Source organism: Rhizobium sp. 01L419 (genome assembly GCF_056400025.1).
This window is the reverse complement of record NZ_JBFTSM010000002.1, coordinates 342,716-399,484: the sequence shown is the minus strand read 5'-3', so window position 1 is coordinate 399,484 and position 56,769 is coordinate 342,716. Positions and strand designations below refer to the sequence as shown.

Sequence of the window (56,769 nt, the reverse complement as noted above, 5' to 3'; positions counted from 1 at the left end):
TCGGAACCGGCTCCTCCGTCATGACGACATTGCCGCGCTTCATCGCGCCGCAAAACGGCATCACCACGACGGTCGCCTGGCGGATCGCTGGCGTGCCGACCTTCGCCTTCGAGGGCAACATTCTCGTTTCAGCCGCAAGCCTCCCCTGGATGGCGGACATTCTGGGCCTTGCCGATGTCGCAGCCGTCGTCGACCTTGCGGCGACCGCCGAGCCGGGCGGACCGGGATTCGTGCCTGCCTTCGTCGGCCTCGGCGCGCCCTACTGGAACTCCGACGCCCGCGCACTTTTCTCGCAAATCAACTTTTCTACGACGCGCGCCCAGATGGCCCGCTCGGTGACTGATTCGATCGCCTGCCAGGTGCATGACGTGATCGCCGCCATGCGCGCCCAGAGCGGCGGTCAACTCGGCGCCCTTTACGTCGATGGCGGCCCGAGCCAGAACCGCTTCCTGATGCAATGCGTATCCAATCTCATCGAACACGCCGTCATACAATGTCAAGCGCCGGAGGCTTCCGCCCTCGGTGCAGCTTATTTGGCCGGGCTTTCGCTCGGACTGTGGAGCGATCTCGACGTGATCGGGGCCTTGCCCCGAAGCACTAAGGTGATCCTCCCCGAAGAGATCGATCGCATCGGCCTTCTCAATACATGGAATGATGCGCTGGCCCGCTCGACGTCGCGACCGACACCGGCTAAGTGTGAATAATAATTCAAGCCGGTATAGCCCATGTCCCGCCTCAACGAACTCCGCCTGATTTCCAGGGTCGCCCAGATGTACCACATCGAAGGGCGGCGGCAGGCGGAGATCGCACAGCATTTGCGACTATCCCAGGCGACGGTCTCGCGAATGCTGAAGAGGGCGGAGGCCGAGGACATCGTTCGCACCAGCGTCATCCCGCCGGTCGGCACCTATAGCGAGCTCGAGGGCGCGCTGCGACAAAAGTTCGGCCTTCCTGAAGCAATTGTCGTCGAGTGCAGCGAGGACCGGGACGGCGCCGTCATGGCCCGGATCGGTGAAGCGGCAGCCCATCTTCTGGAGATCACACTTTCGCCTGGCGAGATCGTCGGGGTGTCGAGTTGGAGCCAGACGATCTTCAAGATGGTCGAAAACATCCATCCGCAAAAGAGCGCCCAGGTAAAATACGTTGTCCAGACCCTCGGGGGCATGGGCGACCCTTCCGTGCAGACGCACGCCACGCAGCTCACCACCCGTCTCGCTCGGCTGACCGGGGCCGAACCCAAGCTGCTTCCCGTCCAGGGCGTGACGACATCGAGGGAAGCCAAGCTCCTGATGCAGTCAGATCCCTTCGTTCGTGAGACCATGGATCTGTTCGGCAGCATCACGCTCGCCATCGTTGGCATCGGCGCGGTGGAACCGTCCGAATTGCTTGCCCGCTCCGGCAACATCTTTTCGTCGCGGGAACTCGCCGATCTTGCCGAGGCCGGCGCCGTCGGCGACATTTCGCTGCGTTTCTTCGACAAGGACGGCAAACCGGTGAAGACACCGCTGGATGAGAGGGTCATCGGCCTTCCGCTTGAGGACCTTGCACGGGTGGATCGGGTCATCGCGCTGGCCGGCGGCTCGAAGAAGACGGCAGCGATCTCAGGTGCCCTGCGTGTTGGCGTCATAGACATGCTGGTAACGGACAAGTTTACCGCTCAACGATTGATCGACGTATAGTGTCAAATGAAGGTCGCTTCAAATAGCTCACGCGCATAGTCGTCATGCGTTTTTCCGTCCTGCACATCCCGTTTCGAGAGCTCGTCGACGAACCGGCCATCCTTCATGATCAGTACGCGATCGCACATGTGGGCAATCACCGCCAGATCGTGACTGACAAGCACGTAGGTCAACCCCATCTCGTCGCGCTGGTCCGCCAGCAGGTTGAGGATTTCCGCCTGTATCGACACATCGAGCGCCGAAGTCGGCTCGTCGAGAAGCAGGATCGGCGGGGACAGGATCAGCGCTCTGGCGATTGCGACACGCTGGCGCTGACCGCCGGAAAGTTCGTGGGGGAAACGGCTTGCAAATGCGGCCGGCAGGCCGACCTGCCGCAGAGAACGCTCCACCGTTTGCCAGATCTCTTGTCTGCCCATCGCCCGCAAAGGTTCGGCAAGTGCCGTGCCGATCCGGTGGCGCGGATGCAGGGAGCCGTAAGGGTCCTGAAACACCATCTGAGCGCATTTCAGATCATCCAGACTTCTCGACTTGCCGACAGCCCGGCCTTCCAGCGTAATTTCCCCTGACCAGCCTTTTTCCATGCCTGACAGGCATCGCAACACAGTCGACTTGCCACAGCCGGATTCGCCGACGATGCCCAGCGTTTCCCCACGAGCGACGCTGAAGCTGATGTCCTTGACGACATGGTTTTGCTGTTTACCGGACAGGAATGTGACGTTGAGGTCGCGGACTTCGATCATCATGCGTTCTCCACGTCGATCTTCGAGCGGTCGAGCACCGCAAGCCGCCGAACGGGATGCCGCGGATCGGGCATCGCGGCGATCAGCCCCTTCGTATAGGGATGGTTTGCATCTTCCAGCCGCGTCAGCGTCTCGACGATGCGCCCGGAATACATGACGATGATCCGCTCACAGAAGGCGGAGACCATCCGGATATCGTGACTGATCAACAGCAAGCCGGAATCGTTCTCCCGCACAAGTTCGTCCAGGAGCGTCAGCACATCCTTGCGCACGCTGACATCCAGCGCTGAAGTCGGCTCGTCGGCGATGACGAGCTTCGGCCTCGCCAGAAGCATCATCGCAATCATGACACGCTGACCCATGCCGCCGGATATCTGATGCGGATATTGTGCCATCACGCGCTCGGCGTCCCTGATGCGAACGCGCTCAAGCATTGCCTTGGCTGCAGCGGTCGCCGCTCCGCCACGCAGGTTGAGATGCAGACGGGCCGCTTCGGCGATCTGCTTGCCAACAGTGAGCACTGGATTGAGGGAATAGCGCGGGTCTTGCATAATCAGCGCAATATCCTTGCCGCGTATCTTTCCCATCTGTTTCTCAGACAGAGACAGAAGCGGACTGCCGTCGAGGTCGAGACGCTTTGCCGAGACGGTAGCGCCTGCCGACAGAAGCCGCATGATCGCTCGGCCGGTCGTCGATTTTCCCGAGCCGGACTCGCCGACGATGCCGACGCGCTCGCGCCCGACGTCGAAGCTGACACGGGAGACCGCAGGCACGGCGTTCTTGCCGAAGCTGACATTGAGGTCTTCGATGGAGAGTACCGGCTTCATATCAGGACCTGGCATGGCGGGGATCCAGAATGTCGCGAAGCGTGTCGCCTACGACGTTGAAGGCAAGACTGGTGATGAGAATGGCGACGCCTGGCATGACGGCAACCCACCAATAGTCGAGCATGAACTTGCGACCGCTCGAGATCATCGCGCCCCACTCGGGCGCCGGCGGCTGCGCGCCCAATCCGAGGAAACCAAGCGAGGCGGCCGTCAGAATGATGCCTGCCATGTTCAAGGTCAGGCGTACGATCACCGACGGAATGCACATGGGCGCGATATAGACGAACAGGATGCGCAACGGCGAGGCGCCATAAAGGCGAGCTGCGGCAACATAGTCGGCATTCCTGACGACCAGCGCCTCGGCGCGCGCCAGGCGGGCGATAGGCGGCCATGCCGTGAGCGAAATGGCGATGATCGCCGTCGTCAATCCAGCCCCGAGTGCTGCGGCAAATGCCAGCGCCAGGATCAGCGAGGGAAAGGACAAGACGATATCCGTTGCCCGCATCAAAAGCGCATCCGTCCGACCGCCGAAGAAACCGGCGACGACACCGATCAGAAGACCGATCGGGCCAACGATCAGGGAGATAGAAAACACGGTCTGGACTGTAATCCGCGTTCCGTAGATCAGGCGGCTTAGAATATCCCGGCCGAACTCGTCGGTGCCCGCCCAATGAGCAGCACTCGGCGGCTGCAGCGCGTCGGACAGGACCTGGATGTTGGGATCATAGGGCGCAAGCAAAGGCGCAAGGATCGCGACCACGCAGAGGATCGCCAGAATGACGAAGCCGGCAAGGCCGAGTGGTTCCTGCCCCAGCCTTGAAACGATCCGTATCGTCGAGCCTGAGATCCGTGCAGGCAGGCTCGGTGGGCGCGCAGCGAGGTTGGTTTGGATTGCATCGCTCATTGTGCAGCCTCCCGCGTTCGCGGATCGAATATCGCATAGGCGATGTCCGCCAGGAAATTGAGGAACATGAAGATGAAGCCGATGATGATCGTGGCGGCAACGACGGCGTTCATGTCGCCGATCATCAGTGCGTTCGTCATGTATTGGCCGATACCCGGCCAGGAAAAGACGATCTCCGTCACGACGGCGCCTTCCAGAAGTCCGCCATAGGAAATCGCCAGGATGGTGATCAACTGGACGGCGATGTTCGGCAGGACATGACCGATGACGGTACGGGCTGGACCGACACCCTTTGCACGCGCGGCAATCACGTAATCCTGGCTCAATTGTTCCAGGGTGAAGCTGCGGGTCATGCGGGTGATATAAGCCATCGCGGCATAGGCGAGGATCACGGCCGGCAGGATGATATGCCCAAGCGCATTCCAGAAGATCTCCGTCTCTCCCTGCAATAGGCTATCAACGAGCAGCAGCCCTGTCTGCGGCGTCACCATGCCCTCGTAGAAGACATCGACACGACCGGGACCTCCAACCCAGTTCAGCCCGGCATAGAAGATCACCAGGCCGACAATGCCGAACCAGAAAACCGGGATCGAATGGCCGACAAGCGCCACGATCCGGGCGATCTTGTCAATGAAGCTGTCGCGAAAGAGCGCAGCCGTCAGGCCAAGCGGAACGCCGACGAAGGTCGAGATCAGGATCGCCAGGGTGGCGAGCTCCAAGGTCGCGGGAAATGCCTGGGCAAGATCCGAAGAGACCGGATTGCCCGTCAGCACGGCCGTCCCGAAATCGCCATGCGCAAGACCATTCAGATAGATAAAAAACTGCTGATAGATCGGCAGATCCAGACCAAGCTTCTGGCGCATGGCGGCATAGGCTGTGGGGTCTGCCAGTTCGCCGACGATCGCTCCAACCGGATCGGCGGGAAGAATGCGGCCGATCACGAAGGTAACGCAAAGCAGGATGAACAGGCTGACGGCCAGGTGTCCCACCCGGCGCGCCAGTTCCTTGATAGAGAGTTCCTTCATGATCGGCGACCCTACTTAATCGGTCTCGGCTTTCGTGACGCCCTCAAGGCGCGTCGTCTGGTTCGGATGGCCAACATAGCCCTGAACCTTGCCACTCAGCACGATGGGCTCGAAGCGCTCGAACATCGGCAGGACGGCCGGCTTCTGATCCACGAACATCTTCTGCATCTCGACGTAGAGTTCGCCACGTTTCTTCGGATCTATCTCAAGCGAGGCTTTCGCCGTCAGCGCCGTCAATTCGGGAATGTCCCATGCCGAACGCCAGACGAAATTGCCGGCATTGTTTGCCTCGAGAGAATTGTCGGGATTGGAGGCGAACTGCTCCATCGCCCCGAGCACGTTCGGCATGTAGGCACCAGTCTGGGGAATGAGCAGATCGAAATTCCGCGCGCGGTGGGCCGCGATGATGTCGGATCCATTGCCCTGCTGGATGTCGACCTTGATGCCGATCTGACCGAGTGAAGCCTGGATTGCAGTGGCAAGATCGATGCGGGGCGTCTGCGCGATAGTCTTCAGACTGACCGTAAAGCCGTCCTTGAAACCGGCTTCGGCAAGAAGCGCCTTCGCCTTGGCGACGTCAAGGTGCCAGTCCGGGCTTGGAATTGCATATTCAAAGTTTTCCGGGACGGGCACAGTGCGCGCACGCCCGTAAGGACCCATGATGGTCTTCTCGATCCCCTTGTAGTCGATACCGTAGGCGATCGCTTCGCGCACCTTCGGGTTGGACAGGTATTTGTTACCAGCATTCATCGACAGCACGTAGAAGCCGCCTGTGGGCACACGCTGGATCTCGAAGCCCTTCTTGTTGTCGAAGGTGGCAAGATCGGAGGCGGTCAGCGCGCTTGCTATGTCAATGTCGCCGCGCTCCAGCATCAGGCGCTCCACCTGGCTTTCGGGCACATGGCGAACGATGACGCGGCGCATCTTCGGTGCACCCGCAACATAGTCCTTGTTGGCGTCGAGAATGACAAGTTCATTGGGCGCCCAGCGGTTCAGCGTAAACGGTCCGGAGCCTGCCGAATGGGTTCTCAGCCAAGCATTGCCATAGTCGTCGCTGACGACATGCTTCTGGACTTCAACGCTGTCGACGACGCTCGCAATGACCATGGCGAGACGGTAAAGCAGAAGCTCCGACGTGACTTGACCCGAAAGATCGACGCGCACCGTCTTGTCGTCGACGGCTTTGACCAGTTGATCGATATTGTCCTTCGTATAGCCGACGCGCTTCAGGTTGGCGGCTGCGGCCTGATCGAGCTTCAGCAAACGCCCGAGCGAATAAACGACGTCCTTGGACGTCACCGGATTTCCGGAGGCGAAGGTCGCTTCGCGCAGCTTGAACGTGATCCCCTTGTCATCGACCTGCCAGCTTTCGGCAAGCTGCGGCACGATCTTGCCGTCAGGAGTCGAGGCAACCAAGCGATCGTAGAGGTTCGACATGATTTCATTGGCTTTGGCTTCAGTCGCCTGCTGTGGATCAAGCGAAAGAACCTGAGCGAGCGAGGTGCCGATCACCAGTTGATCGGCGGGCGTCGCCGCCCGAAGTGCCGGTGCCGCCAAGGTCAGCGCGCAGAATGCGACGCCGACAAACAGGCTTCTGGAAAAATGCTTCATTGCAACTCCTCCCTGAGTTACTATACAAGACATAATATGTCGTCCGTATGTCGTATTATGACTTTTCCAAGAAGTTTGCAAGTGCCGTACGGGCGGGGGATGGAGAAAATGGGGAACCACGAAATGGTGGTGGGTACGCGTGGCAGACAGCGGTTGGCGCAGCAGGTCATCGACCAGCTGCGCATGCAGATCGAAACGGGAAAGCTTCGCGAGGGAGATCAGCTTCCAACCGAACCCCAGCTTGAGGCGGCCTTCGGCGTCAGCCGCACTGTCGTGCGGGAGGCGATCGCCGACCTGCGCGCTGCCGGATTCGTCCGTCCCGTTCAAGGCAAGGGCGTCTTCGTATCCGATCCCAAGGCGCATGGCGGGCTGACCCTGACGCCGGTCGAGGTCAAGAGCATTCCAGAAACACTGGAATTGCTGGAGTTTCGCATGGCGGTCGAAGGAGAAGCCGCCGCTATTGCAGCCTATCGCAGAACAGCGGAACAGGAGGCGGCAATTCGGGTCGCCAACCGGAAAATGGCCCAGCTCATCGAAAGCGGGGAGCCCACGGTCGAGGCCGATTATGAATTCCATAGCGCAATCGCCAACGCCTCGAACAATCGGTTTTATATCGACGCCCTGCGTCATTTCGGGCCGCGCGCGATCCCGCGCGGCCAATTCCCGACCTTGCCTGAAGCCAATGACCGCGCCTATCTTGAAAGAGTTCATGCAGAGCATGGTGAGATCCTGGCGGCTATCGCTGAGCAGGATCCGGATCGCGCGAGGCAGGCCATGCGCGCGCATATGATGGCGAGCCAGCGACGATACCGGATGCTCGCAGAGCAGCAATGAGGCTCGACAACCTCCAGAATTCATATTATGTCATATGATGTCATATGAATGAGCGGGAGGTAAATCGTGTATTTGGGAACCCAGGTCGCCGCGCGGGACGACGATGATTTTCGCGTTTTTGCCCAGCTGGGCGTGAAGCATATTTCGGCGGATCCACCGGGTGCGCCGTCGAGTTGGACGCTGGAAGATCTCGAACGTCATCGCGATCATGTCGAAAGCTTCGGTCTCGTTCTGGACATGATCCAGCTCCCCCTGCCCTCCAAGCCGATCGAAAACGCGTCCTATCCCGACATTCTGCTCGCCGGCCCGGAACGCGACCGCCAGATCGATGCCGTCTGCCGGATGATCGAGAACTGCGCAAAGGCCGGGATTCCGGCTACGAAATACAATCTCAACCTCATCGGCATTCCGCGTACGGACCTTGAAAAAGGCCGTGGTGGTTCTCTGAACGAGGCCTTTCGCTGGGACAAGACCGATCAGCAGGCAGCGCCCGGTCTTGCAGGCGTCCTGTCAGAGGACGAGAACTGGGAGCGCATCGACTATTTCCTGGAGCGCGTAGTTCCCGTCGCTGAAAGCAACAAAGTGCGCCTCGCCTGCCATCCGCACGATCCCTATACGCCGCCGGGCTATCGCGGCGTCACCCGCGTGCTCGGCACCGTCGACGGACTGAAGAAATTCGTGCAGATGCGCGAAAGCGCCTATCATGGCCTGAATTTCTGCCAGGGCTCGATCGGCGAAATGCTCGACAATCCGCGTGAGGAGATCGACGACATCATCCGCTGGTTCGGTACGCGCGAAAAGATCTTCAACGTGCACTTCCGCAACATCAGCGGCGGCAAACTCTCCTTCATGGAAACCTTCCCCGACGAGGGCGACATGGACATGGTGCGTTCGCTGAAGGTCTACCGGGAGGTCGGCTACAAATACATGGTCATGCCGGACCACGTACCGCGAATCAGCGGCCGCGACGCGACGGGCGTCGCCTTCAGCTTCTGCTACGGTTACATCGCCGCGGTGCTCGAGGCGATGGAAGCCGGTCATATGTGAGCGACACGCTCACCTTCAATCAGCAATTATTCAAGGAATTCAACATGAATCCCAACGCCATCAAGAAAGCCGTGGGCGACGGCCTCCTCTCCTTCCCGGTGACGCATTTCGACAGCGAGAACAAGTTCAACGAAGCCGCATACCGCGACCATGTGAACTGGCTTGCCAGTTATGATGCCAGCGCGCTTTTTGCCGCCGGCGGGACGGGCGAATTCTTCTCCCTCAATCCGGCAGAAATCCCCACCGTCATACGCGCCGCCAAGGCCGCCGCCGGCAAAACGCCGATCATCTCCGGAACGGGCTATGGCACGTCGCTTGCCATCGACATCGCACGCGCTGCTGAAAAGGCCGGCGCCGATGGCCTGCTCCTGCTTCCGCCCTATCTGATGTTTGCCGAGCAAGCCGGACTCGTCGCCCATGTGAAGGCCATTTGCCAATCCGTCGGGATCGGTGTGATCGTCTATAACAGGGACAACGCGATCCTCTCGGCCGACAGCATCGCGCAACTCTGCGACGACTGCCCCAATCTCATCGGCTTCAAGGATGGCGTCGGCGACGTCGACCGTGTCATCGAGATCACCACCAAGATCGGCGACCGGCTCGTCTATGTCGGCGGCATGCCGACCCATGAAGTCTACGCGCAGGCCTATTTCGCCGCCGGCGTCACCACCTACTCCTCGGCGGTCTTCAACTTCGTGCCGGCTCTTTCGCAACGTTTCTACAAGGCGCTCAGGGCAGGAGACCAGAAGACCGTCGATCAGATCCTCAAGGACTTCTTCTTCCCCTTCGTTGCGCTGCGCAATCGGAAGAAGGGCTATGCGGTTTCGATCATCAAGGCCGGATTGAAAGTCATCGGCCGCGATCCGGGCGCCGTGCGGGCACCGCTCACGGACCTTTCGGCCGAGGAGCTTTCCGTTCTGCGGTCGATTGTCGAGGCCAACGATCCGACGAGACTGGCCGCGGAGTAAGCCCGCGGCGGCGTTGCGCTGGCTGGCCGGTGTCCAGTCAGCGCCACCGTCGCGCCGCCGCGACGATCGGCGTCACCGCCGCTCTCATGCTCTCGGGCGTCGTGCCGGTGACGATAACCCCGAGCAGCGGCGCCGCGATACCCGCGGCCCTCAGTCTCTGCACATCATCGGGCACAAACTTCTTCTGGCTTGGCGCGATGACCGGAATGCCCGCCTTGTCAGTGATGGTCCGGTAGCGGGCGAGATCGGTTTCGTCGAGCGGCTTTCCATAGTCGGCAAAGGAAGCGACGGAGGCTTCCATCATCGCGCCGGGAATGTCGAGAATTCTCTGCAAATCCTCGTCCGTACTCGCCTCTCCAAGAGCCGGAATGGGCCGTAGCCTTGATTGCAGCAGATGCGGCTGCATGTCGGTGAAATAGATGTTGAAGCCTTCAAATCCGAGATCGGCGAGCACATCCAGCTCTTGCGGGCTCGGAACCGTTTCCTGCCCGACCATCACCAGAAGCGGAACGCCAAGCGTCGCGAGCCTTTCCAGGAAGGGTCGCTCTTCGCCAAAGCTGCCGAAGGTCGTGCCGGTGGCGCGATGATAGGCGTTGAGATGGATCTTGATCGCAAACGCACCCGCTCCGATGGCCGCCGTCGCAAGGTCGAGATCGTGACGGGCAAGCGAGACGATGACCGGGAATTCGCCCTCGCGCAGCGCCCTGGTAAGTCTGGTTTCCGGATAGGTCGGCATGAGAAACCTCAGTTTAGACGCAAGCCGCCGTCGGCGGCGAAGAGGTGGATATTGGAAAGCTCCGGACGAACGTGGATCGTCGCGCCGGAGGAGAGCGACACGCGCTCGCGGAAGACGCCGGTGACCTGGGCCTCGCCGACTTTCATCGTCACCTGGGTTTCCGATCCCATCGGCTCGACCAGAACGATCTGCGCCGGCACGCCGCCGTCGTCGAGTGCAAAATGCTCCGGCCGGATGCCGTAGACCGCCTTGCGGTCGTTCAAGTCATGCGCCACCTGCGGCAGCGGCAATACGATGCCGGGTGCCGCAAACCCTTTTTCGGTGATTGTGCCGCTGAGGAAATTCATCGCCGGCGAGCCGATGAAACCGGCCACGAACTGATTGGCCGGCCGGTCGTAGAGGTCGAGTGGCGCGCCGATCTGCTCCACCCTGCCGGCGTTCAGCACGACGATCCTGTCAGCCATGGTCATGGCTTCGACCTGGTCATGGGTGACATAGATGGTCGTCGTCTTGAGCCTCTGATGCAGGTTCTTGATTTCGCCGCGCATGACGACGCGCAGCTTGGCGTCGAGGTTCGACAACGGCTCGTCGAAGAGGAAGACCTGCGGATTGCGAACGATCGCCCGTCCCATGGCGACGCGCTGGCGCTGGCCGCCGGAGAGCTGGCGCGGATAACGATCGAGCAGGTGAGACAGGCCGAGGATATCGGCTGCCCATGTCACCCGCTCGGCGATCTGCACCTTGCTGGTACCGCGATGCTCCAGCGAGAAGCCCATATTGGTGGCGACCGTCATATGCGGATAGAGCGCGTAGTTCTGGAAGACCATGGCGATGTCGCGATCCTTCGGATCGAGATCATTGACCACCCGTCCGCCGATCCTGATATCCCCGCCGGTAATCGTCTCGAGCCCGGCGATCATCCTGAGCAGCGTGGACTTGCCGCAGCCCGAGGGCCCGACCAGCACGACGAATTCGCCGTCGCGGATGCCGAGGTCGGCGCCATGAATGATGTCGAGCGCACCATAACTCTTGCGGACACGGGAAAGGGTAACGTCAGCCATGGGGAAAATCCGGTTCTTCAGCCCTTGAGGCCGGTATGCGCGAGCCCTTCGACGAATTGCTTCTGCGCGATGATGAAAACGATGAGGACGGGCAGCGCCGTCAGTGTCGCCGCGGCAAGCTGGATGTTCCACATCGGCCCGCCATAGGCATCGGTATATTGGGTCAGCGCCTGCGGCAGCGTGAACTTCTCCGCGCTCGACAGGAACACGATCGGTTCGAGATAGAGGTTCCAGGAGTGCAGGAAGGTAAAGATCGCCACAGAGGCCAGTGCCGGTCTGGCAAGCGGCAGCGCGATCTTGCGGAAGATCTTGAAACGCCCGAGACCATCGACGCGCGCTGCCTCTTCCAGTTCGACCGGCAGCGTCACGAAAAACTGCCGCATGACAAAGGTGGCAAAAACACTCGGCGCACCGAAGATCGGCACCAGGATCAGCGGCCAATGCGTATTGACCATACCGGCCTTCAAAAACATCTGGAAGAGCGGCACGATCGTCACTTCCGACGGGATCAAGAGGCCGAGCAGCACTACCATGAAGATCGTGTTGGCGAAGGGGAACTTGATGCGCGCGAAGGCGTAACCGGCCATCGATGAGACGATCATCGTGCCAACAGTGACCGCGGCGGCGATATAGGCCGAATTCCAGTATTGTTTGACGAAAGGCTGCAGCTCGAAGACCTTGCCATAGGTCGTCCAGTCATAGCTCTGCGGGAAAAGTTGCGGCGGAAAGGCGAAGATATCGCTGATCGGCTTCACCGAAGAGGTGACCATCCACCAGGTCGGGAAGACGAAGGGGATGAGCAGCACGCACATCAGCCCGTACAGAAAGACCTTCATGCGCGGGGGGAGCTCAGCTTTCATAGAACACGATCCTCTTCCGCAATTGCCATTGGGCGAAGGTCAGCACGGCGACGATCAGGAAGAGCAGGATCGACAGCGTGGAGCCGTAACCGAAGAAATGAAACTGGAAAGCCTGCTGGTACAGATAATAGACGAGCACCGTCGTCGAGATGCCCGGCCCGCCCTGCGTCAGCACCGCGATCTGCGCGAAGACCTGTAGCGATCCGACGATGGTGATGATCGAGGTGAGCAGGATGGTCGGGCTGATCAGCGGCAGGGTAATGCGGCGGAACTGCTTGAAGCGCGGCGCACCATCAATGCGGGCCGCCTCATAGAGCTCGTTCGGCACGCCCTGGAGGGCTGCAAGGAAGAGGATCATGTTGAGGCCGACATTCTTGAACACCTGGACGACGATGACCGAGATCATCGCGGTGGTCTCGCCGCGCAGCCAGTTCGGACCCTCGATGCCAAACAGCAACAGCATGCCGTTAATGCCGCCGTTCTTTTGCAGCAGAAACCCCCAGACGATCGTCCAGGCCACCAGCGACACGACAACAGGCGAAAAGAACAGCGTCCGGAAGATCGTGATACCTGCAAGCTTCTGGTTCAACAGCACCGCCAGCAGCAGGGCCAGCGACAGATTGAGAACCACAAGCCCGGCGGAGAAGATGGCGGTCGAGCCGAGCACCTGCAACAGGTTCGGGTCCTCACTCAGCATCTGGTAGTTCTGCGTGCCCGTATAGGTGAAGGTATTGGCGAGCACGTTCCACTCGTGCAGCGAATACCAGAAGACCAGACCGAGCGGGATCAGTACGAAGATGATGATGCCGATCAGTTGCGGAGCGATGAACAGGAAGCCGGCGAGGCTGTCGCGCCGCGCAATCGTCCAGAACGGCGACGAGGAGCGGCCTTCCGTAGTTGCGTTGTCCTGTGCGACAGCCATTTCTTATCTCCTCAGCGCTTGAGCAGCGGGCCGATCTGGCCGCAGATCGTCTGGAGCGTGCCGGCGACATCGGCATCCGGACGCCAGACGGCGTCGAGGCCGGAGCGCACGGTCTGCTGGATCTGCGCAAAGCCCGTGTGGCCAGGAATGACCTTGCCCGTCGCGATACCGGCGATAACGACTTTGTCGATCTGTTCCCTCGTCAGCAGCGGATTGGTCTTCTTCAGCACGTCCGCGTTGAGCAGCGACTTGCGGGCCGAGGGGAAGAACTGGCTGAGCTTGGCCGAATTTTCCGGGTTCGTCATATAGGCGACGAATTCGGCGGCTGTCTTCGCGTTCTTGCCGGATTGCATGACGCCGATACCGGCCTGGCCGATCAGCGCATAGTCACCGGCTGGTCCCTTCGGCAGCGGCACGAGATCCCAGGAAAAGGGCTTGTCCTTCGGCAGCAGCGAGGCGCGGCTGATCTGGGTGATGGTCATCGCCGCATTGCCGGCGAAGAAGTCGACATTCTCGCCTGGACCGGGGATCGCCTTCTTCTCGAAGATCGCATCATGGACGAAGGTCAGTGCATCGACCATAGGCTTTTCGGTCATCATGCAGGTCTTGCCGTCGGCGCTCCAGGGTGCGGCACCAAAACCGTTCCAGACCGAGGCAAGATTCTGCCAGATCTGGTAGTTGAAGTCCCGCACGATCAGGCCGCCTTTACCCGTCTGGCCAACAGCCGAAGCAGTAGCGATCGCATTATCCCAGGTCCATTTGCCGGCGGCGATCATCTCGGCGGGCGTCTTGGCGCCGGCCGCCTTGATGAGGTCGTTGTTGACGAAGACTGCGAAGGGCGAGGTGGAGAAGGGATAGGCATAGAGCGTGCCGTCCTTTTGCCAGCGCTCGGTGGCCGTCCCGCTTACCTCGTCGAGATTGTAGCCCTGCGTTGCCTTCAGCGTATCGGTGAGCGGATAAAGAGCGCCGGAATTGACGAAGTCGTAAGCCGTCGTCTCGAAGATCCAGGCCAGATCCGGCGCATTGCCGCCGGCGATCTGGGTGGTGAGCGCCGTCGTATAGGTGTCGAACGGCAGCGACTCGAAGGTCACCGTGACGTTGGGGTGATCCTTCTTGAAGCCGGCCGCGATCTCGTTGAAGAGCTTCAGATGCGCTTCTGCCGCGCTCCAGATGGTCATGCGCAGGTTGACGGCATCCTGTGCGTTGGCGATGCCGCTGCAGGCAAGCGGCAAGGCGAGCGCAAGCGCGGCCATTGCCGATTTCAGTGTCCTGTTCTTGTTCATTTCCCGTTCCTCCTCCAAAGATGGGTTGTGCAGATGGGTGCTCAGTAGGCTGAGATGACCGGCCAGCGGATTTCGATGCCTTCTCGAACAAGTTCCTGCTGGAAGTCGCGAAGATGCACATCGTTTTCCTGGACCTGGTGGGGCTTCAGTCCCTTATCGAGGCAGTGGGCCGCGAGCATGCCCGCCGCTTCGCCGATGTTCCATTCGACCGGATGCAAGCGGTAGCAACCGTTGGTGATATGGGTGGTGCCGATATTCTTGCCGGCCGCAATGAGGTTCGTCATGCGCTGCGGCAGCAGCGCGCCAAGCGGGATTTCGAACGGGCAGGACGGCACGTCGACATAGTTGTCGCCGCCGGTCGAGGGGTGCAGGTCGATGCGATACATGCCGATGCCGACGCTGTCGCGATAATTTACCGCCCCCTTTTCGCCGCGCACTGCATGGGAGAGATCCTGCTCGGTGATACGGGTGACGGGCTTGATGCGGCGGCTTTCCCGGATATAGGGCGCCATCGCGAGGCCATGTTCGGTGCCGGTGATGTCGCCGCGAAGCCTCAAGCCCCGGTAACCCTGGCCGCCATCGATACGTGGCGCCTCGGTTTGCAGCCAGTAGAAGACCGAATAGGAAAGATCGGCGGCCGCCTTCAGATGCCTCGCCTTGTCTTGCTCGGACACGTCGATGATCGTTCCGTCCATGTAGTCGATCATCGGCCAGTTCACGAAGCAGATGTCGGACTGGTAAAAGCCAGGCTCAAAGTTGCGCCGTGCCGCGATGCGGCGGAAAAGCCAGAGGTTTTCATCGCCGCCACCCTTGCGCTGATCGGCATCGACGAGCAGTGGATTGTCGTCGACATTGGGCGTGAAGCTGCGCGTGGTGGATTCCAGCGTGCGCGGGTGCGGTGCGGTGAAGCCGAGCAGTGGTCCGCCCCAGAAATGCGGCTGGTATTTGCGCCAGTAGTCGTAATTGTCAGGCTTGTCGATCGTCTGATCGCCGTCAATGCAATCAACTGCAAAGCAGATCGAGACTGCCTGAACATTGTCGGGCTGCGCTTCGGAGGGCGCGCTCGGCTCGCCGGTATCGGACTGCGCCTCGAAGCCCTTCACATAATCCGTTCCGGTCATCGGCAGCAGATCGCCGAGTTCGGTGGCGTCAAGGATGTAATCGGCCGAGATGACGATCTCGAGATCACTGTCGCGATGGCGGACCGTAATGGAACGCACGCTGTCGCTGTCGACATCGGCAGCGACGGGACGATAGGGCTGCAGGACCCTGAGCCGGCCGGCGCCGCGATAGGGCATCAGCATCGCTTCCATGACCGCCAGGCTGACGCGCGGCTCGGCGCAGATGCGGCTTACCCAGCCGCCGCCGGGATTGAGATCGCCCCAGGCGCGGGCACCTTCGGTCAGCGGATAGTTGTCGCGATAATATTGCCGCACGCCGTTGCGCAGTCTGCGATAGGAGCGCGTGATGCCGAATTGCTCGACCCAGCTATGTTCGTCGGAAGGCACGCCCTGGCTGGTCGACTGGCCGCCGATCCATTCGAATTCCTCGGTCATGATGACGCTCTTGCCCGCCCGGCATGCGCCAAGCGCCGCCGCGACGCCGCCGAGGCCGCCACCCACCACCAGAATATCCGCTCGCATCTCTTTTGCCGCCATGTCCATCACTATCAGGTCCGTTTCTTTGCTGGTCCGAGGGTTTCGCCCTCGACAGGTTCGCAGGTCAGAAGAATTTGTTCGACGGGCGCGGCGGCCTCGATGCGGCGCACCAGCATGGCGGTCGCCTGCCGCCCCATTTCCTCGCGAGGAATATCGAAGGAGGTGAACCGCACATGGCTGCGCTCGGCCCGTACATGGCTGCCGAGCACCACGGCCGACAAGTCGCCAGGAATGGACAGGCCGCGCTCGCGCGCCGCCGCTTCGACACGCACCGCATCGGCCAATTCGACGAAGAAGACGGCGGTCGCGCCGCTTGCGACGATCGCGTCGAGCGTGTCGGCCGCGCCTCGGCCGACCTCATCAACATGGAGAACCAGTTCGGCGCCCCCGGTGATTGCGCCTGAAAATCCGCGCCAACGGTCAACGATAGATTCAGCCGAGCCGCTTGGGCCGACGAAAGCCAGCCGGTCATGGCCGAGTGCGCGCGCCTTTTCGACCAGCGCCCGCGTACCGCTGGCGTAATCGCCGCCGACGTAGGGAACGGGTCCGCCTGCGTCCTCACGTCGGCCGATCGCCACGAAGGGATAATCGCCAGTCACCAGCCGCTTGAGCTCGGCCCGATCGAATTCGCGGCCGAGGACGAGGCAGCCGTCGGCGATCCGCAGCCGGTTACCGTCGGCAAAAATCTTGCGCTCCCGGCCGACGCCGGCACCGGTCAGGAGGAGCAGGTCATAATTCTGCGCCTGCGCCTCTTCCTCGATGCCGAGGAGGAAGGGTGCAAAAAAGTCCGCCTGCTCGCTTGGAAAGGCCGGCTCGTAGGTGAAGACGCCGAGGATGCGATTAAGACCCTTGGCCATCCGCCGGGCGATCGGATCGGCCACATATCCCGTGGTGCGGATGACCTGCTGGACGCGCTCGCGGGTCTCCTTCGGAATACGCGCCAAAGCCGTCGGCGCACCGTTCAGCACAAGCGAAACGGTTGCCTGACTGACGCCGGCAAGTTTCGCAATATCGTGCTGCGTCAAGCGCTTAGTGCCTGCCACGCCGGTTCCTCCCCGATCGTCTCTTGACTGCTAATGCGTATTAGCAGCTAATACGTATAAACAGGATTTACCGAGCGACTGTCAAGCGCGAAAATGTGAGATGATCGATGCCATTCGCAGAGCATTTGAAATTGCTGGGGATTTCCGGAACCCGTGTCTTCGGCGACAGCATCACCGCAGGGCTCAACGCCAGCCAGCCGCATCTTGCCTGGCCGGCATTGTTTGCGGCTGAGGTCGATGGATTACCCCTCCGCAATCACGCAATCCCGGGGACAGTGCTGCAGCATCGCTGCTTGCCGACGGCAAAGCTCGACCGGGAAACGGCGCTGAACGCTTCGCCGGGGCGCTGCTCGACGGCCCGCATAGCGACGCGATCCTCATCCTCTACGGCTATAACGACGCGCGCTATACGGCCGCGCCGGAGAGCATGAACGCGAAGAACTTCATTCGTGACTATGCTAATATGCTGGAGAAACTGATCGAGGCAGGCCACGCGAAACGGCTTGCGATAGGCAGTCCGCCTTATATTCCAGATGGCGGCTTTTCAGTTGGAAGCACCGGCTTCACCGGCCAGACACGCCAGGGCTTTGAAGTCTACGTCCGAACCGTGCGAGAACTGGCGCAACGTTTTCGCGTCTACTACGCTCCTGTCTATGAACGGATGAAAGCATATGGCGATGGGCCACTGGCCTCGCCTGATTTCACACATCCCAACGATGGCGGTCATCGTGTCATCTATGAAGCGTTCAGAGATGCCGTCGTTCATGAGAAATTGAACTAGGCTTTTTTACACATCGAGGCGACTTTGGATCGGGCGTGACACCGCAGAGCAAAGCTTCCCCCGATCCGCCATTTCGAGGCGATCCGCATCAACTCACATAGCACGGCCGAGCAACCCTAACGGGTCATATTGTGATAGGCCCGCGCAACGAGCGCACCCATCGCCGGGAGCTCAGGCGATAGTGATGGCTGATGCGCACAGCGACCGGCGGATGACCGGCCGCTTGCGTCCTGCTCTCAACGCGCGCTGTATTTCGCGTCGAGCTCATCGATTGCGGAGACATTACCGGCCGAACGGCCGTTTTCGTCGAATGTCTGAGCGAGGAATGCGTCGGCGATCGACTTAGCGAGCTCAGTTCCGATGACGCGAGCACCCATCGTGATGATCTGCGCGTTGTTGGAAAGAGCGGCACGCTCGGCCGAATAGGTGTCGTGCGTCAGAGCGGCACGGATGCCGGGCACTTTATTGGCCGAGATGCAGACGCCGATGCCGGTGCCGCAGACCAGGATGGCCTTGTCATAGGTGCCATCGATCACGCCCGAGGCAACACGATCCGAAAGGTTGGCATAGAACGGGTCGAGCCCGTCATTGATGCGTGACACTTCATGGACGTCGAAACGGCCCTTGAGGTGTTCGGCGAGCACCTTGGCGAGACCTTCGCCGGCGCTGTCTCCAGCAATTGCAAGCTTCATCGTTTTTCTCCTTGGAGTTTGGCGGTGCATTTCGAAAGGATGTCGAGATAGCCCTCGACATTCCAGGCGGAACGGCCGATGAAGAGCCCGTCGATATGCGGGCTCGAAATCAGTTCCTCGCAGTTCTGCGGATTGACCGACCCGCCGTAAAGGCAGGGGATTTTGCGCCCGAGCGCCGCTTCGGCGACTGCGATAATTTCGGCCTGTCGCGCATCGGCATAATCCGCCGTTGCCGGAATGCCTTTTTCGCCGATCGCCCATACGGGCTCGTAGGCTAGGAGGATTTCCGCCGATTTCTGTACGTCGGAAAGCTTCGAAAGCGCCCCACGCACCTGGACTGCAAGGATTTCGGCAGCTTTTCCGCTCTCCCGGTCAGCAAGGGTTTCGCCAATGCAGATGAGTGGGATCAGACCGTGGCGAACCGCTGCCTCCGTCTTCAGCCCGACCGTCTCATCCGTTTCTCCGAAAAACTCGCGGCGCTCGGAATGCCCAAGCTCGACGATATCGAGATCGCAATCCTTCAGCATCAAGGGGGAAACCTCGCCCGTCCAGGCGCCCTCGTCCACCCAATGCATGTTCTGCGCTCCGACCTTGACGGAGGTCTTTGCAAGCATGCGCTTGACCTCTCGCACGGCGGTAAACGACGGGATCACGAAGCGCTGAATGATGGGATCGCGCGCGGCATCGGCCGCCTCGAGGCCGCGCGCGAAATGCTCGGCCTGCGCGAGCGTCTTGTTCATCTTCCAGCTGGTGCCAATCCAGAAGCGCGGTTTCTCAGTCATGCCTGATCCTGTGCCGGAGCGATGGTGAGCTTGATGCCCGCCCGATCGAATTCGTCGAGGATAGCGGCCGCTGGCGCGCTATCAGTGATAATAGTGTCGAAATCGGCGAGATCCGCCATGACATGCAACGCCGTGTGGCCGATGCGCTGGTGGTTGACCAGCAGGCAGCTTCTGGCCGAAGACGAGATCATCGCCCGCTTGGCGCGAACGACATTGTCGTCCATGTGGTAGGCGAGCCCGCCACTGACCGCCGGCGTCGAGATGAAAGCGATATCGGCTCGCAGGCGCGACAGCGCTTCTTCGGTAACGACGCCAAAATAGGCGTTGAATTTTGCGGAATAGATGCCCCCGAGCGCAATCAGCGTTATGCCGTTTTCGCCCTTCAACCGCTCCATGATCGCTGCATTGTTAGTGATCACCGTCAGCGGGCGTTTCTGCAGCAACATCTCACCGAAAACTGCTGCCATCGAGCCGTCGTTGACCATGATCGTCATGCCGGGCTCGACCATGAACAGCGCTTCCTGCGCCATGGCAACCTTGGCCTCACCACCCTGACGTTCGCGAATGCGAAAATCGCTCTCGAACTGTGTTCCCGCGTCAATCGTGGCGCCACCGCGCACCTTGCGCAGCACACCTGCCTGTTCGAGGTCGTCGAGGTCGCGATGAATGGTCATCTTCGAGACGGAAAAGCGCTCGGCAAGATCGTCCACATCGACGGTCTTATCCTCGACGAGCAGATTGACGATCAGTTGCTGGCGCTCTTCTCGTTTCATACGTCTCAATCCCAATTAAATAACGATATAACATCTGCAATGTGAATTTCAACATAATTAGGTGTGATTATGAGCCAAAATATGTGGCGACCATCAATCCAGGAGCGCTTGCGCGGTCCGTTCATCAGTAATGAGCCCGTGAAGGCGGCGGCTTCGCAGGATGGCTCGTATGGCGGCCACCTTGGCCTGTCCGCCTGCCAGGGCCACAAGGCGCTCCTTCTTCGTCGTTGGGAAAGATGCCGAAAGGGTTCGTCCGGTCAGTGCCGTATCGAGGATCTGCCCATCCGCATTGAAAAAGTGACCCAGGATTTCGCCGACGCCGCCGGCGGCGGCGATGTCCTCGATCTCACCCGGCTCGACCAGGCCGGAGAGCACAAGCTGGGCCTCGGCATCCACCGTCCCCAAGCCGACGAGCTTCAGGTCGGCGTCATTGGCGAGATCGAACACTTCCTTGACGCCGCGTTGCGCTCTCAGCACCTCCCGGTCCTCGGCGGTGTTGGCGAAGAAGGGAACCGGCATGACATAGGCATGCGTGCCRGTCTTTTCCGCGATACGGTGCATGACGTCATAGGGATTGGCGCCGTAGTTTCGCGTGAGGCCGCCAAGCAGCGAAACGAAGCGCATATCCTTGGCAGTCGTCCGCGGCATATATTGAACGGCAGCCGAAAGCGTGCGGCCGTGACCAAGACCAATGACTGCGTGGTCACCGTGTTCGATTTCGCGCTTCAGATAGCCAGCGCCTGCATGACCGAGCGCGCGTAGCGGCAGGCCCTCTTCGCCAAGATCGGGCGCGACCTCGCAATATTGCAATCCGAAGCGCTCAACGAGACGCGCCTCCAGTTCGACGCATTCGACGATATCGCCGTCGATCGTGACCTTGACGACGCCATCGGCGACGGCCCGCGCGATCAGCCGATGCGCCTTGACCGAGGGAATGCCGAGGCGACGGGCAACGTCAGACTGCGTCAGTCCGCCGGCGTAATGAAGCCAAGCGGCCCGCACTGCAAGCGTATCATCAGCATCCGTCATCGCCGCACCTTTCCCATTTCTTCGCCGGCGATTCCGCCCGATAACAACCAGCCTTTGTAAATCGCCGGATCATATCTTCAAGTCTGCAGCGCCCGTGTCGATATGCGGCGCCCAGAAGGCGACGCTTTCAGCAATCTGCGCGATAACTTCGCGATCGTTCGGCTCACGTTCCTTGAATGAAAGCTCGAGGCAGATCTCATTGTCATCGGCACCGCCTGTCGCAAAAGCGTCCAACAGCGGAGCGGGTTGAATTCGGCCCTTGGCATTGAATTCGGCGGTGAACGGCCGGTGGCCGCCCTTGTCCATCAGGCTCTGCTTGATGTGGATGATCGGTGACAGCTTCGGCACGGCCCGCGCCCAGGCATAGGGATCGTAGTCGTCGGGATTGGCGGAGGTGACATCGCCATGGTCGATATCCGCCATCATCCACATCGGCACCGCCATATCGGCGGCAGTCAGTCGAGCCTGCAGCGAAAGGCAGGATTCGATCGTGTCGCCGAATTCGCGGCCGATGCTCATCGGCTCCCAGAAGACGTAGGAAAGACCCGCAGCCTTGGCATGCTCTGCGACTTCGCACCAGCAGTCGATAGCAATCTTGATCAGTTCCTCGCGCCGGTTCGCGTCGTCGAAGTCTCTGTAGGTGAAGATCGCAAACTGCGTTCCGACGGAATGCCCGCCGAGATCGGCGGTAATGTCCGCGAAGGTCTTGAACCAATCCACGTAATAGCGGCGCACCTCGGCATCCGGATGCCCGAAATGGTTTAACCGTCCATAAGGTCCGGTCATGCCCGAGGTGACGCGAACGCCGGTGCGCACCAACGCCGCCTTCATCTGGCGGGTCAGGCGGCGGATGACCGGGGCCTGCCAACTCGGGTTGATGAATTCATGGGTCAGCTGGAGATCACGGATGCGCAGGTCTCGCGCCACCGTCTCGATCAGGTCGTCCGGATCGGCAAAACGGTTCACCAGCGGATTGGTATTCAGCGAAAGCGTCAGCGGCATCAAGGCCTCCTCAGGCGGCGGCAAGATGGGATGAGGCGAACCAATCGGCAAAGGCTGCCCGCTCCGCCTCGCTCAGGTGAAGGTAATGCTTGGTGCGGCGATAGAGGATGTCCTCGGCCGTCTCGGCCCATTCGGTGGCGACGAGGTAACGGACTTCCGCCTCGTAAAGCTGCCCGCCGAAATGGTGTCCGAGCCCTTGCAGGTCCCCTGCCCCGGCGACCAGGTTCTTCGTGCGCGTGCCGTAGAGACGGCCATAGTGATGGACAAGCTTGCGCGGCATCCAGGGATAGGTGTCACGCAGGTTGTTGGCGAAGGTCTCGTAGTCGGCATTGGGCATTTCGCCGCCCGGCAGCGGTGCCTTTTCCGTCCAGTCGCCGCCCATGTTGGGGAAGACGTGGCCTAGGCGCTGCATGCCGCGTTCTGCAAGCTCCCGGAATGTCGTGATCTTGCCGCCGAAGACATTGAGAAGCGGCGCTCCCCCGGTTTCATCAAGATCGAACACGTAATCGCGGGTGACCGCTGACGGATTGCCCTTGCCGTCGTCAAACAGCGGGCGCACGCCAGAAAAGCTGTGCAGCACGTCCTGGCGGCGCAGCTTCTCCTTGAAATAGCGGTTTACCGCCTTCAGCAGATATTCGATTTCCGCCTCGTCGGCCGCCACATCCTCGGCCCGGCCCTCATAGGCGATATCAGTCGTACCGATCAGCGCCTTGTCGCCTTCATAAGGGTTGATGAAGATGACCCGCTTGTCGTGGTTCTGAACCAGATAGGCATTGGAGCCCGCCCAGAACTTCGGCACGATGATATGGCTGCCCTTGACGAGGCGCACATTGCGGCTGGAATTGGAGCCGGCGACACGGTTGATGATATCGGTTACCCAGGGGCCGGCGCAATTGACGAGACATTTGGCACGAAACGTCCGCGTCTCGCCGCTCGTGCTGCTTTTCGTCGTGATCGTCCATTGGCCGTTTTCCCGGCGCGCGGAGATCGCCGGCGAGCGGGTGAGCACCAGGGCCCCCTTCTCCGCCGCGCTCACCGCATTCAAGGTGACTAGGCGGGCATCATCCACCCAGCAATCCGAATATTCGAAACCGCGGGTATATTGATCGAGTATGGGCGTGCCTTCTGGATCGCGCAGCAGATTGAGCGTGCGGGTGCCCGGCAGCTTCTTGCGACCGCCGAGATGATCGTAAAGGAAGAGGCCAAGCCTCACGAGCCAGGCGGGGCGATCCTCGGGACTGTGCGGCAGCACGAAACGCATCGGCCAGATGATGTGCGGTGCGGCGTTGAGCAGCACCTCGCGTTCGATCAGCGCCTCCCGCACGAGACGGAACTCGTAATATTCCAGATAGCGAAGGCCGCCATGCACGAGCTTGCCCGAGCGCGAGGAGGTGCCCTGTGCCAAATCGTCCTTCTCGCACAATGCGACTTTCAGGCCGCGCCCGGCGGCGTCGCGGGCAATTCCCGCTCCGTTGATGCCGCCGCCGATGACGAAAAGATCCAGGATTTCGGGTTCGGTCATGTCATGCTCCCTCGGATGCCTATTGCATCAGCGATTCATTTTGTGGGCGGCATCGCCGCGGCTCTGGCCAGTGTTTCCCAGGCGGCGGGCATGGCCTTTCGGATATCGGCATAGGCGGAATAAAGCAGGTCGAAGCGGGAAGCTTCCTCCCGGATCGGCTCTTCGGCGTCTCCGAGCAGCGGCGTTACCCAGTCGGCGATGCAGTCATCCATTGTTTTGTAGGCGCCGATCGCCACAGCAGCCATCATGGCTGCACCTGCCGCTCCGGTCTCTTCACGGCGGGACAGGCGGATCGGCACCTTCAGTGAGGCAGTCAGGGAGCGGCGAAGCGCACTCGAGCGCACCGCGCCGCCGGTGACGCGCAACTCTTCCGGCATATCGCCCATGGCGGCGTAACAATCGCGCGTCGCGAGCGCCAGCCCTTCGACCACCGCGCGAACGAGGTCTGGAAACCCGTGGCGAACCGAAATACCGGAAAAGCCCGCCCGGGCCTGCGCATTGACGAAGGGGCCGCGCTCTCCGGCCTCGGAAATATAGGGATGATAGACGACCGAACCCGGCTGGCTTTCGAAAAACCAGCGGTCAATCCGTCCGACGAGCTCGGCATGGGTAACAGGCTTTCCGGCCTCCGCCATCAGATAGGCAGCCATCTCCAGCAGCCAGTCGATGTTGATCGTCGCACCCATATTGGTCTGCACCTGGGTAACGGTACCCGGGATCGGCAGGGCAATGACGTAGCCCGTGCCCTCGCGGTTGAGATGGACGTCAGCCACCGGCTTTGCACGCAGATGCACGCCGGTCGAACCGATCGTCGAACAGGCTGCGTTGCGTCCACCGCTGCGAACACCGGCGCCGAGCGCCGTCATCACCATGTCGACATAACCGAGACTGACCGGCGTACCGGCCAGCAGGCCGCAGGCCCGCGCCGCTTCCGCCGTCAGCGGATGGCTGATTTCTGTTCCATCGACAATATCGGGCAGAAGCGCGCGGCGATGCGTCAACCCGAGCGCGTCAATGGTGACAGCCGAATATCGCCGTGTCCTGAAATCACCAAAGGTGAAGCTTGCCTCCGAAGGGTCTGTCGCCCGCATACCGGTAAGATTGAGGTAGAGCCAGTCCTTGCAGTGCAGCGCCGTTTCCGCCCGGTCCAGAAGCTCCGGCACTACCCGATCCATGTGAGCGAGCTGCGCGCCCTGCTGGCAGGTATTTAGCCCCGTGCCGGTCCGCTCGAAACGCGCCCTGTCCGTTTCTTGGCCGGCAAGCGAAACCACGGTCGGCGCGGCGCGGGCATCAAGCCAGAGCCACGCATCAGCGACAGGCTGATTTCCGGAGCCGACCAACCATGTTCCATCGCCCTGCCCCGTCACCGCAATTGCGGCGGTGCGCGATGCAAGATCTTCAAGCTTCTCGCCCAGCCCGCGAAGCGCACCGACGCAATCCTGCCAGGTCTGGGCGAGCGATTGCGTAGCCGAGCCATCGGCGCCGCTTGAATATTTGTTGCGAACGGATGCGGCGGCGATCTGACGGCCGGAAAAGTCGAAGGCGACCGCCTTGATGACCGATGTTCCCGCATCGATGCCGATGATGACCTGGTGGCTAACGTCCATCGCAGATTATCCGGCAACGTCGAGCGTCGCGAGGGGCAAAACGCGCGTCGATTTCATGTCTCATATCCTCCCGGTCGGTACAGCCAGCAAAGCGCACAGGCGACCACATTTCGAATCCACGGGCAAGTTCGCCGGCGCATAGTCGCGCCCCGCGGGATCTTGAGATCCGATGCTTTTCGAAAGCTCCATGGGCTCATCAAAAAGATAACACAAAGATATCATTGCGCCAGTAAGATTTTTCTCGCAATGAAATTTTTTTCAGATAAAATTGAACCCACGGATGCGATGCGCGGCGATCGCGGACTGGCCCCTTTCCAGCGGCGGCCACGCGCTACCGGCACCCGCTTCGAATTATTTTATCATTTTAAATCAATTATCTAATTCAATATATTGGAATGGGCGCATGCCTCCTCACTTGGAGCGCGCGCTCAAGATCGCGTTCTTTTCCATTCCAATAAGCAGGCTGTTAGCCACACATTGTCGGCATGAGATCAGAAAACACCTGTTGACAGACGAACGATTTGATAACATGATTTTTGGCATAAACACCATTTACCTATCACGCAGGCATCCCTGCTGAGAGGAATTGCGGTTCGGCGATTGGAGGAGACAAGCGCCGGTCCGGCATGAAGGAGGTTCGGATGCGCATTTTTTTCGCTCATCATCACGCCGCTGGCGTGAATCGGCCTGACAGGCTTTCGCATTGCAATGCGGTTTTCGAAGCGTGCCGTCTTCGATGAAGCAGCCGTGAGGCTTTCGCCATTTTCCCCCTTTTTGACATAAATCCGACCAGCCGCAGAGGTCGCCAGCAATGAACACTCAGCCCGCTCACGCAGCATCCGCGCCAGGCAAAGGCAATTTGAAGATCATCGTCAGCGCCGTTGCGGCAATCGTGGTCATCGGCGCAATCGCGCTCGACACCAAGGTCGTCAAGATCGGCTCAGCGAGTGATGTAAGGCAGCAGGTCTTTTCTCCGGAAACCTTCGGCGCCGAGCAGTTTCCGCAGATCCAGGCGGATGTCGAGAAGAGAGCCGTGGCTGCGTCTGAGCTGGCAACGGCGATCGTGGCGGACAAGAAGGCTGCCGGCGAGAAATATGGCGTTGCCACGAGCACCGGTCCGGTCTTGCCCGTGACGCTGACCGGCACCTTCGGCGCGCGCAAATCCAATACCAATGAAATGAAGATCGACGGCTTGCCTCCCGAGACGGTGGTCCGTGTCCAGACCGGTCCTGCGGTCAATGGCACGGACCTCCGCGATGCCACGGGCACGATCCAATTCGGCCAGTTCACCAATCAGATTCAGTATCAGGACGCCGGGTCGGCCATCAACAACGAGATGAAGAAAGCCGTATTCGCCGGTCTCGATCCGGACCAGCTCGATGGCAAGACGGCAACCGTCGTCGGCGTGTTCAAGCTGATCAACCCGAAAAACTGGCTCGTAACTCCGGTCAAGGTCGACGTCAAATGAGCGAGGCAATCTCCACATCCGAAGCCCCTGGCGAGGTGGTTCTGGCTGCCCGCAACATCGCCAAATCCTATGGCAATGTGCATGCTCTCAAGGGCGTCAATTTCGATATCCATCGCGGACAGGTGACGACGCTCTTCGGCGAGAACGGGGCGGGCAAGTCGACGCTGATGAAGATCCTTTCGGGCGTCGTCCAACCGACGTCGGGCGCGATCGTTCTCGACGGCGCGCCGATCAGTTTCAGCTCTTCGACCCATGCGCGCGAATGCGGCATCTCGATCATTCACCAGGAGCTCAGCCTCGCACCCAATCTCAGCGTGCGCGACAACATCTTCATGGGCCGCGAGATCATTAAAGGCGGCGTGGTCGATTTTGCGGAAGAAGAGCGCCAGACGCGCATCTTGATGGAAGAACTCGAAGAAGAGATCGATCCGCTGACAAAGGTGGAGGATCTGCGTCTCGGCCAGCAGCAGATCGTCGAAATTGCCCGGGCGCTATCTGTCAATTCGCGTATCCTGATCATGGATGAGCCGACCTCGGCGCTCAGCGCCACCGAAGTCGAAGTGCTTTTCAAAGTCATCCACGATCTGACCGATCGCGGCGTGTCGATCGTCTACATCTCACATCACCTTGAAGAAGCGCTGCAGATCACCAACCACGCCGTCGTCCTGCGCGATGGCACCATGACAGCCTATGCGCAACGCAAGGACATCGACCTCGAATGGATCGTCCGCAACATGGTGGGCGACAATTTCGACCTCGGCAACCCGCCCGAAGGTTATGAATTCGGCAAGGCTGCGCTGTCGATCGACAATCTGACGGTTCCCGGCCCCTCCGGGTCGAACTTCAATTCCGTCGATCGCCTGTCGCTTGACGTGCGCGCCGGAGAGGTTGTCTGCATCTACGGCCTGATGGGCGCCGGACGCACCGAGCTTCTGGAATGCGTAGCCGGACGGTTGCGCGCAAGCGGCGGAAGCATTCGGCTCGAAGGACGGGATGTCGGGCACTTGAGCATCGCCGGGCGCATCGCTAGCGGCCTGGTGCTGGTGCCCGAGGATCGTCAACGCGACGGCCTCGTCCAGACGATGACGGTCGGCTCCAACCTGTCGCTCGCCAGCATCGGCGCATTCACGAAGGGGCTCTTCACATCCGGGCGTCGCGAGCGCGAACTTGTCGATGCCTCCATCCGCAAGGTGCACGTCAAGACCGATGGGGGAGAAGCTCCAATCGGTTCGCTGTCTGGCGGCAATCAGCAGAAGGTGGTCATCGGCAAGATGCTGGCGACCGAACCCAAGGTCATTCTTCTCGACGAACCGAGCCGCGGTATCGACATCGGCGCCAAGGCGGAGGTCTTCAAGCTGCTCGCCGAACGCGCCAGGCAGGGCCTTGCCGTCATCTATTCGACCTCCGAAGTCAACGAATGCCTGAGCATCGCGCACCGCATCATCGTCATGCATCGCGGCCGAATCTCCGCCGAATTCGGTGCTGACGTCACCAAGGAAAAGATCATGGCCGCCTCCGGCGAAGCCACGGTCGCGCACTAGCCCGGAACTATGGAGCACTGATTATGTCAGTCACTGATATCGCAGAAAAGAAAACAGTTTCCAACGGGCAGAAGCGCAACACCAATTTCGTGCGGCTGATCCTGGAAGGCCGCGCCTTCTTCGCGCTGATCGTCATCATCGCGGTCTTCTCCTTCCTGTCACCCTATTACTTCAGCCTGAGCAACTTTCTGACGATGGCCTCGCATGTTGCCATCTTCGGCATCCTGGCGATCGGCATGCTGCTGGTGATCCTGAATGGTGGCATCGATCTTTCGGTCGGCTCGACGCTCGGGCTTGCCGGCTGCATTGCCGGCTTCCTCATGCAGGGCGTGACGCTGAGTTCGTTCGGCGTCATTCTTTATCCGCCGGTCTGGGCCGTGGTGGTGATCACATGCGCTGTCGGCGCCGTCGTCGGCGCGGTCAATGGCGTGCTGGTCGCCTACTTGAAGGTTCCGGCCTTCGTCGCCTCGCTTGGCGTGCTCTATGTCGCCCGCGGCATTGCCCTGCTGATGACCAATGGCCTGACCTACAACAATCTCGGCGGCCGCCCGGAGCTTGGCAATACCGGCTTCGACTGGCTCGGCTTCAATCGTCTCGCGGGCATTCCGATCGGCGTCATCGTGCTCGCCGTGCTCGCGATCATCTGCGGCATCGTCTTGAGCCGCACGGCTTTCGGCCGCTGGCTTTACGCCTCTGGCGGCAACGAGCGCGCAGCCGATCTCTCGGGCGTGCCGGTCAAGCGCGTCAAGGTCATCGTCTACGTCCTTTCGGGCGTCTGCGCGGCAATTGCCGGTCTGGTCCTGTCGTCGCAGCTGACCTCTGCCGGTCCGACGGCGGGCACGACCTACGAATTGACGGCGATCGCAGCCGTCGTCATCGGCGGCGCGGCGCTGACGGGCGGTCGCGGCACGGTGCGCGGAACGATGCTCGGCGCCTTCGTCATTGGCTTCCTGTCCGACGGCCTCGTCATCATCGGCGTCTCGGCTTACTGGCAAACCGTATTCACGGGCGCAGTCATCGTCCTCGCGGTCCTCATGAACAGCATCCAATACGGGCGCCGGACAAAATCGTCCTGACGTCCGCAGCAGAACTTGTCCACGACGGCAGCTGGGTCTCCAAAAGTCGATCGCGGAAAGCACCGCCGGTTTCCGGCAGCATCTGAACTCACAAATGGGAGAGAGACTATGTTTAAAAAAGGCATGCGCATTCTTCTGGCAGCCGCGGCTGTCGCCCCGATCCTCGTCAGCTCCGCCTGGGCAGCAGGCCAGATGACGATCATCGTCAACGATCCGTCCAACCCCTACTGGCTGACGGAGGGCAACGTCGCCAAGGCGACAGCCGAAAAGCTCGGCTACACCGCCTCGGTCAGTGCGCATAAGGGCGACACCAACACCGAAAGCAACCTGATCGACACGGCCATCACCAATAAGTCGGTCGCGATCATCCTCGATCCGGCTAATGCCGATGGCTCGGTCGGCGCGATCAAGAAAGCGGTTGCCGCCGGTATCCCGGTCATTCTCGTCAATGCCGAAATCAACCAGGAAGGCCTCGCCAAGGCGCAGCTCGTTTCGAACAACGCCCAGGGCGCCGCAATCGGCGCGCAGCAGTGGGTCGAAGCGGTCGGCGACAAGGGCAAGTATGCCGAACTCTTGGGCGCACCGTCTGACAACAATGCCGCCACGCGCTCCAACGGCTATGAGACCGTTCTGACCCAGTACCCCGATCTTCAGAAGGTCGCCAAGGAAGTTGCCAACTGGGATCGCACCCAGGGTCACAACAAGATGCAGTCCATGCTGCAGGCCAATCCTGACATTATCGGCGTGATCTCCGGCAACGACGAAATGGCGCTCGGCGCCATCGCAGCGCTGAAAGAGGCCGGTAAGCTCGCCAATATCAAGGTCGGCGGTTTCGACGGCTCACCGGATGCGGTCGCAGCGATCAAGGCAGGCGAGTTACAGTACACCGTCCTGCAGCCCGTTGCCGTCTTCTCCGAAGAGGCCGTCAAGCAGGCTGACAGCGTCATCAAGACGGGCAGCACCGGCGCCAAGAGCGAAAAGCAGCTGTTCGATTGCCTGCTGATCACCAAGGACAATATCGACAAGTATACCGGCCCGTTCGTTCTGGCCCAGTAGTGAAAACGAGGGCGCCCAACCGGGCGCCCTCCTCGACCCTTTCAATCGCATCAAGCCGCTTTCGCCTTCTTTGCCTTGGCATGGCAATCACGATACGAAGCCGAGGTATCGAATTCAGCGACAAGGGTGACCCGTGACACAGAAGACCAATCAGGGCGATGAACTGTTGGACGAACTGACCAGCGACAGCCGCCAGACACGGCAGGTCGCGCGCCGACGCATGATCGCGGAGGCAGTGATGAGCGAAGGTTCGATGCGGATCGAGGATTTGACAGATCGTTTCGGCATCAGCCTGATGACGGCGCACCGCGATGTTGATGAACTCGTCAGCCGCGGCATCTTCAGGAAGACCCGCGGCATCGTCACTGCGGCGGCCACCAATCTCATCGAATCCAGCGATGTTTACCGCTCCAGCCGGCAGGCGTTGGAAAAGAAAGTGATCGCCGAGGCGGCGATGCAGTTCGTCGAACCGGGGCAGGCGATCTTTTTCGACGATTCAACGACCGTATTGCAGATGGCTTCGCATCTTTCTTCCAAGGTGCCGATCACCGCCATCACCAATTCGCTGACGCTGATGAATGCGCTGACCGGCATGCACGATGTCACCCTGCTGGCACTCGGTGGCCAGTACTACAATTGGTGCAATGCCTTCATGGGGCGCATGACTATCAAGGAGATCAACGGTTTGCGGGCTGACGTCGCCTTTATCTCCATGTCCGCCATCAACGACGGCATCGTGCTGCATCAGTCGCCCGAGACCGTCGATACGAAGCGCGCGATGTTCGACTGTTCCGTCAAACGCATCCTGCTTGCCGACCACACCAAGTTCGAACGGCGCGCGCTTCACAGCTTCGCGGCGCTCGACGAATTCGACGTCGTCATCGTCGACGACAAGACCCTGCCCATGCACATCGACCGGATGCGCTCCAAGGATATCAACGTCGTCGTTGCCAGGACCGGCAACGGGCGCGCGTGACCGGATCGCCCGGTCGCGATAGAAAGGTGAATGCGCATGCCGAGTCTGCTCGGGATCGATAGTGGCCTAACTGTCACGAAGGCCGTCATTTTCGATATCGACGGCACGCCCATCGCCGTCGCCCGGCGACGCGTTAGCCAGCTTATTCCGAGGCCGCGCTTCGTGGAACGGGACATGCGCGAATTGTGGACCGCGACGGCCGAGGCGATCCGCGAAGCGGTCGTCCTCAGTGGCCGTTCGGCAAGCGATATCCAGGCCGTGGCGGCAACGGCGCATGGCGATGGCATTTATGTGCTGGATCAATCGCAGGAGCCGCTTGGCAACGGCATCGTATCGCTTGACAGCCGCGCGGGTGATATCGTCGATCAATGGACGAAGAACGGGGTCGCCGACGAGGCGATTGCGCTTACAGGTCAGGTGCCGCATGTCTCCGCCCCGTCGGCGCTGCTGGCGTGGATCCGGGACCACGAGCCGGAACGGTTCGAACGGATCGGCCACCTCATGAGCTGCAAAGACTGGCTGCGATTTTGCCTGACCGGCACCATCGGTACCGATCGAACCGAAGCTAGCACTTCATTCACCGACGTGAAGACACAAGACTATAGCGAGCACGCGCTGCGCCTGTTCGGTTTGCAGGCGCTTGCGGGAACTCTGCCGCCCGCCGCCCGCTCGGATGAGATCGTCGGACGAATTACAGCCGATGCGGCGCGCTTGACGGGCCTCGTGGAAGGCACGCCCGTGGCTGCCGGATTGCACGATGTGACCGCCTCTGCGCTCGGTGCCGGCGGCTATGCAGATGGCGTCGTTGCCGTGATTGCCGGAACCTATTCGATCAATGAGACGCTGTCTTTTGAACCGCGCGTCGATCGACGGTGGTTCTGCCGCAACGGGATCGCGCCGGGCGTCTGGAACAGTATGTCGATCTCGCCCGCATCGAGCGCCAATTACGAGTGGTTCATCGAAAAGCTGTGCGGCCGCGAATGGGCGGACTGCGAAGCCAAGGGTATGTCCATTCACACTCTGCTGGCATCCGAGATCGACGCGGCTTTTGACCGCCCGTCGCCGGTGCTTTTCCACCCCTATCTCTTCGGCTCTCCTTATGGCGCATCGGCAAGCGCAAGCTTCTTCGGGCTTGGCGGTTGGCATGACCGCGGCGACATGCTGCGGGCCGTCATGGAGGGCATTGCGTTCAACCATCGTATCCATATCGATGCCCTGCGCGACGGCTTTGTCTTCCAGGAGGCGCGACTTGCCGGCGGCGTGTCGCGCAACCCCGCGGTCGCGCAGATGTTTGCCGACGTGCTCGCAATGCCGGTGACGGTGACCGGCACCGATGAAGCGGCCGCCTGGGGGGCGGCGCTTTGCGCCGGCGTGAGCACCGGTATCTACCCGGACTCACAAAGCGCTCCAACGAAAGACAAGCAAGGCAAGACCTGCAGCCCGGATCCCTCCCGCAGCCGCGACTATGAAAGACGCTACCGGCTTTTCCTGGAAGTTGCGGAAGTTATGAAGCCGCTTTGGCCAAAGATCGCCGGCCTTGCGCAGGACAGCGCGGCAGAGGCCGCAGTTTAGGACGACAGCACCATGACCCTCGACACGCTTGAGCATAGCCCGGACACCCGCGAGAACGACGTTGATGTCGTGATCCTTGGAGCAGGCATCAATGGCGCCGGCCTGTTTCGTGACCTTGCGCTGCAGGGCGTCAATTGCTTGATCGTCGATAAATCGGACTTCGGTTCCGGCACGAGCGCGGCGCCGTCTCGCCTCATCCACGGCGGACTGAAATATTTGGAAACCGGAGAATTCGGCCTGGTTGCCCAATCGACTCTGGAGCGCAATCTGCTTTTGAAAAACGCACCGCATTGCGTCGAACCACTTCCCACATTCATTCCGGTCTTCTCGTGGACACGCGGCATTTGGGCCGCGCTGCGAACGTTGCTCGGCTCCAAGACCGCGCCCCGCAGCCGCGGAGCCGTTCTCATCAAGATCGGTCTTTCCCTTTACGACTTCTTCGGCTCGCGTGATCGCATGATGCCGCGGCATCGGCTGATCTTGAAAAAGAAGGCCCGGCAGGAAATGCCACATGTGACGTCGGCAATAGTTGCCGGCGGGATCTACTACGATGCGAAAATCAGCCGGCCGGAGCGCCTCGTCTACGAACTCGTCAAGGATGGGCTGGAGGCGAACCCGCGTTGTGCCGCGGCAAATTTCGCCACGCTGACCGCTTGCACAGAAGGACGCCTGAGTTTTCGAAAGGAAGACGGAGCGGAACTCTCAGTACGCCCCAGGCTTGTCGTGAACGCAGCAGGCCCGTGGATTGATCATGTCAATGAAGCGCTCGGCGCCCCCTCGCATCTGATCGGCGGCACGAAGGGCTCGCATATCCTGATCGATCATCCCGAACTGGTGCGCAGCCTGAACGGCCATATGATCTATTTTGAAGCCGATGACGGCCGCATCTGCCTGGTCTACGGCTATCTTGGGCTGGCGCTCGTCGGCTCGACGGATATCCCGAGCCGGGATCCCGACACTGTGCGTTGCGAGGAACCCGAAATCGATTATTTCCTCCAGAGCCTGCGATCGCTGCTTCCGACATTGCGCTTCGATCGCGACCAGATCGTCTATACCTATAGCGGCATCCGGCCGCTTCCCGCCTCCGACGGAACAGCGCCGGGCCTGATCAGCCGCGACCATTCGGCCCCCATCATCGAAGCGGATGGCAAGCGGCCTTTTGCCATTATGTCCCTCGTCGGCGGCAAATGGACGACGTTTCGCGGTTTTGCCGAAGAGGCTGCCGACACCGTTCTTTCCCGATTGGAGCGCTCGCGCAAGCAATCGACCCGTTACATTCCGATCGGCGGTGGAAAGGCATTTCCGGCCGACGCGCAAGCGAGGCAGGTCTTCGTGGACAGGATCGCGGCGGCTGCAGGCATGACGGCCGCGCGCGCAGAACAGCTTTTGAACCGCTACGGGACGACCGCCGAGGCGGTGGCAACGTTCCCCTCCGATCATTCCGACGAGCGACGCGTATCGGGGGCCGAACACTTCAGTTTTCAGGAGATCGGCTGGATCGCGCGCAACGAGTTGGTGATCCACCTCGCCGATATCGTTCTGCGCCGCACGACGATCGCGATCGAGGGCCGGCTAACCTACGAAGGCTTGACGGATATTGCCGGCATCACCGCGAAAGCGCTCGGCTGGGATGCTCCGCGTGTCGAGTATGAGATCAATGACGTCGTTTCTCTGCTCAAGGCGTTTCACGGCCAGACACTGGCCGCCGGCAGGCCGGATATCGAGCCGGGAAAAAGCGCCCGCCCCCTCAGCCGATGAGATCTGAAGCATGTCGCACAAAAGTGTGCAGCAGTGTTGCGCGACATGAAGAAAACAGGATTTAAAGCGTGGCGGGCGGATCTGAAGATCGCGATACGCTTTAAGAGAAGACCGGATCGAGCGCGCCGGATGCGTAACGCTTCGCCATCGCCGAAACCGGAAGCGGCCTGATCCGGTCCGCCATGCCGGCCGTGCCGAACTGCTCGAAGCGCTCCCTGCAAAGCTTGGTCAGCGCGGCCATCGCCGGCTTCAGATATTTGCGTGGGTCGAATTCGCTCGGATCTTCCTGCAAGACCCGGCGGATTTGCCCGGTCATGGCCATCCGGCCGTCAGTGTCGATGTTCACCTTGCGAACACCGTTCTTGATGCCGCGCTGGATTTCTTCGACTGGCACTCCCCATGTCGGTTCCATCCGACCGCCATATTTGTTGATGATCTCCTGAAGCTCGATAGGCACCGACGATGAGCCGTGCATGACCAGATGCGTGTTCGGCAGCTTGCGGTGGATCTCCTCGATGACATTCATCGCCAACACCGAACCATCTGGCTTGCGCGTGAATTTGTAGGCGCCGTGCGAGGTGCCCATGGCAATCGCCAGTGCATCGACCCGTGTCTCGCGCACGAATTTCACCGCCTCGTCCGGGTTGGTCAGCAGTTGGTCGTGAGACAGCTTGCCTTCGGCGCCGTGCCCGTCTTCTGCCTCTCCCATGCCCGTCTCCAGAGAGCCAAGCACACCGAGTTCGCCTTCAACGGAAATACCGCCGAAATGCGCCATTTCGGTCACTCTCTTCGTCACGTCGACATTGTAATCCCAGTCGGCGGGTGTCTTCGCATCGGCTTTCAGCGAGCCATCCATCATGACAGAGGTAAAGCCCGCCTGGATAGCCGTCATGCAGCTCGCCTGATCGTTGCCATGGTCGAGATGCACGCAAACCGGGATATGCGGGTAGATTTCGACGACCGCATCCATCATGTGTTTAAGCATGATGTCATGGGCATAGGCGCGCGCGCCGCGCGATGCCTGCATGATGACGGGCGCGCGGACCGCATCTGCGGCTTCCATGATGGCGAGCGCCTGTTCCATATTATTGATATTGAATGCAGGAACGCCGTAGCCCTCCTCCGCCGCGTGATCCAGCAACTGCCTGAGCGTGATGCGCGCCATTGAACACTCTCCCTCACACGTGAGACACGTCGAAATCGTTGGCTTCCGTCTTTGGAAGGATCGCACAATCACAAAATCGGAACAAGCATAAATCACAATATCACAAATCTAGTGATGCATTGTTCTTCATTTGCACGTTCGGTTCTGTGCCGGGCGAAAAACCGGGCTTATGAGTCGGCGTCTTTGAAGGCTTCAATCGATCCAGTCACTGTAACCGGTCTCAAGCGCCCTTCGGGCAAGCGACAGGACCGGCTCGTAGTCGGCATCCGTAAGGATCGCGACATCGACGAGGCCGAGAATGTCGCGCGCACGGGAAAGCGATGGTGCGGCGATCGCGGCGACAAGCGCCTCGCGCATCAATGCAACATCCGCGTCCGAAACCTTTCCTCCGGTAATGAAAGGCAGACCTGGTGTTGCGGGTGTCTCGGCGAGGATGCGGATGCCTTCGATGCGAGCGGGTGTGAAACGCAGGAGATTGGCAAACGTGACGCAGTCGATTGCGGCGCAATCGGCCCTGCCGTCCGAGACAGCATCGATGCTCCCGCCATGGCTGCCGGTTTCGACAGTGCCACCGAAGAAGCGGCCACTACGGGCAAGCGGGCCAGCTGCGGCTCGGAGCAGATTCGCCCCGGAATTGCTGTCGGGACTATTGATGGCGGCTATCGCACCGCTTAGGTCTTGCAGGGAAGCAAAACCAGAATCGCGGCGCACGACGACGAAGCTGCGCATCAGCGGTCCGTCGCAGCCGGGATGGGCGTAGACCGGTGTTGCAACGAGGCGCACCTTGCGACGCAATCGCTTCACATAGGGATAGCCGCAGGTCTGGGAAAAGAGCAGGTCCTCACGAAGCCAGGCCTCGTCGTAGGGGACAGTGACATCGAGGCTTTCGGGCAGATCCGAAAGCCTGGCCTGCGCAAGATGGTGCCGAAGGAACGACCAGAGTTCGGCGGTGGCGTCCGCAAGCGGTTGCGGCGTGACGTACATTGCAAGGCTGGCAAGATGCATGCTCTTTACTCGTCGTACTGTTCGCCGAGCAGGCGAGAGGCAAGGACGGCCACATCTTCACCGAGCGAACGATCCTCGGTCATGACCGGCGTGAGGCCTCGAACGAAGGCTTGAGTCTTTCTCGTCCCCTGTCCGCAGCGGTGGCCGGAACGATGATCGACGGCCTGGGCTGCCGCCAGCATCTCGCAGGCAATGAGTAAGCGCCAAAGCTCCAACATCTCGCCGAGCTTGCGCACGGCAAGGGCCGATTGCGTTGCATGATCCTCGACGCCTTCCGACACGGCAAGGAAGTCGAGCATGACAGGATTGGCCTTGTGCCGGATATCGGCCATCAGCGCAGCAACCGTCTTCTGCATCGGCACGAACCCGGCCGATGGACCGCCGACCGGGGAGAGGTAGCGCGGCAAGCCGTTGCGGGGCGAGCCCGTCAGCTGAATGAATCGTGCGGCCGATGCCGCGGCGGCCTGAGCGACCGCGAGCCCGAGCGTTTCGAAGGCAAGCGAAAGCGCCGGCGTCTGGAAATTGCCTGAGGACAGCACCTGCTGTTCCTCCACCAGCACGACAGGATTGTCGGCGGCGGCATTCAACTCGATCTCGACGGCCTCGACGGCCCTCGACAGCGCATCGGCAAGTGTTCCATGGATGGGTGCAAGGCAGCGCAGGCTAAGCGGATCCTGGATGGAGGCGCTCGCCTCGAAAAGGGTCGAGCCCTCGAGCATCTGCAGCAGTCGATGGGCCTCGTCTGCCTGGCCCACCGCTGGCCGGGCGCGTTGTATGGCAGGCGACAGGATGAGCGGATTGCCGGCAAGGCCCTCAAAGCTCAAGGCAGCCGCCCGGCGCTGGGCATCGAGCAGTCGTTTGGCGTCGTATAGGACGAGGGCGCCCTGGCCGGCAGAGACCGCTGAAGCATTGAGAATCGATATGCCGTCCTTCGGCTGCAGGCTTGCAGGCACTAGGCCCGCAAGCTCAAGGGCTTCGTTCGCCGAATAGGTGATGCCGCGATATTCGGCTTTTCCTTCGCCAACCAGGGCGCGAGCCATGGCAGACAGCAGGACAAGGTCACCCGCGCCAATTGAGCCGAGCGACGGCATGACCGGATGAACGCCTGCATTCAGCAAGGCAAGCAGCGCCTCGAAGACGGGCAGCGAAATACCGGAACCGCCGACAGCCAGCATCGAGAGCCTGGCGGCGATGACCGCGCGGGTCACATCGCGCGGCAGCGCTTCACCGACCGCCATACCACGGCCGCGGATCAGTTGCAGTTGAAAGGCCTCGAAATCGCCAGTCACCACTGTCTTCAGATTGGCGCCAAGCCCGGTGTTCATGCCGTAGATCTGCTGGCCGGCAGCTGCGGCACCTTCCAGGATGCGCCGGGCGGCAATCAGTCGTTCACGGACTGCATCGGAAACCTCGACCAGCGCATCGCCACGGGCGATCGCTGCGATGTCGGCAATGGTGATGCCGGAGCCGGTCAGCAGGATTTCTGTCATGCGAAGCGCAGCCTCTGGCCGATACCGGTCGAGCGCGCCTTGGAAAGCAGCGCGTGCCCAAGCGCAATGTCGCTGAGCGACAGGCCACGGTGCCAGAGCAGGATGGTCTCGTCCTCGCTCTCACGGCCCGGCTTCAGGCCCGCAACGACCTGTCCGAGTTCGGCATGTAGCGTCTCCTCGGAAAGCCTGCCCGTCTCGACATGGGCGCGCAGCGAGCCGAATTTGCCGGTCTTGCACTGACCCCAGTCGTCAACGACGAGCTTGGCCATGATGTCGGTCAACGACAGTTCGATGGCGCTCATCGTGCCGTAGGGCACGACGAAGGCACCCTTCTTGATCCACTCGGTCTTCAGAAGCGGTTCGGGCTGCGACAGCCGTGAGGCTTCGACGACGATATCGGCGCCCTCCACGCAATCGCGCCAGTTATCGACCACTCTGATCTTCTTGCCGAGGTCGGCCTCCAGCTTGGCGCCGAAGGCGTCGCGGCTTTCCGGCCGGCGCGAATGCACGCGAATCTCGTCGAAATCGAAGAGGTGATCGAGCAGGCGGACGTTCCAGTACGCAGTGCCGCGCGCGCCGATATGGCCGAGCACCTTCGAGCCCTTACGGGCGAGATGCCGAGCACCGAGCGCGGTGACGGCGCCGGTGCGCATGTCGGTGATGACGGTTGCATCGAGGATCGCCTTCGGCACGCCGGTGCGCGGATCGAAGAGGTTGAGCACGCCGAATTCGGAGGGATAACCGAGCTTGTAGTTGTCGACATAGTCGCATACCACCTTGACGCCGGCAAGGCCGAGCGGCGCCACATAGCCGCGCAACACGTTGAAGTGGCCGTGAAAGCTTGCATCCGGCTCGAGATGAACGCGCGGCTCGATCACCGTCTGACCCCTGCCCTGGGCGGCAAGCGAGGTCTCGATCGCCGCCAGGATTTCATCGTCCGTAAGGTCAAGCGCCTCGATGTCGAAGGCGTTCAGATAGTCGATATAGATCGGGTCCATTGTCATCTCGTTTTATCGTTTGATGGGCGCGCTGAGGCCGAGGTTTTGGCGAAGCGTGCGGCCCTCATAATCTTCGCGGAAGAGGCCGCGGCGACGCAGTTCCGGCACCACGTGGGTGACAAAATCCTCAAGCCCCGAGGGAAAGAGCGGCGCCATGACGTTGAAGCCGTCGGCAGCACCTTCGGCAAAGCGTTCCTCCATCGCATCGGCAATCTGCACCGGCGTGCCGGCAACCTGCCAGTGGCCGCGTGCGCCGGCGAAATGGCGTGCGAGCTCGCGGATCGAAAGGTTCTCCCGCCTGCCGAGATCGATGATCAGCTGTTGGCGGCTCTGGATGAGGTTGGTCTGCGGCATATCGGGCAACGGCCCGTCGAGCGGATAGGCCGAGAGATCCTGGATGCTGAGATAGCTTGCAAGCAGGGCGACGCCGACGGCGTCGGGAATGAGTTCCTGCAGCGCGCGGTATTTCGCCTTCGCCTCGGCTTCCGTCGCGCCGACGATCGGCGATATGCCAGGCATGATCTTGAGGTCGTCGGGCTTGCGCCCGTATTTGGCAAGGCGCGACTTCACATCCTCATAGTAGGCCTGCGCTTCGGCAAGCGTCTGCGAGGCGGCAAAGACCACGTCCGCCGTGCGAGCGGCAAGTTCCTTGCCGACATCGGAGGCGCCCGCCTGCACCATGATCGGCCGTCCCTGCGTCGAACGCGGGCTTTCCAGCACGCCCTCGACGGCGAAATGCTTGCCGCGAAGATGCACCGGATGAAGTCTGGCGCGATCGGCAAAGGAGGCCTCGCCCTGCGGCAGATGGGCCCCCTCCTCTACACCGCCCCAGAGCGCAAGCGCTGCATCGGCAAATTCCTCGGCCCGCTCGTAACGCTCGGAGTGCGGCCGAAGCCCGCTGCTTGCGAAATTCTCCGCCTCGAGCTCGCTTGCCGACGTGACGAGGTTCCAGCCTGCCCTGCCGCCGCTCAACTGATCGAGCGAGGCGAAGGTGCGGGCAAGGCCATAGGGTTCGTTATAGGTCGTCGATGCGGTTGCCACGAGGCCGATATGCGTGGTGTTGACGGCAAGGGCAGCAAGCAGGCTCAGCGGCTCGAAAGCCGTCGAACGCGCCGCCTGGCTCGCCATCTCAGGATTGCGCTCGCGGATCGCGGCGGCGTCTTCCACGAAGAGCATGTCGAATTTGCCGCGCTCGGCGATACGGGCAAGCTCGATGAAATGGTCGATATCGACACCGGCCGGGGCATGGGCGTCCGGATGCCGCCATGCCGCGATATGATGGCCGCCTGCCATCAGGAAGGCGCCCAGTCTCATCTTGCGATCGCCGCTCATGATGCATGCTCCAACATTGCCGCGGGATGAGCCGGACGGGCGAGACCAAGACGATCGCGCAAAGTCCTGCCTGCATTCGCCTTGAGTAGCCCCAGGCGACGCAATTCCGGAACCACCTCCGTGAAGAACAGGTCGCCGATCGCGACCGTCGGTGGGAGGACCGTGAAACCGTCGACCTGCCCGAGGCCAAGCCATCGCCGCAAGGCATCGGCGATCCCAGCCGGCGTGCCGACGAGGCGTGAAGCAGACAGCGGTTGGCTCGCCCGGTCGGCCTCACCAAATCGGAGCGCATCGCTTGCCGCCTGCGCCGCTTCGGACGTCTCTGCAATGATCGGCACTATATTTGCCAGTATCCGAACGTCCTGCCGCCGGCGCCCAGCCGCTTCGAACAGGCGCACGAAATCGGCCGCCGTCTCGTTTGCATTTTCCGGTGTCCGATCTTGAAGCAGGACGACTTCAGCACTGTGCGCTGCCAACGCTTTGTTCTCTCCGCTCACAAGCTGGGCGATAACCGGTTTGCCCTGTGGCGAGCGGTTGACGTTGAGCGGCCCGCGCACCGTAAAATGCTCGCCCCTGTGGTTGAGCACATGCATCTTGCCTGGCTCGAAGAAACGGCCCTCGGCCTTATCGTAGAGGAAGGCATCGTCTTCCCAGCTATCCCAGAGCGCGCTCATAAGGCCGAGATATTCCTGGTTGCGTTCGAATTGGCCGGATGCGGGAAGGGCTAACCAGCCTGTGCGGCCGCTGCTGATCTGATCCAGCGAGGCAAAGCGGCGGGCGAGATTATAGGGCTCGTGCTGACTGGTCGCAGCAGCTGCCAGGAAGCCGATCCGGCGCGCCTTCGTCGCAAGAGCCGCGACCAGCGTCGTCGGCTCGAAGGGCGTCGCAATGGGCGAGAGATCATCGACCGGCCGGGCACCGAGCCGGTCCGAGAGCAGGACGAAATCGAACCCCGCCTCCTCCGCTTTCGCAACCTGGGAAAGCAGCGCATCAAAACCGAGAGGTTCGGACCTTGCGGCATTGCGCCAGGCCGATGGGTGATGACCGAAAGGTGTGAGGGAAAAGCCGAGATGCATCAGAAACTCCTGCACTCAGATCGAGAAAATCGCGTCGCGGGTCAACTGCCCGGTGACAATGCCACCGCCATCGACCACCGAAAGCACATCGCTGTTGGCGGCGACCATCAGCGACAAGGCATCGCGCAGATTGGCGCTTGCGGTGACACTGGCGGCGGGTGACGAGGGGGCACCAGGCCGCATCGCGTCGGCGACCGAAAACAGGCTGAGCCGCTTGATCGCCCGGTCTATACCGACGAAATTCGCGACGAAATCGTCGGCCGGATGGGAGAGGATCGCATCCGGCGCATCATATTGCACGATCTTGCCGGCGCGCATGATGGCGATCCGGTCACCGAGGCGGATCGCCTCGTCGAGATCGTGGGTGACCAGCACCACCGTCTTGCGCACGCGTTTCAGAATCTGCTTGAACTCGTCCTGCAGCCGGGTTCTGGCGATCGGGTCGATAGCGCCGAAGGGCTCGTCCATCAACAGTACCGAGGGATCGGCCGCAAGGGCGCGCGCCACGCCGATGCGCTGGCGCTGGCCGCCGGAGAGCTGGCGCGGATAGCGCTTCAGCATTTCCTTGGGATCGAGGCCGACGAGATCGAGAAGTTCATCCGTGCGCTTGGCGATCCGCGGCTGGTCCCAGCCGAGCAGGTTCGGCACGGCGGCGATATTTTCGGCGATGGTCATGTGCGGAAAGAGGCCGACATTCTGGATGACGTAGCCGATATGCCGGCGAAGCTTGACCGGATCGGCCCTGGTTACGTCCTCGCCATTGACGAAGATGTGCCCCTCTGTCGGCTCTATCAGCCGGTTGATCATGCGCATCGTCGTCGTCTTGCCGCAGCCCGATGGGCCGATCAGCGCAACCGTCGAGCCCTCGGGAACATCAAGCGTCAAATTATCCACCGAAGGCGCGGCACTTTCGCCATAACGCTTGGTGACGTTCTCCATGCGGATCATGCGGCGGTTCTTTCTGCAAATAGATGCTTCTCGGCGCGGCCGAGAATGAATTCGGTGGCGAGCGCCAGGATCGCGATCGGCACGGCGCCGACGATGAGCCGCGACATGTCCATCATGCCGATGCCGGTGGCGATGAAGTCGCCGAGCCCGCCGCCGCCGATGAAGGGCGCGAGCGTCGCTCCGGCCAGCACCTGGACGGCTGCCGTGCGCGCGCCGGCAAACATCGCCGGGGCTGCCAGCGGAATGCGGATCTTCCGCAGGACCTGGCTGCGGCTCATGCCCATGCCGATCGCCGCCTCCACAGCATCGGCATCGACATCGCGCAACCCGACATAGGCGTTGAGCAGGATCGGCGGCAGGGCAAGTACGGTTAGCGCCACGATCGACGGCAGGATGCCGATACCGAGTAGCGGCAACATGATCGCCAGGATCGCAAGGCTCGGAATGGTTCGGAGGCCATTGACGGTATTGATGACGCCAAAGGCGAAGCGACCGTAATTGACGATCAGGACAGCCAGTGGCAGCGCTATGGCAAGCGCGATCGCCAACGACACGCCGGACATCAGGAGATGGCGTCCGAGGGCGCGGAAGAATTCGTCCTGGTGATCGACGATCCAGAAAAAGGCAGTGCTCAGCATGCGCGTGCCCTCACTGCCAGCGCACCAGGGCCTGCTCGGCCCGGGTGAGAATGAAATCGAAGATGATGGCCAGCAGTGCCGTCAGAATGCCGCCGACCAGGATCTTCTCGGCATATTCCTGATCGATGCCGATCAGGATGATGGTGCCGAGCCCCCCGCCATCGATGAAGGCAGCGACTGTCGCAATGCCGATGACGGTGACGAGCGCAATGCGGGCGCCGGAGACGATCAATGGCAAGGCGAGCGGCAGTTCGATGCGGAAGAGCCGCTGCCACGGGCCGTAGCCCATGCCGTCGGCGGCATCGAGCACATCGGCCGGAACGCCGCGGATACCGGTGACGACGTTGCGCAGCAGGATCAACAGGCAATAGGAGGAAAGCCCTATCAGCGCCGGCTTCATGCCGAGGCCGACGAAGGGGATCAAAAGCGCAAAGAGCGCCAGGCTCGGAATGACGAAGATGATGTTCGTTACCGTCAGCGCGAAGGCATAGAGCCGAGGCCGTCGGGCGCAGACGATACCGAGCACGAGCGCGATCGCAAGGCCGATGAGCACGGATGAAATCGACAGCACCAGATGCTGCCAGACGGCAAGCGCGATTTCCGGAATATGCTTGGGTGCCCAGTTCAAACGCGAGAAATCCTGTCTGCACGATCACGACAAAGCGGCGAAGCTCCAAGCTTCGCCGCATTTTTTCTTCAGGGAAAGCGAACCTTGCGCGTCGCTCTCGATCAGATCCCCTTGGCCTTCAGGAATTCCGCGGCAACGTCTGCCGGCTCTTCCTTGTCGCGATCGACCTTGGCGTTCAGCTCGCGCATGGTCTCGTTGTTAAGAAGCGGGCTCACCTTGTTCAGAACCTCGGCGATCTTCGGGTTCTTGGCGAGTGCATCCTGGCGCACGACCGGCACGAGGTAATAGGGCGGGAAGAGATGTTTGTCGTCGTCGAGCACGACCAGCTTGTTGTCGGAGATCTGCCAGTCGGTCGCAAAACCATAGGAGACGTCGAGGTCCTTGCTCGTCAGTGCGCTGTAGCGGATGCCGAGCTTGGCGAAAATCTTGAATTCCTTGAATTCGATGCCATAGACCTGCTTCAGGCCCGGCAATCCGTCCTTGCGCTCGCCAAAGCCGCCTTCAGCGCCGAAGGTGAGGGCCTTGGAAACAGGACCGAGATCGCTCAGCGTCTTCAGCTTGTACTTTTCGGCGGTTTCCGGAAGTGTGATGATCGCATAGCCGTTGTTGATCTGCGTCGGCTGCAGAAGCGTCAGCTTGAGGTTCTTCTCGTAGTAATCCTTGACGTCGGAATAGATCTTGTCGGCGGAACCTGACAGGTCGCCCTTGACGACGGCGGCAACCGCCGTGCCGGTATATTCCGGATAGAGATCGATATCGCCGTTCGTCAGCGCCGTGTGGGCGACAAGCGTGGCACCGAGGTTGAGGTGGCGCTCGACTTCGACACCAGCCTTTTCAAGCGCCTGGGCGTAGATTTCGGCGACGACGAACTGTTCGGTGAAATTCTTGCTGCCGATCTTTACCGCATCGGCCTGCGCCGGTGCACCCACGAAGGCGGCCAGGATGGCGCCGGCAAAGAGCCCGGCGAAGGATTTCGAAAGCATTGCGTTCCCTCATTTGACATTCGAGTTGTTCAGGAGAGGTGATAGCGGTTTCCAATGATCCGAGCGCGGAATGGAATACCAATTTTTTACCGATTTAGGTGAAATTTAATCCCCAAGAGAACACTCGGCCAGCGCACTCCAGGATGCGCGTGGCAAAACCGGAACAGACAACAACACAGCCCGATCATCGAAGGGTCGGAAGAAGGTGTAGCCGGTCAAGATCGGCTATCTGCCACCGGCCATTGCAGGCGAATACCGGCGACGCCAGCGCACTGGTTTCCAAGCAGTCCGTAGGCCAACCGCCCGAGAGGCCGAGCTGTTCCAAGAATGCCGGCCACTGGCAGCGAGACTTGCATGCCATTGATAGCGAGAGGATTGACCTATAACATTGCCACAGCGGCAAGCGGCCGCGCAACAATCAGGAGCTTCCATGCCTACCGGTACAGTCAAATTTTTTAACGATGACAAGGGGTTCGGCTTCATCACCCCTGAGAATGGTGGGGCGGATGTATTTGTGCATGTCTCTGCTCTGCAACAAGGCGGATCCTTGAGAGAGGGACAAAAGGTAAGCTACGAGCTGGGCCAAGACCGCAAGACCGGAAAGTCGAAAGCAGAGAACGTCGACACGCTTTGATCAGTCCACGGCTTTGAATAGCCAGCTATTCTCGTCCGGTCATTACATTGATATCTGATCCCGCTCGCAGCAGCGAGAGGGTACAGATGCCAAAGTAGCGGCTTCACGACGATACATGATCAACCTCCGTTGATCGGGCTTGAGGCAACCAGCATCTTCACGACAAATCAGAGCTTGTGAAACCCTTGCTCATCTCGGTGAGGGCGAACTGCTGGAGCGTCGGCGGAAAACTGCCTGCAAGCACGACGATTGAGAAGGAGTTCGGCCGGCGTCAAATTTCCTCCGCCAAACGGGCGAGATTCTAACACCGGCCGTCCGTCCCTTTATTGATGGTCACCGTCCTGAATAGGGGCCCTGCCTGGCTGGTCGTGGGGGCTAACAATACGGTCGCACTCGGTCTCGTCGGAAGCGTCATACGGCCCTCCACGAAGATCGACAATCACCGCAAGTTCTCCCCCGATTGGCGATGTAGTTCTCCCGCCTCTTGCGGCCGCATGCGCCGGCTCCTTTCAAGATCACGCTTGCGTGTTTACCCGCAAGAGCTTTCCTGCCCCGGCATCCTCTTCATCTCCAGAACCTGAAGGTCGTGCGGCAAATGTCCAACTCGGCGGCGACGGTGTATACTGCCTGAGAGATCGACTGGATCGCACATGGCGCATGTAATTCCTGGATGTCTAATATGACATCAAAAACAAATCATAGAAAAGCACCGCGATGCCGTCTACAAGTCAATGGACTGAAATGCGAACGAGACAGAAGGTAGACCATGAACGTCAAGACACCGAACGCGATTGATACCTATGTCGGCATGCGCATGCGCAGGCGCAGGCAGCTTCTCGGCATGAGCCAGGAGCGGCTTGCCGAGCAGATCGGCGTTACCTTTCAGCAGGTGCAGAAGTACGAAAAGGGCATCAATCGCATCGGCGCAAGCCGCCTGCAGCGGATCGCCGAAGTGCTGCGCACCTCGCCGGCCTTCTTTTTCGAACAGGATGATTCGCAAGCGCCGAGCCTTGCCGGCCTCGATCTTTCCGCCCCCGTAGATCCGGTCGCAGAATTTTTGCGGTCGAAGGAGGGCCTCGTCCTCAACAGAGCCTTTGTGAAGATCGAAGACCGGCGCATCCGCGAGACGATCATCTCGCTCGTCAATGCGATGGCGCAAGCCGAAAGCAGCGACATCCCGTTGGACGCGCTGAGAATGGATGAGCCGGAATCCCGCCCAGAATAAGCGGCGATAGCGGTCCGATGACCCTCAGGCTTAAGTCATTCGGCGCATTGCGGCTGCAGAACGCGGCGGAAGAACCTGTCGCCTTCCCCGAAAAGGGCCTGTTGGCGATTTGCTATCTGCTCGGCTGGCCTGACAGCGAATGCCCGCGGGGCGCACTCGCCCGTTTTCTGTGGGACAGTCACGACAACCCCGATATCATGGCGAACCTGCGCAAGATGATCTCGCGCGTCCAGGCGCGGCAGGCAGAACTCGGCGTGGAACTGCTGGTCTTTACGGCAACTGGCGTGCGGATCAGGCGGGAGGTCTTCGTGGCTGATCGCTCCGAACTTGATATGCCATCCTTGGCCGATCCGCTCGAAGTGCTGCAAAGGCTCGTATTCCTGCTACGGCAGGAGTTCCTTGCCGATCTCGCCGATCAAAGCGCCAGCACACGAGAATGGGTATCCAGCGAGCGCAACCGGCATATGGCGATCCTCGTCGACGTGCTGAAGCGGGCGCTGCCGGAAGCGCGCTCGCGGACCGATATCGGCCTCTTCAAGGAGGCTGCGCTCCGGATTTTCCGCGATGCGCCCGATGACGATAGCATCCGCCATATCCTGCTGGAGGCCTATGAGGCCGAGGGGCATCTGGAAAACGCCAGGCAGCTTTTCGAAAGCCGCCGGCGCGATCTGCAGCACTCGCTGGAGGTCGGCCTCGACCTGCAGGCACTGAAGGAAGTGCGCAAGATTTTCGATGCCGGCAGGACGCCAGCTCTGCCGGCTGCGCCGTCGATTGAAAGCGGCATCATCCTGAAAACTGCGCCCCTGCCCCGTCTTGCCCTGTTGCCGCCGGTCGAAGTCAGCGATCTCGGGCCCCTGCCGGTGCTCTCGGAGGCGCTGATCGAGGACGTGACCATCGGCCTTTGCGCCCTGAACAGCGTCTCGGTCGTCGCGCCGCATACCGCCGCGCAGATCGCCCGCCATGCCGATAGATCGGGCATGATCCTGCGTCATTCGATCTCCTACGTGCTCGATACGCGACTGACCACCGGCAGCGGCATGCCATCGCTGTTCGTCCAGCTCGTCTACGCCGCCAGTGATGAGGTCATCTGGGCCGAGCGCTTCAGCCTCGAAAAATACGACCTGATCACCGACCGGTGGGAGATCGCCCGGCGCATCGCCAAAGAGCTCTCCGGGCAGATTCGCCAGAACGAGACCGTGCGCGGGGCTTTCGAAAATAATCCCGCCGCCTATCACAGCTATCTCCTGGGCTTCCGCGACATGAAGCGGCTTTCGCTGCCGGATATTCGCCGCGCGCGGAAGGCTTTCCGCACAGCGTTGCAGCACAGCGCCCATTTCTCACCCGCCCTTGCCGGCCTTGCGCGCACCTTCCTGGTCGAATGGCTGCTGACGGCCCGCGGCGATGGCGAACTGATCCAGCTTGCGGAAGATTATGCAAACCAGGCGATCGTCGCCGATCCGTCGCTGGCTTCAGGCTTCCGCCAGCTCGGCGTCGCCAAACTCTATCTGAACGACCTCGATGAAAGCGTGGTGGCCCTGAAGGTCGCCGAGGAACTCAGCCCGCATTATGCCGACGGCATCGCAAGTTATGCCGACACGCTCGTGCATGCCTCGCGCCCGGCCGATGGACTGGCCAAGATTGAGCGGGCGATCTCGCTCAATCCGCTGAGCCCTGCCGATTATCTCTGGACCCAGGCCGGCGCGAATTTCGCTCTTTCCCGCTATACGGAAGCGCTGGACGCGATCGGCAGAATGGATGACCGCATGCCGGCCGACCGGCTTGCGGCCGCTTGCTGGGCGATGCTCGGCGACGTGGAAAAAGCCCGTCTCTACATGCGCAAGGCACGCAAAACCCATCCGGATTTCGAAGTCGACAAATGGCTGTCGCTCGTGCCCTTCAAGGAGGCCTGGCAGAAGGAACAGTATCGCGAGGCCCTGCGAAAGGCAGGCTTCTGACGCGTTCGGTCCATACCGCAGAGTTGCCGCCTGCCGATACGCCAGCCAGACTGGTGTCACGCCCATGTCACGCGCTTTCCTCGACCACATCCGCTAGAACTCCTCCTAACACGGCTGGGGAGCTCAGTGAGAATGGCAATGGAAGACATCATCGAACTCGGGACCGCCGAGAAGGACCAACGGCTGCGGGATATCGCATCGCTCGCGCGGCTCGTTTCCTACGCTCGTCAGAATGCCCGGGAACTCAATGCAGAATTCTCGGTCTATTGCCTCGATCTCGCGCTCGGCGCGCTGCTGCAGGACCTCACCGAGAGCGGCATAAACCTGCCCGTGGAGGGAACGGTCGAAGATGCGCCGGCAGGCCTGATGCATTGAAGGTCGATGGCTTACCCCCGCCAGCGTCAGCGGATTAGGTGCTGCGAAATGGCAGGCGGTGAACTGGTTCGGCGGGACTTCGCAGCGCGCGAGCCGATCAACCTTGCAGATATCCTTCAGCGACGATCATCCGCCTTTCGGGAGAACTCGTCGAACGGCGCGAAGCAAAAGACCCGGTAAGACCGCGTCGAGCAGGCTCACATGTGAAGCGCGTTCCCCAAAGCCTTGAGCGCTGCTTCCATGACCGCCTCACTGCGGGTCGGATGAGCATGGATCGTGCCAGCGATATCCTCCAGCCGCGCGCCCATTTCGATGGCGAGCGCAAAGGCGGCCGAGAGTTCGGAAACCCCAGCGCCCACCACCTGCAGGCCGAGAACGACATTGGTATCGGCCCGCGCCACCACCCGCACAAAGCCCTCTTCCGACAGCATCGTCATCGCCCGTCCATTGGCGCTGAAGGGAAACTGACCGGTCCTGATGTCGTAACCCTGGGCGCGGGCTTCGGCCGGCGACAGGCCGGCGCTGACGATTTCCGGATCGGTAAAGCAGATAGCCGGAATGCAGCGCTTGTCCCAGGCACGCTTCTTGCCCGCGATGATTTCCGCCACCATCTCTCCCTGCGCCATCGCTCGATGCGCCAGCATCGGCTCGCCGGTGACATCGCCGATCGCATAGATGCCGCGCATCGAAGTCCGGCATCGGTCGTCGATCCTGAGAAAGGGCCCGGCGCGGTCGAGATCCAGTTCTTCAAGCCCCGAGCCCGCGGTTCGCGGACGACGGCCGACAGTGACGAGAATGCGGTCGGCCGGCAGCGCCTGCTGCCTTCCGTCAGGCATTTCGACGACCAGCCCATCGCCGGCATCGGAAAGGCCGATCGCCTTGGCACCAGTCAGCACGCGGATGCCCCGCTCGGTCAGCTTGCGCATGATGGGACGCACGAGTTCGGCATCATATTGCGGCAAGACCTGCTGAGTTGCTTCTACCACGGTCACCTGCGACCCCATCTTGGCAAAGGCTGTTCCGAGCTCCAGCCCGATATAACCGCCGCCGATCACGACGAGATTCTTCGGCAATTCCGTCAGCGACAGCGCCTCGCTGGAGGACATCACCCGGCCACCGAAGGGCAAGTTCGCGAGTTCCACCGGATCCGAGCCGGTGGCAATGACAACGGTTTCGGCGCGAATGATCTGCTGTCCGGTCTCCGTCTCCACCTCGACCGTCTTGCCGTCCCGGAAACGGGCGCGGCCGTGGACGATCTTCACGCGCGCCTTCTGTAGGAGGCCGGAGACACCGCCTGTGAGCCGGCCGACGATTCCGTCCTTCCAGATGATGGTCTTGGCAAGATCGATGGAAGCGCCTTCAACGCGGATGCCCATCGGATTTTTACCGGCCAGCATTTTCTGCGTGGCATCGAATTCTTCTGCGGCGTGGATCAGCGCCTTGGAGGGAATGCAGCCGACCGTCAGGCAGGTGCCACCGGGCTTGCCGGCCTCGACGATAACTGTATCGACACCCAGCTGGCCGGCGCGGATGGCGCAGACATAACCGCCGGGGCCGGCACCGATGACGAGGAGCTTGCAGACAATTTCTTTCATGGCTCAGCCTTCGATGAAAATAAGTGCCGGCGTTTCGAGTAGCGTGCGGATGCGCTGCACGAAGGTCGCCGCATCCCAGCCGTCGATGATGCGGTGATCAAAGCTGGAGGACAGGTTCATCATCTTGCGCGGCACGAACTGCGCGCCGTCCCAGACCGGCCGCGTGGCGATCTTGTTGACGCCGATGATCGCCACTTCCGGATGATTGATGACGGGCGTGGAGACAATGCCGCCGAGTGCGCCGAGCGAGCTGATGGTGATGGTCGATCCTGACAATTCGTCGCGCGTGGCCGTACCGGAGCGGGCGGCTTCCGCCAGCCGGTTCATTTCGACTGCGCAATCGAAGATGCCGCGAGCCTCGGCATGGCGCACGACAGGCACGGTCAGACCCGCCGGCGTCTGTGTGGCTATGCCGATATGCACGGCGCCATGGCGTGTGATGATGCCGGCATCGTCATCGAAGGTGGCGTTGACGTCGGGTTGCGCAGCAATGGCTCTGACCAACGCGCGCATCAGGAAAGGCAGCACCGTCAGCTTGGGGTGCTCGGATTTGCGGTCGGCATTCATGGTGGCGCGCAGCTCCTCGAGGGCCGTCATGTCCACCTCTTCCACATAGGTGATGTGGGGAATGCGCGACGTGGAGAGCACCATCTTCTCGGCGATGCGGCGGCGAAGGCCGGTCAGCTTGATCTCCTCGGTCGCCGTCTTCTTCGCCAGGCCGGCCCGCGCCGAAGCGGGTACCGCACCCTGGTTCAGGAACTGCTCGATATCCTCGCGCAGGATGCGGCCGGCTGGGCCGGTACCCTGAACCTGCCTGAGATCCACGCCGCTCTCGCGCGCGAAGAGCCGCACGGACGGCGCGGCGAGCGGCTTTTCGGCCGGTGGACTTGCCGGGGACGATGCCTTTGAAACGGACTTCGGAGCGTCGGCTTTCACCGGCTCGGCGGGGCGCGGTTGGGGGATGGTTTCAGGTTCCGCAACCCCGGTCTCGCCTGCCGTCTCGATGCGCACCAGCGGTGCCTTGACCGCGATACGGTCGCCCACCTCGCCTCCAAGCCAGGTCACCGTGCCGTTGACGGGCGACGGGATTTCGACTGTGGCCTTGTCGGTCATGACGGCGGCGATCACCATGTCCTCGCGCACCGGATCGCCGGTCTTCACGTGCCATTCCACTAGCTCGGCCTCGGCGACCCCTTCGCCGACGTCGGGCATCTTGATGATGAATTCGCCCATGGCTCAGGCCTCCATGACTTCGGCAAGCGCGCGTCCGACGCGGCCGGGTCCGGGGAAATAATCCCACTCCTGCGCATGCGGATAGGGCGTGTCCCAGCCGGCGACGCGTACGACCGGCGCTTCCAGATGGTAGAAGCAATGTTCCTGCACCAGCGCCACAACCTCGGCGCCGAAGCCGGAGGTCAGGGTCGCTTCATGAACGACGACGCAGCGGCCGGTTTTGGTGACGGATTTGACGATCGTGTCGAGATCGAGCGGCAAGAGGCTCCTGAGATCGATCACCTCGGCATCGATGCCTGCATCCTCGGCGGCAGCCAGCGCCACATGCACCATGGTGCCGTAGGCAACGACCGTTACCGCCGATCCTGCGCGCCGCACTTCGGCTTTGCCGATCGGGATCGTATAGTGCCCTTCCGGCACCTCGCCGAGATCATGTTTCGACCAGGGCGTGACCGGCCTCTCATGATGACCGTCGAAGGGACCGTTATAAAGTCGCTTCGGTTCCAGGAACATCACGGGATCGGCGTCCTCGATGGCTGCAATCAATAGGCCCTTGGCGTCATAGGGGTTGGACGGCACGACCACTTTCAGGCCGCAGACGTGAGTAAAGAGTGCTTCCGGGCTCTGGCTGTGCGTCTGGCCACCGAAGATGCCTCCACCGGTCGGCATGCGCACGACGATCGGGCAGGTGAAGTCGCCATTGGAGCGATAGCGGATGCGCGCCGCCTCCTGCGTCAGCTGATCGTAGGCAGGATACATGTAGTCGGCGAACTGGATTTCGACACAGGGCTTCAGCCCATAGGCCGCCATGCCGATCGCCGTGCCGACGATGCCGGATTCGTTGATCGGCGCGTCGAAGCAGCGTGTCTTGCCGTATTTCGCCTGCAGGCCCTGCGTGCAGCGGAAGACACCGCCGAAATAGCCGACGTCCTCGCCGAAAACCACGACATTGTCGTCGCGCGCCATCGAGACGTCCATGCCGCTGCGCACGGCCTCGATCATCGTCATCCGGGCCATGTCAGTATCCCGCCTTCTGCCGCTGGCGGCGGATATGCGGCGGCATCTCAGCATAGACGCCCTCGAAGATGTCGCGCACCGAGGGCTTGCCGCCGTCGTGGAGCGTGCCGTGCCCTTCGGCCTGACGTTGGGCCTCGATCACCTCATCCAGGATTTCCGCTTCGGCCTGAGTGTGGCGCTCTTCCGACCAGACGCCCCTGACGATCAGGTGTTTCTTCAGCCGCAGAACGGGATCGCCGAGCGGCCATGCTTCCGATTCCGTCTTCGGCCGATAGGCGCTCGGATCATCGGACGTCGAATGGGCTCCGACGCGATAGGTGACATATTCGATCAGCGTCGGGCCGAGATTGCGCCGGGCTCGCTCCGCCGCCCAGCGGGCGACGGCATGGACGGCGAGATAGTCGTTGCCATCGACCCGCAGCGCCGGAATGCCGAAGCCGAGGCCGCGGGCGGCAAATGTGCCGGAGCCGCCGCGGGCAATGCCCTGGAAGGTGGAGATCGCCCACTGATTGTTGACGATGTTGAGAATAACAGGCGCCTTGTAGGTGGAAGCAAAGACCAAAGCCGAATGAAAGTCCGATTCCGCCGTCGAGCCGTCGCCGATCCAGGCGGCTGCTATGCGGCTGTCATTCTTGATCGCCGAGGCCATGGCCCAGCCCACCGCCTGAACATATTGCGTGGCGAGATTTCCGGAGATGGTGAAGAAGCCATGCTCCTTGGAGGAATACATGATCGGCAGCTGCCGACCGCGCAGCGGATCACTCTCGTTCGAGTAGATCTGGTTCATCATCTCGACCATCGGATAGTCGTCAGCGATGAGCAGGCCAGCCTGACGATAGGTTGGAAAATTCATGTCGCCCTTCTGCAGCGCCTTGCGGAAGGCGCAGCTGACGGCCTCTTCGCCGAGATGCTGCATGTAGAAGGAGGTCTTGCCCTGCCGCTGCGCCATCAGCATGCGGGCATCGAAAGCGCGCAGCTTCATCATGTTGCGAAGCCCGGTCAGCAATTCCTCGTCCGTCGAAGACCCTGCCCATGGACCGACCGCCTCGCCGTCACGGTTCAGCACGCGGATGATCGAGTAGGCGAGATCGCGGATGTCCTCCGACGCGACATCTATTTCCGGCCGCGGCACGACACCGGCCTTGGCGATCTTGACGTTGGAAAAATCTGGCTGGCCGCCCGGGCGGACGGCGGGTTCGGGGACATGCAGGCTCAAACGAGCAGATTCCACCATATTATCTCTTTCCTCCCTTTATCGGCCTTGCTTCTCCTCCAGAACCAAGGCCTTAATCTTATAGATTACGGGCAATCACCATGCGCTGCACGTCGCTCGTTCCCTCATAGATCTGGCAGATGCGCACATCGCGGTAGATACGCTCCACCGGATAGTCAGCCATGTAGCCGTAGCCGCCATGGATCTGGATTGCGTCGGAGCAAACCCGCTCGGCCATTTCGGAGGCAAAGAGCTTGGCCATCGACGCCTCCGACAGGCAGGGCAACCCCGCTTCTCTAAGTGAGGCAGCATGAAAAACGAGCTGCCGCGCCGCCTCGATCCGCGTCGCCATGTCAGCGAGCCGGAAGGCGACCGCTTGATGTTCCACGATCGGCTTGCCGAAAGCGCTACGTTCGCGGGCGTAATCGCGCGCCGCCTCGAAGGCCGCCTTCGCCATCCCAACAGCCTGCGCTGCAATGCCGATTCGCCCGCCCTCTAGATTGGCAAGCGCGATGCGATAGCCCTCACCCTCCTCGCCGAGCCTTAGCTCGGCCGGAATACGCATGTTACTGAAAGCGATCTGGCAGGTGTCGGAGGAATGAAGCCCGAGCTTTTCCTCGACGCGGATCACCTCGTAGCCCGGCGTATCGGTCGGCACGATGAAAGCGGTAATGCCCTTCTTTCCGGCATCGGGATCCGTGACGGCAAAGACAATGATCATCTGTCCGTTTTTACCCGAGGTGATGAATTGCTTGGCGCCGTCAAGCACGTAGTGATCGCCGTCGCGCCGCGCCCGCGTCTTGAGGTTCGAGGCATCGGAGCCCGCCTGCGGTTCCGTCAGCGCAAAGCCGCCGATCCATTCGCCGCTTGCAAGCTTCGGCAGGAAGCGTTGCCGCTGTCCCTCATTGCCGAATTTCAGGATCGGCACGCAGCCGACCGAACTATGCACGCTCATGATGGTCGAGCAAGGCCCGTCGCCGGCGGCGATTTCCTCCAGCACTGCAGCGTAAGCGATAACGCCGGTATCTGAGCCGCCATAGGCCTCCGGCACCAGCATGCCAAGCAGCCCGAGTTCGCCCATTTCCTTCAATTCTTCGCGGGGGAAGAGAGATTCCCGGTCGCGTTTTGCCGCTCCTGGCGCTAGCCGTTCCTGGGCGAAATCGCGGGCCAGATCGCAGATCTGCTGTTGAAGTTCGGAAAGGATCATCGGGCTCCCCTCCTAGTGTCGCTCGATGGCGACCGCGGTTGCCTCGCCGCCGCCGATGCAAAGTGCGGCCATGCCGCGCTTCAAGTCATAACGCTTCAGCGCCGAAAGCAGCGTCACCAGAATTCGGGCGCCGGACGCTCCGATTGGATGGCCGAGCGCACAGGCGCCGCCATGCACATTCACCTTCTCATGCGGCAGGTTCAGGTCGCGCATCGCTGCCAGTGCAACGACGGCAAAGGCCTCGTTGATCTCGAAGAGATCGACATCGGAGAGCGGCAGGCCGGTACGATCGGAAAGCTTTTGCATAGCGCCGATCGGCGCGGTGGCGAAGAGATTGGGTGCCTGCGAATGCGTGGCATGGCCTAAAATAGTGGCAAGTGGCGTGAGGCCGCGGCGATCCGCCTCCGAGCGGCGCATCAGAACGAGCGCGGCCGCACCGTCGGAAATCGAACTGGAATTGGCGGCCGTCACGGTGCCGCCGTCACGAAAGACCGGCTTCAGTGTCGGGATCTTGTCAGGCCTCGCCTTGCCCGGCTGTTCGTCACGCCTTGCCACCTGCTCGGCCTTGCCGGATTTCACCGTCACCGGCACAATTTCGCTGTCAAAACAACCCTCGGCAATCGCCTTCTGCGCCCGCGTCAGCGACGTGACCGCATAGGCGTCCTGCGCTTCGCGTGTAAACTGATAGGCTTCGGCGCAATCCTCCGCGAAGCTGCCCATCAAGCGCCCCTTGTCATACGCATCCTCCAGCCCGTCGAGGAACATATGGTCCACGACCCGCCCATGACCAAGCCTGTAGCCCGCACGGGCACGATCAAGGAGATAGGGCGCATTCGTCATGCTTTCCATGCCACCGGCAACAGCCACCGAAGCGCTTTCCACCGCAATGAGGTCATGGACCATCATGACCGCCTTCATGCCGGAGCCGCACATCTTGTTGATGGTACTCGCACCTGTCGCAAAGGGCAGCCCGGCATGGATCGCCGCCTGACGGGCCGGTGCCTGACCCTGTCCGGCCGGCAATACACAGCCGAAAACGACCTCCTCGATTGCATCCGCTTCGACGCCACTGCGCTGCAGGGCCGCGCGGATTGCAGTGGCGCCGAGTTCAGGGGCCGCGACATCCTTGAGTTCACCCTGAAAACTGCCGATCGGCGTACGGGCTGCGCCAACGATGACGATGGGATCCTGTAGGGCCATGTTTTCTCCTTCGGGCCAG

Annotated in this window: 54 protein-coding genes (1 of these 54 running past the window's edge); 18 read left to right on the top strand and 36 right to left on the bottom strand. The window is 61.2% G+C overall.

The window, feature by feature from the left end:
- Window positions 1-704, top strand: the final stretch of a protein-coding gene (locus AC1DUP_RS05685) for an FGGY-family carbohydrate kinase (protein WP_113308947.1). 763 nt of this gene lie to the left of the window's left edge; only the last 704 of its 1,467 coding nucleotides appear in the window; its start codon lies off the left edge, out of view; it ends in the stop codon at window positions 702-704.
- Window positions 705-725: 21 nt separating this feature from the next.
- A complete protein-coding gene (locus tag AC1DUP_RS05680) occupies window positions 726-1,679 on the top strand; it encodes a sugar-binding transcriptional regulator (protein WP_113308946.1) in 954 nt (317 codons plus the stop codon).
- A 2-nt stretch (window positions 1,680-1,681) separates the two neighbouring features.
- Here AC1DUP_RS05680 and AC1DUP_RS05675 read toward each other — a convergent pair whose 3' ends face one another.
- Genes AC1DUP_RS05675 through AC1DUP_RS05655 form a run of 5 tightly spaced genes read right to left on the bottom strand, consistent with a single transcriptional unit; the run spans window position 1,682 to window position 6,786 of the window.
- Window positions 1,682-2,419, bottom strand: coding sequence for an ABC transporter ATP-binding protein (locus tag AC1DUP_RS05675; RefSeq protein WP_113298828.1), 738 nt, complete (start codon window positions 2,417-2,419; stop codon window positions 1,682-1,684).
- Window positions 2,419-3,261 carry an ABC transporter ATP-binding protein gene (locus AC1DUP_RS05670; RefSeq protein ID WP_113308945.1) on the bottom strand — a complete coding sequence of 281 codons (843 nt, stop codon included), beginning with the start codon at window positions 3,259-3,261 and terminating at the stop codon, window positions 2,419-2,421. Before AC1DUP_RS05670 ends, AC1DUP_RS05675 begins: the two co-directional genes overlap by 1 nt.
- Window positions 3,248-4,150 carry an ABC transporter permease gene (locus AC1DUP_RS05665; RefSeq protein WP_113308944.1) on the bottom strand — a complete coding sequence of 301 codons (903 nt, stop codon included), beginning with the start codon at window positions 4,148-4,150 and terminating at the stop codon, window positions 3,248-3,250. The genes AC1DUP_RS05670 and AC1DUP_RS05665 overlap by 14 nt, the downstream gene beginning before the upstream one ends.
- Window positions 4,147-5,175, bottom strand: a complete 1,029-nt coding sequence (locus tag AC1DUP_RS05660) for an ABC transporter permease (protein ID WP_113308943.1) — start codon at window positions 5,173-5,175, stop codon at window positions 4,147-4,149. The genes AC1DUP_RS05665 and AC1DUP_RS05660 overlap by 4 nt, the downstream gene beginning before the upstream one ends.
- A gap of 15 nt (window positions 5,176-5,190) precedes the next feature.
- On the bottom strand, window positions 5,191-6,786 hold the full coding sequence (locus tag AC1DUP_RS05655; RefSeq protein ID WP_113308942.1) for an ABC transporter substrate-binding protein: 1,596 nt from the start codon (window positions 6,784-6,786) through the stop codon (window positions 5,191-5,193).
- Window positions 6,787-6,909: 123 nt separating this feature from the next.
- Between AC1DUP_RS05655 and AC1DUP_RS05650 the strand changes: the two genes are divergently transcribed.
- The 3 genes from AC1DUP_RS05650 to kdgD all read left to right on the top strand — a co-directional run bounded on the left by AC1DUP_RS05650 (window position 6,910) and on the right by kdgD (window position 9,635).
- Entirely contained in the window at window positions 6,910-7,620 is a 711-nt protein-coding gene (locus AC1DUP_RS05650) for a FadR/GntR family transcriptional regulator (RefSeq protein ID WP_113298787.1), read from the top strand.
- Window positions 7,621-7,686: 66 nt separating this feature from the next.
- Window positions 7,687-8,667, top strand: a complete 981-nt coding sequence (locus AC1DUP_RS05645) for a mannonate dehydratase (protein WP_113308941.1) — start codon at window positions 7,687-7,689, stop codon at window positions 8,665-8,667.
- 44 nt (window positions 8,668-8,711) lie between these two features.
- Window positions 8,712-9,635 (top strand): 5-dehydro-4-deoxyglucarate dehydratase, encoded by a 924-nt coding sequence (kdgD, locus tag AC1DUP_RS05640; protein ID WP_113308961.1) that lies wholly within the window; start codon window positions 8,712-8,714, stop codon window positions 9,633-9,635.
- 37 nt (window positions 9,636-9,672) lie between these two features.
- Here kdgD and AC1DUP_RS05635 read toward each other — a convergent pair whose 3' ends face one another.
- From AC1DUP_RS05635 to AC1DUP_RS05605, 7 genes are read right to left on the bottom strand one after another with little or no spacing between them, the layout of a single operon-like run.
- A complete protein-coding gene (locus AC1DUP_RS05635; RefSeq protein ID WP_113308940.1) occupies window positions 9,673-10,371 on the bottom strand; it encodes a hypothetical protein in 699 nt (232 codons plus the stop codon).
- 8 nt (window positions 10,372-10,379) lie between these two features.
- Window positions 10,380-11,432 (bottom strand): ABC transporter ATP-binding protein, encoded by a 1,053-nt coding sequence (locus AC1DUP_RS05630; RefSeq protein ID WP_477832245.1) that lies wholly within the window; start codon window positions 11,430-11,432, stop codon window positions 10,380-10,382.
- A gap of 17 nt (window positions 11,433-11,449) precedes the next feature.
- A complete protein-coding gene (locus tag AC1DUP_RS05625) occupies window positions 11,450-12,292 on the bottom strand; it encodes a carbohydrate ABC transporter permease (protein ID WP_113298783.1) in 843 nt (280 codons plus the stop codon).
- Window positions 12,282-13,214 (bottom strand): carbohydrate ABC transporter permease, encoded by a 933-nt coding sequence (locus AC1DUP_RS05620; protein ID WP_113308938.1) that lies wholly within the window; start codon window positions 13,212-13,214, stop codon window positions 12,282-12,284. The genes AC1DUP_RS05625 and AC1DUP_RS05620 overlap by 11 nt, the downstream gene beginning before the upstream one ends.
- A gap of 11 nt (window positions 13,215-13,225) precedes the next feature.
- Window positions 13,226-14,497, bottom strand: coding sequence for an ABC transporter substrate-binding protein (locus AC1DUP_RS05615; protein ID WP_113308937.1), 1,272 nt, complete (start codon window positions 14,495-14,497; stop codon window positions 13,226-13,228).
- Window positions 14,498-14,538: 41 nt separating this feature from the next.
- Window positions 14,539-16,140 (bottom strand): FAD-dependent oxidoreductase, encoded by a 1,602-nt coding sequence (locus AC1DUP_RS05610; protein ID WP_113308960.1) that lies wholly within the window; start codon window positions 16,138-16,140, stop codon window positions 14,539-14,541.
- A 26-nt stretch (window positions 16,141-16,166) separates the two neighbouring features.
- On the bottom strand, window positions 16,167-17,198 hold the full coding sequence (locus AC1DUP_RS05605; RefSeq protein ID WP_113308936.1) for a LacI family DNA-binding transcriptional regulator: 1,032 nt from the start codon (window positions 17,196-17,198) through the stop codon (window positions 16,167-16,169).
- Window positions 17,199-17,305: 107 nt separating this feature from the next.
- Here AC1DUP_RS05605 and AC1DUP_RS05600 point away from each other — a divergent pair, with 107 nt between their 5' ends.
- Both AC1DUP_RS05600 and AC1DUP_RS05595 read left to right on the top strand, forming a co-directional pair.
- Window positions 17,306-17,629: a hypothetical protein gene (locus AC1DUP_RS05600; RefSeq protein ID WP_477832244.1), complete on the top strand. Its 324-nt coding sequence runs from the start codon at window positions 17,306-17,308 to the stop codon at window positions 17,627-17,629.
- Window positions 17,545-17,979: an SGNH/GDSL hydrolase family protein gene (locus tag AC1DUP_RS05595; protein ID WP_477832279.1), complete on the top strand. Its 435-nt coding sequence runs from the start codon at window positions 17,545-17,547 to the stop codon at window positions 17,977-17,979. Before AC1DUP_RS05600 ends, AC1DUP_RS05595 begins: the two co-directional genes overlap by 85 nt.
- A 236-nt stretch (window positions 17,980-18,215) precedes the next feature.
- Here AC1DUP_RS05595 and derI read toward each other — a convergent pair whose 3' ends face one another.
- The 8 genes from derI to AC1DUP_RS05555 all read right to left on the bottom strand — a co-directional run bounded on the left by derI (window position 18,216) and on the right by AC1DUP_RS05555 (window position 26,198).
- Window positions 18,216-18,671: a D-erythrulose-4-phosphate isomerase gene (gene derI, locus AC1DUP_RS05590; RefSeq protein WP_113298778.1), complete on the bottom strand. Its 456-nt coding sequence runs from the start codon at window positions 18,669-18,671 to the stop codon at window positions 18,216-18,218.
- Complete coding sequence (locus AC1DUP_RS05585; RefSeq protein WP_113308934.1) at window positions 18,668-19,453, bottom strand: triose-phosphate isomerase; 786 nt, start codon at window positions 19,451-19,453, stop codon at window positions 18,668-18,670. The genes derI and AC1DUP_RS05585 overlap by 4 nt, the downstream gene beginning before the upstream one ends.
- Entirely contained in the window at window positions 19,450-20,226 is a 777-nt protein-coding gene (locus tag AC1DUP_RS05580) for a DeoR/GlpR family DNA-binding transcription regulator (RefSeq protein ID WP_113308933.1), read from the bottom strand. The genes AC1DUP_RS05585 and AC1DUP_RS05580 overlap by 4 nt, the downstream gene beginning before the upstream one ends.
- A 93-nt stretch (window positions 20,227-20,319) precedes the next feature.
- A complete protein-coding gene (locus AC1DUP_RS05575; protein ID WP_113298775.1) occupies window positions 20,320-21,255 on the bottom strand; it encodes a sugar-binding transcriptional regulator in 936 nt (311 codons plus the stop codon).
- A gap of 69 nt (window positions 21,256-21,324) precedes the next feature.
- A complete protein-coding gene (locus AC1DUP_RS05570) occupies window positions 21,325-22,257 on the bottom strand; it encodes a TIM barrel protein (RefSeq protein ID WP_113308932.1) in 933 nt (310 codons plus the stop codon).
- A gap of 10 nt (window positions 22,258-22,267) precedes the next feature.
- Window positions 22,268-23,779, bottom strand: a complete 1,512-nt coding sequence (locus AC1DUP_RS05565; protein ID WP_113308931.1) for a glycerol-3-phosphate dehydrogenase — start codon at window positions 23,777-23,779, stop codon at window positions 22,268-22,270.
- 35 nt (window positions 23,780-23,814) lie between these two features.
- Window positions 23,815-25,386: an FGGY-family carbohydrate kinase gene (locus AC1DUP_RS05560; protein WP_113308930.1), complete on the bottom strand. Its 1,572-nt coding sequence runs from the start codon at window positions 25,384-25,386 to the stop codon at window positions 23,815-23,817.
- Between the two features lie 491 nt (window positions 25,387-25,877).
- Window positions 25,878-26,198 (bottom strand): hypothetical protein, encoded by a 321-nt coding sequence (locus tag AC1DUP_RS05555; RefSeq protein WP_162748485.1) that lies wholly within the window; start codon window positions 26,196-26,198, stop codon window positions 25,878-25,880.
- On the opposite strand from AC1DUP_RS05555, the gene AC1DUP_RS05550 reads away from it, so the two are divergent.
- The 7 genes from AC1DUP_RS05550 (at window position 26,198) to AC1DUP_RS05520 (ending at window position 34,833) form a co-directional block, all read left to right on the top strand.
- Complete coding sequence (locus AC1DUP_RS05550; RefSeq protein WP_113298771.1) at window positions 26,198-26,854, top strand: DUF2291 domain-containing protein; 657 nt, start codon at window positions 26,198-26,200, stop codon at window positions 26,852-26,854. The genes AC1DUP_RS05555 and AC1DUP_RS05550 overlap by 1 nt on opposite strands.
- Entirely contained in the window at window positions 26,851-28,395 is a 1,545-nt protein-coding gene (locus tag AC1DUP_RS05545; RefSeq protein ID WP_113308929.1) for a sugar ABC transporter ATP-binding protein, read from the top strand. Before AC1DUP_RS05550 ends, AC1DUP_RS05545 begins: the two co-directional genes overlap by 4 nt.
- A 23-nt stretch (window positions 28,396-28,418) precedes the next feature.
- Complete coding sequence (locus AC1DUP_RS05540) at window positions 28,419-29,471, top strand: ABC transporter permease (RefSeq protein WP_113298769.1); 1,053 nt, start codon at window positions 28,419-28,421, stop codon at window positions 29,469-29,471.
- A gap of 108 nt (window positions 29,472-29,579) precedes the next feature.
- On the top strand, window positions 29,580-30,527 hold the full coding sequence (locus tag AC1DUP_RS05535) for a D-ribose ABC transporter substrate-binding protein (RefSeq protein ID WP_113308928.1): 948 nt from the start codon (window positions 29,580-29,582) through the stop codon (window positions 30,525-30,527).
- Window positions 30,528-30,660: 133 nt separating this feature from the next.
- Window positions 30,661-31,503 (top strand): DeoR/GlpR family DNA-binding transcription regulator, encoded by an 843-nt coding sequence (locus AC1DUP_RS05530; RefSeq protein ID WP_113298767.1) that lies wholly within the window; start codon window positions 30,661-30,663, stop codon window positions 31,501-31,503.
- A gap of 36 nt (window positions 31,504-31,539) precedes the next feature.
- Complete coding sequence (locus AC1DUP_RS05525) at window positions 31,540-33,075, top strand: FGGY-family carbohydrate kinase (RefSeq protein WP_113308959.1); 1,536 nt, start codon at window positions 31,540-31,542, stop codon at window positions 33,073-33,075.
- A gap of 12 nt (window positions 33,076-33,087) precedes the next feature.
- The gene (locus AC1DUP_RS05520; RefSeq protein ID WP_113308927.1) at window positions 33,088-34,833 is read left to right on the top strand and encodes a glycerol-3-phosphate dehydrogenase/oxidase; all 1,746 of its coding nucleotides are present in this window, start codon (window positions 33,088-33,090) and stop codon (window positions 34,831-34,833) included.
- 100 nt (window positions 34,834-34,933) lie between these two features.
- On the opposite strand, the gene fba is transcribed toward AC1DUP_RS05520, so the two are convergent.
- From fba to AC1DUP_RS05470, 10 genes are all read right to left on the bottom strand, one after another.
- Complete coding sequence (gene fba, locus AC1DUP_RS05515; protein ID WP_113298765.1) at window positions 34,934-35,998, bottom strand: class II fructose-bisphosphate aldolase; 1,065 nt, start codon at window positions 35,996-35,998, stop codon at window positions 34,934-34,936.
- Between the two features lie 192 nt (window positions 35,999-36,190).
- Window positions 36,191-37,003: a PhnD/SsuA/transferrin family substrate-binding protein gene (locus AC1DUP_RS05510; RefSeq protein WP_113298764.1), complete on the bottom strand. Its 813-nt coding sequence runs from the start codon at window positions 37,001-37,003 to the stop codon at window positions 36,191-36,193.
- 5 nt (window positions 37,004-37,008) lie between these two features.
- The gene (locus AC1DUP_RS05505) at window positions 37,009-38,493 is read right to left on the bottom strand and encodes an HAL/PAL/TAL family ammonia-lyase (protein ID WP_113308926.1); all 1,485 of its coding nucleotides are present in this window, start codon (window positions 38,491-38,493) and stop codon (window positions 37,009-37,011) included.
- Window positions 38,490-39,491, bottom strand: a complete 1,002-nt coding sequence (locus AC1DUP_RS05500; protein WP_113308925.1) for an ornithine cyclodeaminase family protein — start codon at window positions 39,489-39,491, stop codon at window positions 38,490-38,492. The genes AC1DUP_RS05505 and AC1DUP_RS05500 overlap by 4 nt, the downstream gene beginning before the upstream one ends.
- A 12-nt stretch (window positions 39,492-39,503) precedes the next feature.
- Complete coding sequence (locus tag AC1DUP_RS05495) at window positions 39,504-40,823, bottom strand: LLM class flavin-dependent oxidoreductase (RefSeq protein WP_113308924.1); 1,320 nt, start codon at window positions 40,821-40,823, stop codon at window positions 39,504-39,506.
- A complete protein-coding gene (locus AC1DUP_RS05490; RefSeq protein ID WP_477832243.1) occupies window positions 40,820-41,899 on the bottom strand; it encodes an LLM class flavin-dependent oxidoreductase in 1,080 nt (359 codons plus the stop codon). The genes AC1DUP_RS05495 and AC1DUP_RS05490 overlap by 4 nt, the downstream gene beginning before the upstream one ends.
- 15 nt (window positions 41,900-41,914) lie before the next feature.
- A complete protein-coding gene (locus tag AC1DUP_RS05485; RefSeq protein ID WP_113308922.1) occupies window positions 41,915-42,847 on the bottom strand; it encodes an ABC transporter ATP-binding protein in 933 nt (310 codons plus the stop codon).
- A complete protein-coding gene (locus tag AC1DUP_RS05480; RefSeq protein WP_113298758.1) occupies window positions 42,844-43,485 on the bottom strand; it encodes an ABC transporter permease in 642 nt (213 codons plus the stop codon). The genes AC1DUP_RS05485 and AC1DUP_RS05480 overlap by 4 nt, the downstream gene beginning before the upstream one ends.
- A 10-nt stretch (window positions 43,486-43,495) precedes the next feature.
- Entirely contained in the window at window positions 43,496-44,113 is a 618-nt protein-coding gene (locus tag AC1DUP_RS05475) for an ABC transporter permease (protein ID WP_113183801.1), read from the bottom strand.
- A gap of 101 nt (window positions 44,114-44,214) precedes the next feature.
- Window positions 44,215-45,096 (bottom strand): glycine betaine ABC transporter substrate-binding protein, encoded by an 882-nt coding sequence (locus tag AC1DUP_RS05470; protein ID WP_477832242.1) that lies wholly within the window; start codon window positions 45,094-45,096, stop codon window positions 44,215-44,217.
- A 430-nt stretch (window positions 45,097-45,526) separates the two neighbouring features.
- Here AC1DUP_RS05470 and AC1DUP_RS05465 point away from each other — a divergent pair, with 430 nt between their 5' ends.
- From AC1DUP_RS05465 to AC1DUP_RS05450, 4 genes are all read left to right on the top strand, one after another.
- Complete coding sequence (locus AC1DUP_RS05465; RefSeq protein WP_113298756.1) at window positions 45,527-45,730, top strand: cold-shock protein; 204 nt, start codon at window positions 45,527-45,529, stop codon at window positions 45,728-45,730.
- 766 nt (window positions 45,731-46,496) lie between these two features.
- Entirely contained in the window at window positions 46,497-46,955 is a 459-nt protein-coding gene (locus tag AC1DUP_RS05460; protein ID WP_113308920.1) for a helix-turn-helix domain-containing protein, read from the top strand.
- A gap of 17 nt (window positions 46,956-46,972) precedes the next feature.
- Entirely contained in the window at window positions 46,973-48,910 is a 1,938-nt protein-coding gene (locus AC1DUP_RS05455) for an SARP family transcriptional regulator (RefSeq protein WP_477832241.1), read from the top strand.
- Between the two features lie 138 nt (window positions 48,911-49,048).
- Window positions 49,049-49,285 (top strand): hypothetical protein, encoded by a 237-nt coding sequence (locus AC1DUP_RS05450; protein ID WP_113308918.1) that lies wholly within the window; start codon window positions 49,049-49,051, stop codon window positions 49,283-49,285.
- A 197-nt stretch (window positions 49,286-49,482) separates the two neighbouring features.
- Here AC1DUP_RS05450 and lpdA read toward each other — a convergent pair whose 3' ends face one another.
- The 6 genes from lpdA to AC1DUP_RS05420 are packed head-to-tail and all read right to left on the bottom strand — an operon-like array spanning window position 49,483 to window position 56,750.
- Complete coding sequence (lpdA, locus tag AC1DUP_RS05445) at window positions 49,483-50,880, bottom strand: dihydrolipoyl dehydrogenase (RefSeq protein WP_113308917.1); 1,398 nt, start codon at window positions 50,878-50,880, stop codon at window positions 49,483-49,485.
- Between the two features lie 3 nt (window positions 50,881-50,883).
- Window positions 50,884-52,113: a dihydrolipoamide acetyltransferase family protein gene (locus AC1DUP_RS05440; RefSeq protein WP_113308916.1), complete on the bottom strand. Its 1,230-nt coding sequence runs from the start codon at window positions 52,111-52,113 to the stop codon at window positions 50,884-50,886.
- A gap of 3 nt (window positions 52,114-52,116) precedes the next feature.
- Window positions 52,117-53,130, bottom strand: coding sequence for an alpha-ketoacid dehydrogenase subunit beta (locus AC1DUP_RS05435; protein WP_113308915.1), 1,014 nt, complete (start codon window positions 53,128-53,130; stop codon window positions 52,117-52,119).
- Between the two features lies 1 nt (window position 53,131).
- Window positions 53,132-54,364 (bottom strand): 3-methyl-2-oxobutanoate dehydrogenase (2-methylpropanoyl-transferring) subunit alpha, encoded by a 1,233-nt coding sequence (locus AC1DUP_RS05430; RefSeq protein WP_113308914.1) that lies wholly within the window; start codon window positions 54,362-54,364, stop codon window positions 53,132-53,134.
- 58 nt (window positions 54,365-54,422) lie between these two features.
- Window positions 54,423-55,550, bottom strand: coding sequence for an acyl-CoA dehydrogenase family protein (locus AC1DUP_RS05425; RefSeq protein ID WP_113308913.1), 1,128 nt, complete (start codon window positions 55,548-55,550; stop codon window positions 54,423-54,425).
- A 12-nt stretch (window positions 55,551-55,562) separates the two neighbouring features.
- On the bottom strand, window positions 55,563-56,750 hold the full coding sequence (locus AC1DUP_RS05420) for an acetyl-CoA C-acyltransferase (protein WP_113308912.1): 1,188 nt from the start codon (window positions 56,748-56,750) through the stop codon (window positions 55,563-55,565).
- Between the last annotated feature and the right edge of the window lie 19 nt (window positions 56,751-56,769).

Excerpts from the sequence above, each read along its gene's own strand:
- AC1DUP_RS05545 (WP_113308929.1), top strand. The coding sequence starts at position 26,851 with ATGAGCGAGGCAATCTCCACATCCGAAGCCCCTGGCGAGGTGGTTCTG.
- AC1DUP_RS05670 (WP_113308945.1), bottom strand. The coding sequence starts at position 3,261 with ATGCCAGGTCCTGATATGAAGCCGGTACTCTCCATCGAAGACCTCAAT.
- AC1DUP_RS05465 (WP_113298756.1), top strand. The coding sequence starts at position 45,527 with ATGCCTACCGGTACAGTCAAATTTTTTAACGATGACAAGGGGTTCGGC.
- AC1DUP_RS05630 (WP_477832245.1), bottom strand. The coding sequence starts at position 11,432 with ATGGCTGACGTTACCCTTTCCCGTGTCCGCAAGAGTTATGGTGCGCTC.
- AC1DUP_RS05550 (WP_113298771.1), top strand. The coding sequence starts at position 26,198 with ATGAACACTCAGCCCGCTCACGCAGCATCCGCGCCAGGCAAAGGCAAT.
- AC1DUP_RS05525 (WP_113308959.1), top strand. The coding sequence starts at position 31,540 with ATGCCGAGTCTGCTCGGGATCGATAGTGGCCTAACTGTCACGAAGGCC.
- AC1DUP_RS05460 (WP_113308920.1), top strand. The coding sequence starts at position 46,497 with ATGAACGTCAAGACACCGAACGCGATTGATACCTATGTCGGCATGCGC.
- AC1DUP_RS05680 (WP_113308946.1), top strand. The coding sequence starts at position 726 with ATGTCCCGCCTCAACGAACTCCGCCTGATTTCCAGGGTCGCCCAGATG.
- AC1DUP_RS05430 (WP_113308914.1), bottom strand. The coding sequence starts at position 54,364 with ATGGTGGAATCTGCTCGTTTGAGCCTGCATGTCCCCGAACCCGCCGTC.
- AC1DUP_RS05675 (WP_113298828.1), bottom strand. The coding sequence starts at position 2,419 with ATGATCGAAGTCCGCGACCTCAACGTCACATTCCTGTCCGGTAAACAG.
- AC1DUP_RS05565 (WP_113308931.1), bottom strand. The coding sequence starts at position 23,779 with ATGACCGAACCCGAAATCCTGGATCTTTTCGTCATCGGCGGCGGCATC.
- AC1DUP_RS05650 (WP_113298787.1), top strand. The coding sequence starts at position 6,910 with ATGGTGGTGGGTACGCGTGGCAGACAGCGGTTGGCGCAGCAGGTCATC.
- AC1DUP_RS05655 (WP_113308942.1), bottom strand. The coding sequence starts at position 6,786 with ATGAAGCATTTTTCCAGAAGCCTGTTTGTCGGCGTCGCATTCTGCGCG.
- AC1DUP_RS05610 (WP_113308960.1), bottom strand. The coding sequence starts at position 16,140 with ATGCGAGCGGATATTCTGGTGGTGGGTGGCGGCCTCGGCGGCGTCGCG.
- derI (WP_113298778.1), bottom strand. The coding sequence starts at position 18,671 with ATGAAGCTTGCAATTGCTGGAGACAGCGCCGGCGAAGGTCTCGCCAAG.
- AC1DUP_RS05425 (WP_113308913.1), bottom strand. The coding sequence starts at position 55,550 with ATGATCCTTTCCGAACTTCAACAGCAGATCTGCGATCTGGCCCGCGAT.
- AC1DUP_RS05635 (WP_113308940.1), bottom strand. The coding sequence starts at position 10,371 with ATGCCGACCTATCCGGAAACCAGACTTACCAGGGCGCTGCGCGAGGGC.
- AC1DUP_RS05440 (WP_113308916.1), bottom strand. The coding sequence starts at position 52,113 with ATGGGCGAATTCATCATCAAGATGCCCGACGTCGGCGAAGGGGTCGCC.
- lpdA (WP_113308917.1), bottom strand. The coding sequence starts at position 50,880 with ATGAAAGAAATTGTCTGCAAGCTCCTCGTCATCGGTGCCGGCCCCGGC.
- AC1DUP_RS05520 (WP_113308927.1), top strand. The coding sequence starts at position 33,088 with ATGACCCTCGACACGCTTGAGCATAGCCCGGACACCCGCGAGAACGAC.
- AC1DUP_RS05625 (WP_113298783.1), bottom strand. The coding sequence starts at position 12,292 with ATGAAAGCTGAGCTCCCCCCGCGCATGAAGGTCTTTCTGTACGGGCTG.
- AC1DUP_RS05585 (WP_113308934.1), bottom strand. The coding sequence starts at position 19,453 with ATGACTGAGAAACCGCGCTTCTGGATTGGCACCAGCTGGAAGATGAAC.
- AC1DUP_RS05615 (WP_113308937.1), bottom strand. The coding sequence starts at position 14,497 with ATGAACAAGAACAGGACACTGAAATCGGCAATGGCCGCGCTTGCGCTC.
- AC1DUP_RS05495 (WP_113308924.1), bottom strand. The coding sequence starts at position 40,823 with ATGAGCGGCGATCGCAAGATGAGACTGGGCGCCTTCCTGATGGCAGGC.
- AC1DUP_RS05505 (WP_113308926.1), bottom strand. The coding sequence starts at position 38,493 with ATGACAGAAATCCTGCTGACCGGCTCCGGCATCACCATTGCCGACATC.
- AC1DUP_RS05470 (WP_477832242.1), bottom strand. The coding sequence starts at position 45,096 with ATGCTTTCGAAATCCTTCGCCGGGCTCTTTGCCGGCGCCATCCTGGCC.
- AC1DUP_RS05500 (WP_113308925.1), bottom strand. The coding sequence starts at position 39,491 with ATGGACCCGATCTATATCGACTATCTGAACGCCTTCGACATCGAGGCG.
- fba (WP_113298765.1), bottom strand. The coding sequence starts at position 35,998 with ATGGCGCGCATCACGCTCAGGCAGTTGCTGGATCACGCGGCGGAGGAG.
- AC1DUP_RS05660 (WP_113308943.1), bottom strand. The coding sequence starts at position 5,175 with ATGAAGGAACTCTCTATCAAGGAACTGGCGCGCCGGGTGGGACACCTG.
- AC1DUP_RS05540 (WP_113298769.1), top strand. The coding sequence starts at position 28,419 with ATGTCAGTCACTGATATCGCAGAAAAGAAAACAGTTTCCAACGGGCAG.
- AC1DUP_RS05485 (WP_113308922.1), bottom strand. The coding sequence starts at position 42,847 with ATGATCCGCATGGAGAACGTCACCAAGCGTTATGGCGAAAGTGCCGCG.
- AC1DUP_RS05490 (WP_477832243.1), bottom strand. The coding sequence starts at position 41,899 with ATGCATCTCGGCTTTTCCCTCACACCTTTCGGTCATCACCCATCGGCC.
- AC1DUP_RS05435 (WP_113308915.1), bottom strand. The coding sequence starts at position 53,130 with ATGGCCCGGATGACGATGATCGAGGCCGTGCGCAGCGGCATGGACGTC.
- AC1DUP_RS05600 (WP_477832244.1), top strand. The coding sequence starts at position 17,306 with ATGCCATTCGCAGAGCATTTGAAATTGCTGGGGATTTCCGGAACCCGT.
- AC1DUP_RS05535 (WP_113308928.1), top strand. The coding sequence starts at position 29,580 with ATGTTTAAAAAAGGCATGCGCATTCTTCTGGCAGCCGCGGCTGTCGCC.
- AC1DUP_RS05480 (WP_113298758.1), bottom strand. The coding sequence starts at position 43,485 with ATGCTGAGCACTGCCTTTTTCTGGATCGTCGATCACCAGGACGAATTC.
- AC1DUP_RS05620 (WP_113308938.1), bottom strand. The coding sequence starts at position 13,214 with ATGGCTGTCGCACAGGACAACGCAACTACGGAAGGCCGCTCCTCGTCG.
- AC1DUP_RS05570 (WP_113308932.1), bottom strand. The coding sequence starts at position 22,257 with ATGCCGCTGACGCTTTCGCTGAATACCAATCCGCTGGTGAACCGTTTT.
- AC1DUP_RS05420 (WP_113308912.1), bottom strand. The coding sequence starts at position 56,750 with ATGGCCCTACAGGATCCCATCGTCATCGTTGGCGCAGCCCGTACGCCG.
- AC1DUP_RS05580 (WP_113308933.1), bottom strand. The coding sequence starts at position 20,226 with ATGAAACGAGAAGAGCGCCAGCAACTGATCGTCAATCTGCTCGTCGAG.
- AC1DUP_RS05455 (WP_477832241.1), top strand. The coding sequence starts at position 46,973 with ATGACCCTCAGGCTTAAGTCATTCGGCGCATTGCGGCTGCAGAACGCG.
- AC1DUP_RS05510 (WP_113298764.1), bottom strand. The coding sequence starts at position 37,003 with ATGCATCTTGCCAGCCTTGCAATGTACGTCACGCCGCAACCGCTTGCG.
- AC1DUP_RS05560 (WP_113308930.1), bottom strand. The coding sequence starts at position 25,386 with ATGGACGTTAGCCACCAGGTCATCATCGGCATCGATGCGGGAACATCG.
- kdgD (WP_113308961.1), top strand. The coding sequence starts at position 8,712 with ATGAATCCCAACGCCATCAAGAAAGCCGTGGGCGACGGCCTCCTCTCC.
- AC1DUP_RS05665 (WP_113308944.1), bottom strand. The coding sequence starts at position 4,150 with ATGAGCGATGCAATCCAAACCAACCTCGCTGCGCGCCCACCGAGCCTG.
- AC1DUP_RS05450 (WP_113308918.1), top strand. The coding sequence starts at position 49,049 with ATGGAAGACATCATCGAACTCGGGACCGCCGAGAAGGACCAACGGCTG.